Source organism: Ferrimicrobium acidiphilum DSM 19497 (assembly GCF_000949255.1).
GTDB classification, from domain to species: Bacteria; Actinomycetota; Acidimicrobiia; order Acidimicrobiales; family Acidimicrobiaceae; genus Ferrimicrobium; species Ferrimicrobium acidiphilum.
The window spans coordinates 1-48,684 of record NZ_JXUW01000025.1 but is presented as its reverse complement, the minus strand read 5'-3'; the positions used below and the strand labels follow the sequence as shown (position 1 = coordinate 48,684).

Here is a 48,684-nt window from a genome sequence, read left to right as displayed (position 1 = left end):
ATTTCATGTGGTTAAGTTGGGAACCGAGGCCCTAGAGGAGGTACGCAAGGATCTCTGGCGGGAGATGAGAAAGCTTCCCTCTCCTACCTTTGCCCGTAAGTTCGCCGGGGCACGGTGGGCACTGTTGAAGAATCCAGGAACCCTAACCAAGCGTCAAGGACTAGCCCTCTTAGCCATCAAACAACGAGGGGGAGCCCTATGGCGAGCTTATGAGATGAAGGAGTCCTTACGGGCGATCTTTGCTGGTGACCTCGAGATCGACGAGGTGAATGAGATGCTCGATCACTGGTGCAAGCGAGCCTCACGCTCACGACTATCGAGTTTCATCCGACTCTCAAAGACCATCCGAACTCATCGAGACGGGATACTTGCCTCCATCAGACTTGGGGTATCCAATGGAAGGGTCGAGGGACTCAACACCAAAGTTCGCTCCATCATTGCCCGCTCGTATGGGTTTCACTCCGCCAAGGCTACCCTCGCACTGGTGATGCTAGCTTGTGGACCGATTGACTTGAAGTTACCCTATGAAAGGGCGAGTTTATCCACATGAATGTCAATAGAGCCAGGTCACGACTACCGCTGTAACTCGAGCGATAGCTGATCTTCCAGAATGCATGGTCGTCCTTTGCCATTGATGTTGCTGTAGGATCTAGAGGGTCTATTGAGTTGTTGGCAGTGAAACACTGCCGGTGTGAGCTGACTTTAGATAGCTTTGTGACTGGTTGGCCTGCCAGTGGCGCTGCTCTATCCACAGCTTAGTTGCTGAGGTAGCAGATCGTCGTGGCGACTGGCGACAACCGACACAATACCAACAATTCATCGCTGATCTTCGCAGCGGACGTCTAAGTTTTGGGTGCTGGTGTGCTGACGCCGGCTTGGCGCTTAGCTGGTTTCTAATCCAGGTCGGTGCGGGGAAGTGGCCACCCAAAACTAATTTTAGAGCCCAAATGCATTGATCTGGTGGATCGATGTACCGGCATTGATGATAAGGATATACATGGAGGCGCATAGAGTGATTCGATGAACTGGAGTCAGTTGCAGCGGGCGTGGCCGTTTCTAACCGGTGCGCGGGTTGTGAGGGTCGAGCGCTCAGAGAACACCACCTGGTTGCTTCGGTGTCCAGCGGGTGGTTTTGCCCTGCGCCGCTACCGTGACGGGTACTCCAATGTTAGAAGTATCCGTGCAGAACTAGGGTTCATGCGACTGGCTGCTGCGGCTATCGGGGCAGCCATTCCAGAGGTCTTCTCTACTAGCTCAGATGACGAGATTCTGATGGCGTCGGATGGGACGTATGTGCTGTTTTCCTTGATCGAGGGCATTGAGGCCACCCATGAAGATATGGTGCGTATCGCTCCTCAGCTCGGAGAGGTGACTGCGACACTTCATGCCTGCGTCCAAGAGTCTCGCCAACTCGATGATTGGGAACCGGACTCACGATGGACATGGGATCTAAGTGCCTTCGAGGGATCCACACCGCGATGGGGAGCTTGGCAGTTGGGGGTCGCTAAGGATGATGAGCACTTGCTCGATTGTCTTGGTGCCGCCTACGAGGAGATGCATCGGCGTCTTGGAACAGCATCGCGAGATACGCAGAGCTTCGGACTCATCCATGCTGACCTGCGTGCGGCGAATCTTCTTCTGGTCGATTCGAACTTGGTTGGGATTATCGATTTTGACGACTGTGGTCTTGGCTGGTTTGTCTATGACGCTGTTACGGCGCTCTCGTTTTATGAGGCTAGACCAGAATCGTTAGCGCTCATTGAGGGTTGGATGACTGGCTATAAGCGGATTCTAGATCTGGACATGACGATGCTCAAGCTTGTGCCCTCATTGGTGATATATCGAAGACTACTGTTGACAGCGTGGCTGCACTCGCATCCGCATGCGTCTGTATCCGGTCTCTCGAGGTCAACTTTTGGATATGATACCGAGAGGCTTGCTAGTCGTTACCTTGAGGCTCCTGAGGACATCGAATATATGTTGTCATAGAGAGGTCTGATTCTCTCACGCGAGCAGCGGTTGGTGCAACTCGAACTGGCTGCCGATCTGGCTAGTATCACTAGTTTTGTTGTCGATGCCCGGAGCTGGGATGGCAACTGACCTTCGATCCACAGCGGTTGGTCCTGTGCGTGACCGGATAGGCGCGAGAGCTGATCGGCTCGTAGCTGTGTCGACATTAGCTCGTCGGGTTCGATCGCTGTTTGCACCTAAGAGCATCCTCTCGATGCGCGGGAGATTAACAGCGAGTGGTGGACAAGCCCGCAGCCGTGTTGCGCTATGGACGTAACCGGTCGGGCACAGGTTCGCCAATCAGAGTGACCAACGGGTAAGCTTAACCGATGGCACGCACCGACCTTACTAGAGAGCGCCACCGTGGGTCTGACGATATTGCGGAACTGCACCGGTTGCTTGATACGCAGATGGTTGGACATGTAGGGATCCAGACAGATAACGGGCCGCTCGTTATTCCCACCGCCATTGCACGTTTTGAGAGCCAGTTGCTTATGCACGGTTCCGTAGCGTCGGGGTGGATGCGTTTGGCTAAAAAAGGGAATCAGGTGTCTGTCGCCGTAACCCAGGTTGATGGGATTATCGTCGCGCGCAGTGCGTTTGAGTCGAGTATCCGATATCACTCCGCGGTCATCTTTGGTACTCCGCAACTGGTGGCCGACGATAGAAAGCTCTGGGCTCTGACCGTTATGACCGAGAAACTCATACCGGGACGAACTGCCGAGATTCGACAGCCTACCGAGAAAGAGATTGCGCAGACGATGGTACTTAGCCTGCCGATTGAGGAGTGGTCGTTGAAGATCTCCGACGGCTGGCCAAATGACGGACCGGACGATCGGGCGAGTGCGGTTTGGGCAGGGGTCGTTCTAGAGGGTCGGAGGCTTAGATCAATCCTGCCGGCACCTGACTTGAATGTGGTTGCTGAGGTTCCAGCATCGGTCAGAGCTCTCGGCGAGCCTGCCAGTTAAGCTAGTAACCCTCGAGCTCGGGCGGAACTCTAGTCGCCGTCTTTGGCGCGGGGGCTGTGTGGTGATGCTGAGACAAAGATGGATTGAGCGTCCAGAGAGGCTGGAGTACCTACACTTTCACCAAGTGATATCCTGACTTTCGATTAGATGAGTGGCAAGGAGCCTGGATGGAGAAGATGACTTTGACAGATCAAAGTGGCGCTTTAACGACCGTCGATTTGCGCATGCGTCAGGGGACCTTGACGGTCGATGACATCCCACGGCCAGCGGCTCCCGACGAAGAGACGGTTGGCCGCGTACGTCAGATCATTGCTCAAGTTCGTGCTGAGGGTGATGTGGCACTTCGGTCGCTAACCAAGGAGCTAGATGGTGTGGATCCGGTGTCCTTGGTGCTCGGGCGAGAGCAGATGGAGGAGGCCTTCCACTCGCTAGCAACCGAACTCGCCCAGGCGCTGACTGTAGCTCATCGACGTATCCAACAGGTCTACGAGGCGGAGGTACCTACGTCATCGCGAGTCTCGGCGGACGGCATAACTGTTGTACGCAGGAACGTACCGGTGCGTTCAGCAGGCTGTTATGTCCCAGGTGGGAGCGCTCGTTATCCTTCGACCGTGCTACACACTGCCACCGTAGCCGCCGTGGCCGGCGTCGAGCATATCGTGGTAGCCACACCGCCTTCGCCTGAGGGATCGGTGGACGCGCCGACGCTGGCGGCTGCCTTTGTCGCAGGCGTGGAGGCGGTCTACCCAATTGGAGGCGCACAGGCTATCGCGGCACTCGCCTATGGTACCGAGAGTATTGAGCGCGTGGATACCATTGCCGGGCCGGGCAATCTCTATGTGGCTCTAGCCAAAGCACAGGTTGCACTCGATGTCGGCATAGGATCCTCCTTTGCTGGGCCATCAGAGGTGGTTGTCATCGCTGATCCTTCTGTTGATCCGCGTTATGCTGCACTCGATTTGGCGGTCCAGGCCGAGCATGGACCACACGGACTGGCATGGTTGGTGACATGGGACGAGCAGTATCTCCATGATGTCGACCGCGCTCTGGTAGCTTATGTGGACTCGGCTCCACGGCTTGGGGCCATCCGTTCAACGTTGGCCAACAACGGCTATGCAGCGCTGGTTCGTGGGCGAGAGCAGGCATTGGAGCTTGCCAACTTGATTGCTCCAGAGCACCTCGAGCTGCTTTACCAAGATGGAGAGAAGGATGCCGCTCTCGTTAAAAGTGCTGGAGTGACCTTCGTTGGTATCGATGGGACGGCGGCGTTCGGCGATTACGTGGCCGGTCCTTCGCATGTATTGCCTACCTATGGCACTGCCCGTTTCGCCAGCGGACTTGGGCTTGAAGATTTTTATCGACGCCAGCATACGGTGCTCATAGGTCCATCGGCCATCGATGAGCTTGGTTGGGCGGTCGAGGAGATCGCCAAGGTGGAGGGCCTGTACGCGCATGCCGAGTCGATTGCAATCAGGCGTAGGTCGTGATGCTCTCCCCATCGCTTCCTCAAGTACTTCAGAGCAGTTATCACTCCCCGCAGCTCGATGTCGAGGTTCGTCTAAACACCAATGAGTCTCCGTTGGCTCCTCCTGATGGGTTTCTCCGAGATGTCGCCAGCCGTGTGGTCGGTTCGTCGTTAAATAGATATCCCGATCGTCAGGCACGGGAGCTGCGTAGTCGTCTCGGTAGTCTCCATGGAGTCGGTGCTGAGGCTGTCTTCGTCGGTAATGGATCAAATGAGGTATTGCAGGCGATCTTCCTCGCCTACGGAGGTCCATGGCGCAACGTGTGGATCGCCGCTCCCACCTACGGAATGTACGCACAGATCGCCGCTACCACGAGGACGGAGTTGCTACATGGCCGCCGTAATCGAAGCGGTTCTGTCGATGCCGGACTGGTTGATCCTGATGCCGAGTTGGTCGTGATCTGTGATCCAAACAATCCGACCGGCATGGTTGAGCCGGCTGAACTTCGGTCGCTCCCTGCATCGAGGCCAAACCAGTTTTTTGTGGTAGACCGCGCATACCATGATTTTGATCTGCGTCAGATCCCGGAATGGAGTGGTGAGAACGTCGCGTTAGTACGCACCTTCTCCAAGGCGCTATCGTTGGCTGGTCTTCGTCTTGGCTATGTAGTCGCAGATCCAGCAGTTATCGAGGTACTCTACGCAATCTACTTGCCCTACCATCTATCGGCGTTGACGCAGATGGTGGCGCTAACCGCCCTCGACTGGTACCAAGAACTAACTGCGATGGTGCACATGGTCACGCATGAGCGAGACTTGATGGGAGCCCGGTTGGGGTCACTGGGTCTCGCACCATATCCGTCGGCGACCAATTTTATCCTGGTTGACATGGGGGTCAACGATGCCCATACCGTGTGGGAGCAGCTTGTCGCTCGTTCTGTACTAGTTCGGGATGCGAGTCAGTGGTCTGGTGTCGGGAATGCTCTGCGAGTTACCATTGGGACACCTGAGGAGAATACGCGGTTTATAACTACCCTTGAGGAGGTTTTAGGTTGAGATCAGCGACGGTACAGCGTAGCTCGCATGAGACCCAGGTGGTGGTGGCCATCGATCTCGATGGTGGAGATGTCTCCATCTCTACACCGGTGCCATTCTTCTCCCATATGCTGAGCCAACTAGGGGTACATGGCGGTCTTGGACTCTCGGTGGAGGCAACTGGTGATTGGATGGTCGACGCTCATCATCTGGTGGAGGATACCGGCATTGCGTTGGGTCAGGCCTTTCGAGAGGCTCTTGGTGACAGGTTGGGGTTAGAGCGCTTTGCCGATCGCACCGTGCCCCTCGATGAGTCGTTGATTCGAGTGGCTATCGATATCTCTGGCCGTGGGATGGCGGTTGTCGAGTTGGGCGGTAATCGTTCTTTGGCTCTTGGGACACCGGCCTTTTACGTCGAACATGCTGAGGAGTTTTTAGCTGCATTTGCCCGTCATGGTGGGTGTACTCTGCATGTACATTCTCTCGCTGACGGCAACACCCACCATCAACTCGAGGCCACATTTAAGGGGTTTGCAAAAACAGTTCACGATGCGACTCGCGTAACTTCAGATGCTGTTGTGAGCTCCAAGGGTCTCCTTGATGGATGACGATTACTATTGCGTCGCGAGACAGACACTTAGCCGCCGTCGCGTTGTTGGCGGCTGCGCTCTAGCCTTGCGCTCGCCTGTGATGTGGTGTCTATCATGGATGTAGCGGTGCTTGACTACGGCATAGGTAATCTCGGCTCGCTTTCGAACGCGCTGTCCTATCTTGGACATCGGGCAATTCTTGTCCGTGACCCTAGTCAGTTAGACGGATTCGAGCGGGCGATCCTCCCCGGAGTGGGACACTTTGGAGCCTGTGCATCGCGGCTTAGAGAGGCTGGCTTCGAGAGCGCGATCATCCAAAGAGTGCAAGCCGGTCAGTGGCTGCTCGGCATCTGTGTCGGCATGCAGCTGCTGTTTGAGGGTTCGGACGAGTCCGGCGAACCTGGTCTTGGCATCCTCCCCGGAAGGGTAGAGCGCATGCGACCAGATGTGCGCCTGCCTGAGATGCAGTGGAACCGGCTGATCATCGACGAACCGCGATCGATGATGTTTGCAGCTGTACCCGATGATCCCTGGGTCTACTTCGTGCACTCGTTCGCGGTGCGAGAGAGCGTGGATGCCGTCGCCTGGGAGGACTATGGCACCCGCTATGTGGCGGCGGTTGCTCGTGGGTCGTTGCTTGGAGTGCAGTTCCATCCCGAAAAATCTGCGCATACTGGCCTTAATATTCTTGCTAGTGCATTGACCGATGAGGCGGATAGCCGATGAGGTTTCTACCTGCGATAGATATGCTCGATGGACAGGCGGTCCGTCTCTCACAAGGTGACTACGCGAAATCTACCAACTTTGGCTCCGCGATAGAGGTGATCGAGCGGTTGCTGATACAAGGGATCGATGGCTTGCATCTAGTTGATCTCAATGCAGCTAGAGATCCCGAGGACCGAAGCAACCTAGCAACGCTTCGCCAATGCATCTCCTTGACACGGGCACACGATGTTATGGTTGAACTAGGAGGAGGCATACGCGATTTGGGTATGGTCTCAACTCTGCTCAGCTTAGGGGTTGACCGTGTTATCGTCGGTACGTCAGCATTGCAGCCTGGTAGCTGGGTTAGAGACATCGATCTAGAGCTGCGCCCCAAGTTGGTGGTTTCACTTGACTTTCGTATGCAAGAGGCTCAGCCGATGGTTGTGGTTGACGCTTGGCGACGAACCAGCGGTGTTCAACTTGAGGAGGCTGTAGATGAGTTCGCTCAAGCGGGCTTCGTGACCCAATTGATAACGCCTGTGGCTAGAGACGGGATGGCGAGTGGACCGGATTTGGAGCTCTACAGGCATCTAGTGACACTTTATCCCATCGCTCTCATCGCCTCCGGAGGAATCCGGGACGTGAAGGACCTTGAGGATCTCGCTGCAATTGCTCCTGGGGCCGGCTACCTGGAGGGGGCAATCGTTGGAACCGCGCTCTACCGAGGAACGCTCTCTGTGCTAGAGGGGTTACAGGCGTGCAACAGGTAAGAATTATCCCGTGCCTAGATGTTGCCGATGGCAGAGTGGTCAAGGGAGTCTCCTTCGTCGAGCTGAGAGATGCCGGAGATCCAGTGGCGATGGGGAGTGGTTACAGTGAGGCTGGCGCTGACGAGCTCGTCTTCTTAGATATTGCTGCTACTCGATCGGATCGCACAACCATCGTCGATCTTGTCGCTCGAGTAGCCGAGCGCGTCTTCATACCCTTTACCGTCGGTGGCGGGGTCGACTCACTCTCGGTGGCGAGCGCTCTCTTGAGGATGGGCGCCGACAAGGTTGCTGTGAATTCTGCGGCGGTTCGCAATCCGACACTTATTAGGGAGATTGCTGACGTCTTCGGGGACCAATGTGTGGTTGTGGCTATAGACGTACGCCGAAATGAGGTCGGCTTTGAAGTGGTTACTCATGGTGGAACCCGTCCGACCGGGATCGAGCTGTCGGCTTGGCTCGAGCGTGTGCAGGCCGAAGGTGCTGGCGAACTCTTGGTGACCTCGATGGATCGGGATGGCCACCTCGGAGGTTATGATCAAGCACTCTATGCCAAAGTACTCGCCGAGACCGATGTGCCAGTCATCGCCTCTGGTGGGGTAGGGAGCCTTGAGGATTTTTTGGCTGGAGCCAGGCTCAAGGTCCAAGGTTTACTTGCTGCGAGCGTATTCCATTTTGGAACCTTCACTATTGATCAGGTGAAGGTTTACCTTCGCGATGCTGGAGTCGAGGTTCGAGTGAAGGATGAATTAGATCTATGAAGAGAGAGTGCAATGAGTGAACTAGGACCAAAAAAGCAAGCTATCACCATGCTCGCCGATCGATTGTTGGTTCAGGTCCCCTCCGTCGAAGGTGAACGTACGGCGCGGTCGGGGATACTGATACCGGCTACCGCTCAGGTGGCTAAGCGCCTTACCTGGACGGAGGTCGTTGCTATCGGGCCAGCTGTCAGGACGATCAAACAGGGTGATCTGGTGCTCTTTTCGCCTGAAGATAGGTTTGAGGTGGAGATCCAGGCGGAGACGTACCTCATCCTTCGCGAACGTGATATACACGCTGTCGCCTCCGATCGGATCGACTCCGGAACTGGACTTTACCTCTAACCTGCTTGGCTGAATGATGTGTGGGTTCGTCGCGTTAATGATCGGCGAGGATGGCAGGCGCCGAGTGAGGAGTGCTGAATGAATTATGACGACAAGCTTATGGAGAGCCTTGTTTTCGATGATCGAGGTCTGATGCCGGCGATCGTGGTTGATGAGCAAGGACAGGTACTGATGCTTGCCTATGTTGACCGGGAGGCACTTGACCGGATGCTGCATGATGGAGAGACTTGGTTCTACTCACGTTCGCGTAAGGAGTATTGGCACAAGGGTGCAACCTCTGGTAACACCCAGGAGGTTGTGAGCATCGACGTCGATTGTGATGCCGATACTCTGCTCCTTCGGGTTCGACAACATGGGTCCGGTGCCTGCCACACGGGGAGCTACAGCTGTTTCACCAGAGGGCTGGCCGCTAGCGAGTTGGATAAATGAGCTTCGACGAGTTCCAGCGATCGGCGGAGAAGCACTCGCTGGTGGCACTAACACAGACGTTGTTGGTCGATACGATTACGCCGGTTGCTGCCTTTGATGCCCTCGTTGGGGCTGACGGTGACGGTTTTATCTTTGAGTCAGTCGATCAGGTAGGACGATGGTCGCGCTTCTCTTTCGTTGGTCGCTCTCCGTTGGGCCGAGTAGTGGTGCGTCATGGATCGATCGAGACCCTTGGCCATCTGCCGGTGCAGCCAGTGAACGGGGAGGGGATCTTTGACTACCTTGAACGGCTGACCGCGGCTCTCTCGATGGAGCCGCTGGATCCGATTCCTTTTGCGGGTGGACTACTCGGTTATCTTGGTTATGACGTGGTTCGTGAGATCGAACCCACGGTTGGCGAGACGGTTGTCGATGATCTCGAGCTGCCAGATGTACTCCTTAACCTCGTCGGTGAACTTGCAGTCTTTGACCACTGGTCCCAGACGGTGACCCTGGTGGTCAACGTCCTTCTTGATCCGGGGCGCGATAGGCGTGACCAGTATGACGAAGCTACTGCAGATTTAAAGCAGCTGGCGGATGATTTTTGCCAGATTCGCTCGGACTTGGGACCAAACTTGATCTCCACCCCCCAAGGAGCCGAACGTGCGTTGCTCGACGACGCCTCAACCGTCTCCTATGAGGCGATCGTTGAACGTGCCAAGGAGTATATCCTTGCAGGTGATATCTTCCAAGTTGTGCTCTCACGTCGTTTCGACTTCCCACTGCTTGCTGATTCCCTCTCGCTCTATCGGGCATTACGTATTACCAACCCAAGTCCTTATATGTACCTACTCCAGGCACGCGAGGTTACTGTGGTTGGGAGTTCACCCGAAGCACTGGTCACCGCTGATCGCAACGGATCGGTGATGGTTCGCCCCATCGCTGGTACCCGTCCCAGAGGGGCGAGCGATGACGAAGATGCGCGCTACATCGAGGAGCTCAAGGAGGACCCGAAGGAGCGTGCTGAGCACATAATGTTGGTTGATCTAGCGCGAAATGATGTCGGTAAAGTTGCTGAGTTTGGCTCCGTAGAGGTGGCTAACCTTATGATTCCAGAACTTTTTGCAAAGGTGATCCACTTGACTAGCGAGGTGGTAGGGCGCTTAAGTGTTGGGGTAAGTCACGTCTCGCTGTTGAAGGCTACATTGCCTGCTGGAACCCTCAGTGGTGCGCCCAAGGTCAGGGCTATGCAGATCATTGACGAGCTTGAGAGCACACGGCGTGGCGTCTATGGAGGTGTGGTCGGATATTTCAGCGCTCACGGCAGCCTCGATTTTGCTATCGCTATACGCACCGTCGTCGTCGATCCGGCGGGAGTCTGTCACCTGCAGGTAGGTGCTGGAATCGTGGTCGATTCGATTGGCTCGAATGAGGCGGCCGAGACCGTTTCGAAGGCGGCCGCGGTAGCCAGGGCGGTGATGGTCGCCAGAGGTCTTACGGGGCGAGTGCGACTGGGATAGCAAACTCAGGAAGCCCGTCGATTAGAAGTCCGACGTGGTTCGCAAACCTGCGCTTGACCCAGCCACTGATGACGACGCTCGCATCCTCGACCAGGAGAGCACGGACCTCGCCTGCGCTGCTATCAGACTCTGCGCTCAAGTTCAAAGGCAGACTCGCGATGCTGGTGAAGGGCTCGCACGAGTCCGGTGTGAACCTACAGACAAATAGCGAGATTGGCGGTTTGGCATTGCGTGAATCGGTCCGAGCGACCAGCTCTTGACCCACATAGCAGCCCTTAGTGAAGCTCACCCCGTTAGCTACCAATGCCGGTACGCCAGCGACCAAGAGGTCGGCCGGCGCATCAACTGGAAGGTGAGTTGCCAGTCGCGCCAGTCGTGATCGGGTGAAGTGTTCAAGGGTGGCTGGACCGCCCAAGTCAGTGGTTGGAAGCAAGCGGGAATCTAAAGGCCAGAGTGGATTGGATCGAGGATCCGCATCTACCAACCAACTGACCTCTTCGGGGTGGATCTCCGCCTTGACTCGTATCCGAAAGCGATGCAAGCGCTCACTCAGTAGGGTTAGATGCTCACAATAGGTGATAAGACGCAGGTGGTCAGCGGAAACCTGCTGTATACTCACTATGGTGACAAGCTTGCCATCGGGTGTACAGATCGCGGCGAGGAGCTGCCTTTTGTCTGTCAATTGGCTGAGGTCGTTCGTGACCTGTCCTTGAATGAAGCGAATTGCATCCGGGCCCTCGATTGCGAGTGAGCCGAGTGGAACTTCGAGCGTCGACTCCGGATCTGGTGCAGTCGCCGCTGCTGTGGCGGTCGGCAGCTCAGCGCCTGTGGGTTCTTTGACTGAGCCTCCGGAGTTGGATGCCGGTTGGTCGGTTCGTGACGTTTGCATCTGGATATCCAGTCTATCGCTTTGGTTTAGATCAAACGCGGATCAAGGATGCACAGGAGTTGCCGATAGGGTTCGGGTGAGGATGTCTACTTTGCTAACAAGTCAAGCAGGTAGTCAGCTGCTGTTGGCTCTCCTCGCATTCGGCGCCAGACTTGCTCAGACTCCAGTTCAGGTTCAGGAGTCCCGGTTTTGTCAGCAGAGTACTGATGTCAGGTCTGTGGTGTCGTGATCAGACGATCAGTGTTGCGTGTGTCGAGTCTTCGAAGTTGGGTGATGGCTGCTGCGGTCGGCCTAATCAGCGCCATGGCACTGATCGCTGGGTTATGGCTGCACGCTTCGATCGCACAGTCGGTCAAGGCGAGCAGCATTGCGGTGGCTACGGATGCGAACGCCAGCGTCTCTGCTCGTCTTACTCGTGAGTTCGATGCGGTCGTAGCCCAGGTTCATTTTGTAGGCTATGTTGCTTTTCAGTCGCCACCGCAGACGCTCTCTGGTGTACAACTTGGGCAGGTGTTTACGCATTTAGTGAGGTCCGTACCGGACCTACATAGCTTGGCAATCATTGGCCCTAGCCATCGTGTGCTCTGGAGCTATGGCACACTTGGTTCATCCTCTAGGCTTGAGGTGCTGCCCGTGCCCCAATACTCTCACTTGGCGGTTGGACATCTGGTCGCCAGCCGAGGTCAACTTGAACAGCAGGTAATTTACCAGGTGAGAGGGAGGGACGGGGATATCTTAGGGGCTGTAGCTGGCGAGGTAGTGCTTGACAATCCACTCGATGCCACCGCCTCACAGGCGACCTATCTTGAGCAGCACGGGGCGCCAACGATCGCTATTAGGGCCAACAATATGACGGTAGAGCCTCCACCAAAGCGCTATATACCGCTATCTGTCGTTTCGCGGACGACACCTAGTGTCACGTTGGTCTCCGGGATCTCTCCAGCGCTACTCAATGAAACCATCGGCCAAGCATTCTTTGGACCGATGGTTGTGTTGGGGTTGGCCTGGTTGCTTCTGGTTGGATTGGCCGTCTTTGGCGTCGAACTGATCGCTTTGGCTGAGGGAAATCAGATGCGAAGTAGCCGCAATGCTCAGGCTGCCGACCTGCTCCGGAGCTTGACACAGAAGGTCCTAGACCATGACGATCTCCACACCTTGTTCTTAGACGTCTGCCAGCTGTTGAGAGTATTCACCGGTGCCGTCCAGGTTGTGACCCAGTTCTCCCCTCGTGATGGCTCTCCGTGGTGTGTCGACACCAGCAGTAGCCACGACGAGCGAGTGTGGCCTATGGAACTGATGAACCAAGGCCTTGACGACCATGATCGTCGTTGGGCCGAGGTATCCGTTGATGGGGTCGGTGACGTGCTCATCTGGGGGTTTGGTGGATACGGTGGACAGGGCCATCTAATGGTGGTGAATCCGACGCCAGAAGGTAAGGTTCAAGTGAGTGGGGTCAACCTTGGAGTGCTCGACATCGGTGTAGATCGTGCCGAAACCGTCATTCAACGTAATTTGATGGCCGCCGCCGTAGAGGCTGTCGATGCTGGTGTCGCTATATTTTCTCGGTGGGGATCGCTGCAGTGGGCGAATTCGGTCTGGTACGCCTTGCTTGGAGCCGAGAGTAACGCGAGTGCAAATTGCCTGCTAACTGAGCTTGCCGGCGGAGACCTTGCCCCACAGATAGCGGCCTATCTCGAAGAGATTGCGCTGAATCCAGAGAGCAGGCTGGCTATTGAGTCTCCCTTCTATACAGGGTCAGATGGGGTGCAGTTCTGGGGATCACTCGTTCTGTCGACGGTGATTGATGAGCGGACGGGAGTCGTCGCCAACATAGTAGCACTGCTAAGGGATGCGACCGAGGCCCACGAGGCGACGCAATCCTTGGCCTTTCAGCTCGACCACGATTCTCTGACTGGGACCCTTTCCCGAGCTGCACTCGAGGCCAAAGCCGAGTCGCTCATCTCAGCCAGCCCTGCTCTGACACAGCCCTTTGCTATCGCGATAATCGACGTTGATAACTTCAAGTTAGTGAATGATACCTGGGGGCATGCAGTCGGGGATAAGCTCCTCCACGACCTAGGGCGTCGAATCCAGAGCTGCCTCGGGGACTCGCACAGCGTTGGTCGATTTGGTGGAGATGAGTTTATTCTCATCTTCTGTCTCAGTGCCGCAAGAGTGGACGAGTGTGCGGATGCCATCGATAGAGCACTGGTTCAGCCGTTCGTGATCGACGGAGATCTATCTGTCGTGGTACGAGCGAGCATGGGGGTGGCCAGGTACCCCGGAGACGCCAAGACACTTGACAGCCTACTCAGGGAGGCGGACCGCTCCCTTTATCACGTGAAGGGCTCAAAGTCATTTGGTGCACGCTGGTGGCTGTGCCGATCTGACCTCGAGGTCTCCGAGACTTTAGAGCAAGACCCGTGGTCGAGCGAGAGCGCACAACAGCTTGATAGGTATTCAATGGTCTGGGATACGCTTACCGGAGTCATCGGGACCAGACTTCGTGAGCGTATCGATACTAGCTCTATACCAGCTGTCAATTCAGCCAGCAACGATTGGGTGATGTTGCATTGTTCCCTGTTGCGTGAGGTGCTTGAGCCGAGCGCCACACCTACGACGATGGGCGAGCAGCTAGAGGTTGTGGGAGCTGAACTCGAGGTAGCCAGTGCCAACAAAGAACTCTTGTCGTTGACCAGCTCCATGGTGCCATCGGCGTTTCTCGACGACGGCGTTGGGCCGGCCATAGCCGGTCATGAACGTCGACTTGTGTTGGAGGTGGTGAGGCGTCGATTCGAATGGCTTGTCGAAGGCGAGCGCGAGGCGATGACCGGTGTGCGGGCCACCTATCTTGCCGGGGCTATGGGTGCGTCATTGACGAGTCATGGATCTTGGGACTCTTTCCTCAACGCTACCCTTGATGGAGTTGCGGGGTTGCCAGCGGTACGCGGAGTGGTCTTCATCTCCTATGACTCTCACGATGGTGAGCTCCGTTATGTCGGGGGAGCGTTGGCCGCCGAGTTGCGATCTTGGATGAGCAGTTCAGAGGAGGCACCGGCGATCTTTGATCCATCATCGCCGACGGGTCCCGGAGACGGTGCGTTGGCTTGGGAGACGAACGCCATCGTGAGTGTTGGTGATGTGCAAACCGCCGAGCGTTATCGCCCGTGGAGGTCAGTGATCAAGCGCCTCGGCTTTCGATCACTGAGCATCATCCCGGTTATGGTGGGAGTTCAGGCCATCGGTCTATGCGTTATCTACGGGGCGTACACGGATCAGTTCCATGGGCGGACTCCTGAGGAGTTCCTAGAGGCGTTACAACGAAGTCTCGAGGGAGGTTGGACTAGGTATAAGTCCAGCGTCGGTGCGCTTAGCGGTCAGAAGGCGCAACGTTATCGAAAGGCTTTAGCCGTCGGAGGATTGCGAGAGCATCTGCAACCGTTGCTTGACCTTCGAACCGGAACTGTGACCCGAGCGGAGCTTTTGGCCCGCCTCGAGGTAGGCGATGATCGGCTAGCTCAACCTGGGGAGTTTCTGCCTGCATTCGGATCTCGAGAGCTTGGCCACCTGTTTGTCGAGTCATTGATTCGTGCTACTGCGCTGCAGGAGTCCTGGGGTGCCGCTGGTTTGGAGTTGGGATGCTCGATCAATCTGCCAGGCTCAGTGCTACTCGATTCACGGCTAGCTCAGGTAATAGAGGCTGCCCGTCAACGTCGTGGTGGAGATCTCACCTGGCTTACGCTCGAGCTCCTAGAGGGTGAGCATCTAACGCCGGAGGCGACAGAGATCCTCAGGGAGTTGGCAGCGGATGGGATTGAGTTCGCGATCGACGATCTTGGCTCTGGTTACTCCAACCTAGATCGGCTGGTCGACCTTCCGTTTACACAGGTGAAACTCGATCGTTCCATAGTTCAGCGCCTTTGGAGTCATCCGCTCTCGACGCTTGCGATTGTGGACGGTGTCGTCCAGGCGGGCCATGAGGCGAACCGAACCGTGGTTTTTGAGGGGATAGAGCGACTCGAGCTCCTTGAGGTCGCGCAGATTCTCTCAGCTGATTTTGCGCAGGGTTTTGTGATCGCGAAACCGATGCCGGCCAAGGAGGTCGAGTCTTGGCTTGCCAAGTTTACCCTCCCGGAGGCGTCGCCGAATGAGTCAGCATCAGTCTTCGGAGCTAGGATCAGGTCGGTTCTCGGGGCGCTTGCCTATGTCTGGCGCGAGGTTCACCAGCATGGTGATGGACTTCCGAATGATTGGAGAGATTGTCCGGTTGACACCTACCTAGGGCGAACATTCGGAGCGATGTCGCCTATGATGGTGCTGCATCGCAGACTCCATCATGAGGGACTGGCTATCTCTGAGACCTATCAACGTCTCAGTGCTGAACTCGACCGTTGTCAGCGCGGTCTGCTCTCTGGCTCGGCTGTGGCTGGGGCCGTGTCACGAGATGAGCTAATCATTGATTGAGAGTTGGTGTCGGCGAGTATGACCTCACATCTGGTTCCTCCCGCTTGATTAATCGGGGAGTCTGCCCGCACCTCGATCCCCATTAGCGTTGCTAGACGGCCTACTATGAGCAAGCCCAGTCCACTGCCTACGGCGCCGTCCCTGCCTGGCGTGGGCTTGAGTTGACTGTGGAATAGTTGTTCAGCCGTGGAGCTTGGGATTCCCGGTCCGTCGTCGGTGATCTCAACTAGAGTTGCTCCATCCCTGGTTTTGAGGTCGACGCAAACTCTATCGTTGGCGTACTTTATGGCGTTGTCGAGTAGATTGCCAAGCAGTTGGAGTAACCGTTCTGGGTCCTGGTTGATAATGACTTGATCAGCTGGTAGCGAGCTAACGACTTGTAGCGAGCGACGTTCTGCTCGCGGTGACACCGCCTCCAGTAGGTGGCGAAGTAGGTCGTTCAGGTTGATCGACTGCGGAGACAGAGCATAATCATTTGCACGCAGTCGAGCCAGTGCGATGAGGTCGTTTATCAGCCGTTCTATGCGCTGAGCCTCACGCTCTATGGTGTGGGCGGCCTCGATTGGTGAGGAGATGGCTTCGTCGATGATCGCTTCTGCGAAGCCCCGGATGGAAGTCAGTGGGGTTCTAAGGTCATGGGAGATAGCGAGAATATAGGTTGATTCGATCTCACTAGCGGCGCGCAGCGAGTCGATCATCGATGAGATGGCTAGGTCTAGGGCGGCGAACTCCGCCTCTCTTGGTTCACCGCTTGGCTCGTGGTCGTCCAGGTGGCCGCTGGCAACTCTGTTTGCTCGACTCACGAGGCGATCTAATGTCTTGGAGATGTGGGCGGTGTAACGATCAGAGATCACGACGGCGATGATCGCCGTGATGACTACAGCAGCTACCACAAACAGGACCGGTCCTACTATCGATGGCAGTGGACGAGTCAAGAGGAGTGCGAACTTGTGGGCGTGGACACCTGCTATCCGAGTGTTGAAGGATTGCGTAGTTGTGACCGGGTATGCGATAAAGACCTCATTGCCAATGACGCCGGACTGATAACCTCCGGAGTGGAGGATCTGCCAGTTGATCGAGTGTTGTTTGAGGGGGAGCGGAAGAGACACAAGTGGTCGACCGCTCTCGGCGAGTGGAATGAGTCGCAGATGACCGACTCCAGCGGTCACCAGAAACGGACGAACAAAACGGTGATTTACGCGTTGGAAGAGGAGTGCGAGTGCGCTTGCGGTCCTCAGTAGAAAGGCCTGAGTCTGGTGAACAGCGACCTCTCTACTGATGAAAAGGGTCCCGAGCCCTCCGATTAGGACGGTGACAATTGCGGTAGTGAGTAGGCCAAATCGGAGCGTGGTGCGTATACTTTTTGGACTATGCCAAGCGATAGCCAACCCCCCATACTGTGGTTATAGGCAACGAGTCGCCGAATTTGCGACGTAATTGACGGATGTGGACGTCAACTGTCCGATCGTCTCCGTACCATTCGGGTCCCCATACGCCATCGAGGAGCTGGCGGCGCGAGAGTGCCACGCCACGGTGAGTGAGGAGGAAGCCTAACAGGTCGAACTCCCGGTTGGTCAGTGGTACCACTAGATCTCCAAGAGTTGCAGTTCGACGCTGCTGATTCCAAGTAATTGCCCCGAGAACCTCGACGTTGGTCGCGGAATTGGGGGTGAGCTGCGTACGCCTGAGTATGGCCTTTAATCGTGCTATCAACTCTCTAGGCGAGAATGGCTTGGTGACGTAGTCGTCAGCTCCAATCTCGAGTCCAAAGATGCGATCAAACTCCTGGTCTCTTGCGGAGAGCATGATGATAGGGACGTCAGAGTGTTTGCGAAGCAAGCGGCATACATCGAGGCCATCGAGCACACCTGGGAGATTGAGGTCGAGAATGACCGCCATCGGTCGCTCCTCCTCGAAGAGGTTGAGCGCACTCTCTCCTGTGGTTGCCACAATTGGAGAGAACTCGTCTCGTTCTAGATAGGCCCGTAGGAGTTCCGCGATAGAGGGGTCGTCCTCGACTATGAGCACCGCTGCTAGCACGGCATCGATCCTAGCGACAGTTGCCGGCGTGCAAGCCAACCGTCGCCCTACTTATCTGTGCTGAATGTCAGTCGCTGGTGAGCCCTCTACTGCCTGGGTCTAAACCCTGGGTTCGACTCGCTGCTGAGACCGGAGCGGCTGTTGACGGGGAGGACCCTTGGAGCTCGCGCTCGTACTCCTCGTTGGAAGGCGAACTTGGATCTATGTCGCTAGCTGTGTACTTACCTCCACGAAGCCATGATGCGACAGCGGCAACGAGACATGCGATCGCTGCAAATATGAAAGCCTCGGTGAGGCCATGCCCGAAGGGGTGTGAGATTAAGTTCGGAAAGTAGATGCGTCCGGTCAGATAGTGCGAGTTCTTGCTCGGTAGCTTGCTAAGTATCGACGAGCCGATCAGCTTCGCGATCGGGTTGTATCCGAGGAATGCTGCGAAGAGCAGACTTACCGGCGGTAGTGCCGAGATTCCTTTGGCCACCTGGAATGGGACGTGTTGATGTGTCAGTCCGGTCAGCAGGGCATGAGGTAGATAGGCTTGGAGGCCGAATATCATCAGCGTGAAGAAGACTCCTATGGAGAGCACCATGGCCGAGTTCTGGAAGGTCGCTGCCATTCCGGCCCCGACTCCACGCTCATTTACCGGGAGGCTGTTCATGATGCCAGCGCGATTCGGGGAGGCAAAGAGCCCCATCGCTAGCCCATTCAAGAGAAGGAGTGCGGCGAACACTGGATAGGAGAAGTTGACCGGGAGGTAGATCAAGAGGATGAAGGATAGGGCTGCCACCACCATCCCGCCGGTTGCAAATGGTCGTGCACCAAAGTGATCAGAGAGGTAGCCAGATACTGGTCCGGCAACCAAGAAGCCAATGGTGAGTGGAACAAGGTAGATTCCTGCCCAGAGTGGGGTAGACGAGTATGAGTAGCCGTGCTCGGGTAGCCAGATCCCCTGTAGCCAGATGATGAGTATAAACATCATGCCACCACGGCCAAGGGAGGCGAGCAGACTCGCCAGGTTACCGGCGCTATAAGGGCGAATCCTGAATAGTCGTACGTTCATCATCGGCTCCGGGCGCTTTAGTTCGATTGCGACAAAGCTAACCAGGGTTAAGACACCACCAATAAGGGCGGCTAGTACGCCTGGATTCGTCCAGCCCATGGTATGGCCACCGTAGGGCTGCAGGCCATAGGTGATGCCGACAAGAATCGAGATCAGACCGATGGCGAAGACAAGGTTACCGATAAAGTCAATCCTTGCCTTTGTCTTCTTGCCTAAGTCGTGAAGCATGAGATAAGCCCATACGGTGCCGATTAGTCCAAAGGGAACCGACACTAGAAAGACGGCTCGCCATGAGATTGGGGCCAACAACCCACCCATAATCAGGCCGAGGAATGAACCCGCAATAGCTGCGACGTTGTTGATTCCAAGTGCTAGCCCACGTTGGGTGGAGGGGAAGGCATCAGTCAACAGCGCTGCGGAGTTAGCCATCAACAACGCTCCTCCTAACCCTTGGCCAAGTCGCATCGCAATCAGCCAGAGAGCACCGCCACTCCCGTGCATCCAGGTGATAGAGAGCAAGATAGAGAAGATGGTGAAGGCGGCGAACCCCATGTTGTACATGCGAGCGCGCCCATACATATCCCCAAGCCGACCAAAGCTCACAACCATGACCGCAGTAACTACGAGGTAGCCCATCAACACCCAAAGGAAGTAAGAGGTGTTCTGTGGTGCGAGTGGGTTTAACTTAATGCCGTTGAAGATCTCTGGCAGCGAGATGAGCACGATCGACGAGTTGATGGTGGCCATCAAGATTCCGAGAGTGGTGTTGGAGAGGACGACCCACTTGTAACGAGGATGCTCGGTGATCTTGAAGGATCGTTCGCGCAACGACTTCTTTTCGGGTGCGGTCTGATTCGCTGACATCGCTAAACACTCCAATCTGTCGAACCCCGCCGGTCTTGGTACTCCGAAATGGCTAGGACCACTACGGTAACCTTCTCGCCTGAGCCAGTCCTTACCCCATTATTCGCCATGGTTGAGACGGCCGGGTACGGATCCATTCTATCGTGTAATAGCTTGCATACTACAAGTAAATGCAAGAAAGTCGGAGTTTGAATCGACTTTCCACGCCTTGATGGCGGGTAGCCTGGTGAGGTGGCAACTTATTTGGATGCTATCTTGGACCTCCACCGAGAGCGCTGCGCTAACGATCGTAGAGATCTTGCACCCCTTCGAGAGGAGTGCGGGCGAATGATTGCTGCCCCGAGCTTCGAGGGGGCTCTGAGGACACGGCGTTTCGGCGTTATCGCTGAAGTTAAGCGTCGTTCGCCTGTGCGTGGTTCTATGACCGACGGTGAGATCAGCCCGCGAGAGGTTGCCCTCGACTATCAAGCGGGTGGTGCGGCTGCCATCTCAGTTCTGACTGACGCTCCTCATTTTGGTGGGAGTTTAGACGACCTTGCCGAAGTTGCACAGGCGGTCTCGATCCCGGTTTTGCGCAAGGATTTCTTACTTAGCGAGCGCGACCTCTGCGACGCGAGGATCTACGGTGCATCAGCTGCGTTACTTATCGCAGCCGCGTTAGATAGAGGAGATCTTGAACGGCTGATTCGCTTTAGCGGATCGATTGGAATAGACATTCTGCTGGAGGTTCATGATCCCGAGGAGATATCTGGTCTAGATCTGGTTGGGCTTGATTTCCATGGTGCCCTTGGGATTAACCAGCGCGATCTGTTGACATTCGAAGTTGACCCGGACCGCGCCGTCAGCTTCCGCTCACAGTTGGGAGATGCTTTCCCCGTCGTTGCAGAATCGGGTGTGAAGGGTCCGGAGGATGCTCGTGCGCTAGCTGAAGCTGGCTACGATGCGATACTGGTTGGCGAGACTCTCATGCGTGCCGAGGACCGCCTCGGTGCCCTCAAGGCTCTTTGTGTCCTCTGATCGAGTCTGGGTCAAGGTGTGTGGTATCACCAACCGGGTTGACGCCCTTATGACCGTGGAGAACGGAGCCGACGCCCTCGGCTTTGTATTTGCCAACTCACCCAGGCGAGTCACGGTTGACCAGGTGGCTTCGGTGCTAGAGGTCGTTCCTGGCCAGATTCTCACCTTTGGCGTCTTTGTCGATGAGGATCCTGACCGCATTGTCGCACTGGTGGATTCTCTCGGCCTGAGTGGGGCACAGTTACATGGCTCGGAGTCGCCACAGGAGGTGGCGTACTTAAGTGAGCGGATTCCCCGCGTTATCAAGGCTATTCCGGCTGGGGAGGATCTGGGCGAACGAGTTGCTCTCTATCAGTCGTGGGCGATTCTTGTCGATGGACCTCGTCCGGGTTCAGGTCAGGCCTTCGACTGGAGTACTCTGGATCACACTCGCATCTCTGGCCGACTTATCCTGGCTGGTGGGTTGGATGCCGACAACGTGGGTTACGCCACCAGCTTGGTGGATCCATTCGGGGTTGATGTCTCGAGCGGTGTGGAGCGGAGCCCAGGTCACAAAGATCCAACCAAGGTGCACGATTTTATTGTTGCTGCACACAGATAACTAGCCCGACTGCATGGTTGTATGCGAACACGAAGGAGATAGGTGATGACGAGCATGATGGGCACCCCGGATGCCACCGGGAGGTTTGGCGAGTTCGGAGGCAGATTCGTTCCAGAGTCGCTAATGCCCGCAGTACTCGAACTTGAGTCTGCGTTCCGTGAAGCCTGGAGTGATCCCGGGTTTCGCGAGGAGTATGCATCGACGTTAGCGAACTACGCCGGCAGGCCCACCCTCCTCTACTTGGCTGAACGACTCTCTGAACACCTGGGTGCCGAGGTCTGGTTGAAGCGTGAGGATCTAGCTCATACCGGATCGCATAAGATCAACAACGTCATTGGCCAGGCCCTGCTAGCACGTCGTATGGGCAAGACGCGATTGATAGCCGAGACCGGCGCTGGACAGCACGGTGTGGCAACAGCGACTGCCGCGGCGTTGCTCGGTCTCGATGCGAAGGTATATATGGGCGAGGTCGATATTGCTCGGCAGTCGTTGAATGTCTTTAGGATGAGGCTGCTCGGGGCAGAAGTAGAGACGGTCACTTCGGGCTCGCGGACGCTCAAGGACGCGGTGAATGAGGCTATGCGTAGCTGGGTCGCAGCCCTTGACGATACCCACTACTGCATTGGGAGCGTCATGGGACCCCATCCATATCCGTGGATGGTGCGTGAGTTTCAGCGCGTAATTGGAGATGAGGCTCGAGAGCAGTATTTAGCGGCGACCGGCACAACTCCGGATTGGGTCGTCGCCTGCGTTGGGGGAGGGTCGAACGCGGCTGGAACCTTCGCCGGTTTTGTCGACACCCCTGCACGCCTGGTAGGTGTCGAGCCGGAGGGTGGTGCTGCCATCGGGCGTGGGATCGGTGGTATCGTCCACGGGATGCAGTCATTCTTTCTACAGGACGAGTTTGGTCAGGTGAACGAGGCCTCATCGATCTCAGCGGGACTGGACTATCCGGGTGTTGGACCCGAACACGCCCACCTGAGCGCGATCGGCCGAGCACGTTACGATCAGGTCGGTGATGACCAGGTTGTGGAGGCGGTGCAGCTGCTTGCTCGGACTGAAGGGATCATTTGTGCGCTTGAGTCAGCCCATGCGATCGCCTGGTTGCTGGCGCACAAGCCAGAGCTTGAGGGAACCTCGATTGTACTCACTCTCTCTGGGCGTGGAGACAAAGATGCAGAGACGATAGCGGAACGACTTGGATTTCTCGATGGAGGGCGTGGTGCTTGAGACCGTTCTACAGAACTTGAGAGCACAGGGTCGTCGCCTCCTCGTCCCCTATGTGATGGCTGGCGTCGATCCGGATTGGCTCTCCTTGGTGGACCTGGTGGTCGAGTGTGGAGCTGATGCGGTCGAGATCGGAATTCCCTTCTCTGACCCGAGTATGGACGGTCCGGTAATCCAACGTGCTGGCGAACTCTCATTGGCTCGTGGAGTGACTCCTCTCTCGGTGTTGAGCGAGCTGCGTTCACGTTCGTTTTCGGTCCCAGTTGTCGTTATGACCTACTACAACCTCTTCCATCACATGGGCATCGAACGTGCCGTTACGGAGCTACGCCGATCCGGTGTTGATGGTGTGATCATCCCGGACTTGCCTATCGAGGAGGTGGGCGAGTGGCGAACTGCTGCTGGCAAGGCCCAGCTCGAGACCGTGCAACTGGTCTCGCCAGCGACCTCGCTCGAGCGCTTGGACGCGATAGTGGCGGTCGCCGAGGGCTTCGTCTATGGAGTCGGGTTGATGGGTGTCACTGGTGAGCGAGCTGAGCTAGCTGAGACTGCGACCGCGATAGCTGCTCGAATCCGGCCTCGTACCTCACTTCCGGTGCTCATCGGTATCGGGATATCCAGTGGAGCTCAGGCGGCAGCGGTGGTCGAGGCGGGTGCAGATGGTGTGGTGGTCGGATCAGCCCTGCTCCGACGAGTCCTAGAGGGCCAGTCACCGACCGAGCTGGCCAGCTTTGTTTCAGAGATTCGTTCCTCCCTCGACCAAGCCCGATAGCGCTGTCCGGCTTAGATAACCTAAGGTAACGCACGACCTGTATCGCTTTTTGCCACTGTTGAGCGACTTCAATAGCCAAAGGGAGTCTGGCAGGATCGTTTAACGCCGATACCATCGAGCGAGGGTGACCTCTCTGAGCCATCGATAGTAGGCTCCACTCCATGGAGCAAGAACACGATGCACAGGTGCCGGAGTCGGATGGAGTAGGTCGCGAGCAGCTTAAGGGGGATGCAGAGGGCGCTCAATCCACGGAGGCGAGCAAGGTTCCATTAGTCGCGCGTGCTCAATCGACGAGAACATCACGGGTCTGGTTGGGATCGGTCTTCGGTCTGGTGGTTTTGATCGCGATTCTTATCTTCATTCTGCAGAACCTGGCCTCCGTTGTGATTCATTTTCCGGCCGCGAGTGCAAGGATGCCGGTTGGAGTCGCTATCCTCTTTGGCGTTATTCTCGGCGGTCTGTTCGTCTTTCTTCTTGGGCTGGCGCGAGTAGTACAGCTGCGACATAGCATTCGCCGGAGTCAAAAACTGGGATAGTAATCGGAATCTACGAAGAAGGCAACTCTGGATATGACATGCCATAGAGGCTTTTGAGTATGCACAAAGCGATAGTGGGTCGATATCGCTATCGTTCATTGGCGTTCTACTATCCTTCACAGGTTGGTGCTAGATTGGCGAACTCGGCGCGCTGGCCAGCATAAAAGACCAGACCACTAGGATACGAAGAGTTGGCACATTAGGAAGGATGCTTGCATGGACTCCACGAGTGGTGATCGCGATACTCATGATCGTGGCCCGTTAGAGGGTCTGATAGTGGCTGACTTTTCTCGCATCCTGGCCGGGCCATATGCCACCATGCTTCTAGGTGATCTTGGTGCCACAGTGATCAAGGTCGAAAGTCCAGCAGGCGATGACACTCGGACGTGGAAACCTCCAGTCCGTGGTGATGTTTCGACATACTACTTGGGGATCAACAGGAACAAGCGCTCTATTGTCTTAGACCTTCGCGACCCTGATGATCAGCTTGTGGCCCGTCGACTTGCAGAGCGTGCCGACATCTTGGTTGAGAACTTCAAGCCGGGGCAGATAGCTCGATTTGGGCTTGACTATGAGTCCTTGCGGAGCCAGAATCAGCGGCTCATCTACGCTTCAATCTCTGGGTTTGGAACTAAGCCTCCTGGTTCGGAGATGATGGGGTATGATCTCATGATCCAGGCGATGTCTGGCCTCATGAGCCTGACGGGCGAGGCGGATGGGCCAGCCTATCGAGCCGGGATCTCTGTGTTCGATATAGTTGCGGGTTTGCATCTCATAATGGGAATCCTCGCTGCCTTGCACGAGAGGACGACATCGGGTGAAGGACAGCATGTAGAGGTGAGCCTGCTGACGTCGGCACTATCTGGTCTCGTCAACCACACCGCTGCCGTAACTATGGGTGGAGTGGTTCCGTTCCGAATGGGTAACGCCCACCCAAGTCTCTACCCCTATGACCCATTTTTCACAAGCGACGGCGAGCTGATCGTGATCGCAGCCAACGATGGGCAGTTTCGCTCTCTTACCAGGGCCATTGGCGCCCCGGAGCTCGCCGATGACGAGAGATTTTGCGTTAACGAACGACGTACAGCCAATCGAGCTATCCTTGGTCCATTGCTACAGGAGCGACTGTCAACCAAGACATCCGACGACTGGTTTTCTCTGTTGATGGCTGCTGGGGTTCCGTGTGCTCCTATCGCCACGGTCGCCGAGGGGATTGACCTGGCTCGCAGGGTTGGGCTCGAGCCAACGGTGATCCTAGGGAATGGAGAGGACCAACTCGAGATGATTCGCAACCCGATCACCTTCTCTGAGACTCCACCGAGCTACCGTCTTCCTCCGCCGGACTTGGGTGCCGATGGTGGCTCGATTCGAAGTTGGTTACTCGATGACCAGGTGGCTGTACCGCTGAAGCCGTGATCGAGGTCTATTAGTCAGATCCATGAGCGGCCTCCTCGGCCTCAGGAGCGTTCGCTTCATCGGCTATCTGTGCCGGGACTGTGCGTGCGGAGTTTGCTCCAGAGCCGCCAGGCTGTTGCACGTCGGGCCACGCAGCTAAGCTGAGCTGATCGCGATTGAGGAGGATACAGTGCAGTTAGGAATCATTGGGTTGGGACGTATGGGAATGAACATGGGTCTTCGACTGCAGGGACGAGACATAGATGTACTTGGATATGACGCTTCATCTAGTGCACGAAGTGCGGCAGAGAAAGAGGGCTTGACTTGTGCGAGTTCGCTAGCCGACTTCGTGAAGGGACTGGCAGCACCGAGGGCGGTCTGGTTGATGGTTCCTGCTGGAGTTACCGAGAAGGTCCTGGACGAGCTAGCCGAAGTTTTGGATCGTGACGATGTCGTTATCGACGGTGGCAACGGCTTCTATCGAGACGACCAAACCCACGCTGCGACACTGGCGACACGCGGCATTCATCATCTCGATGCCGGCACCAGTGGAGGAGTATGGGGACGTGAGCGTGGATACTGTCTCATGGTCGGCGGTGAGAGAGATATTTTTGATCGACTCGAGAAGATTTTTGCTGCCCTTGCACCAGGTGTCGAGTCTGCTCCACGAACCGACTCCACGAGTTCCATACGTCAGGCTGAGCTTGGCTATCTTTACTGTGGCGATCACGGTGCCGGGCACTTCGTAAAGATGGTTCATAACGGTATTGAGTACGGAATGATGGCCTCTTTGGCCGAAGGGCTTGCCATTTTAGAGGGAGCCGATATCGGGAGTCGAGCCCAGGATGCCAGCGCTGAGGTCGCACCACTTCACGACCCGACCGCCTATCAGTACGATATCCCTGTTGCGGAGGTGGCCGAGCTGTGGCGGCGCGGTAGCGTTGTCGCCTCTTGGTTACTCGACCTCGCGGCAGACGCTTTGCGTCGTGATCCAACGCTCGACAGCTTTCAGGGTAGAGTGTCGGACTCGGGCGAGGGACGATGGACCGTCAATGCCGCCATCGATGAGGGCATCCCTGCGCCCACCATCGCCTCCTCTCTGTTCGCACGCTTCTCATCACAAGGTCATGCTGCGTTCTCCGACAGGGTTCTATCTGCCCTGCGCAAGGAGTTCGGGGGCCACGATGAGCTCCCCGGTAGCTAACTGGATCTATGAGTCGCGGCGGTTAGCTTGCTCCATGCGTTTTCGGATGAGTTCGCGTCGTTCTTTGAGTTCTCGATAACTTAGGTGGTCGAGTTCGGTGTCAACGCCAAGAGTTGCCTTGAGACCACCGAGGTCTATGGCATTTGGCGAGACCTCCATGCCAATATCGGCTGAGATCTGTGCGCCGTATCGGGTCATAAAATAGGAGGCGAGATAGGTGATCTCAGCGAAGAGATCGATCTCTGGAGCGAGTGTTGCCAGTGATGCATCGACGAATATCATGTTCTTAACAAAGAGCATGAGCTCTTTAGGTAGTCGCGCACCGTAGCCTAGGAGTGCCTTAGTGAGCTCTTGTATCTCGGCAATCATCTCCTCTGGTCGCATCTGGGTGGGGTCCTTGGAGGGTTCCTCTAAGCCAAGGTCATCGATCACGGCTCGGATGTCGGTATCGGTGGGTAGGGCGCCAAGGTCGATAAGTGCCTGGATCTGCGCAGGTAGGTCATTCATCGACCCACCCATGAGCAGTTTAAGAAAACCAAGGCGCTTTGTCTCCGAGAGTCTTCCAGTTATGCCGTAGTCGAGCAAAATCACCTTACCATCGTCGCCGACAAGCAGGTTGCCACCATGCAGGTCTCCATGAAAGACGCCATGGAGCATCGCCCCTTCCAGGAAAGATACGAGAGCAGCTCTCACTACCGTGCTGGTGTCAATCCCCGCATTATGCATCCCGAGCGCATCATCCCATTTGAAGCCGGTGAGTCGTTCCATGACGAGCACCCGTCGGGTAACTAGGTTTGGATGCGGTCTTGGAACGATGATGCTGCGCTGATCGGTCGCGGCGAGGACACCTGCGATGTCGAGCATATTCGCAGCCTCGAGTCGAAAATCGAGTTCCTCGACGATAGTCTCGGCAAAGAGTTCGACGAGTGCTGGTGGATTGGCAAGTGCCGCTACAGGAATTCTCCCGATGAGATGGGGAGTGATCCAACTCATCGCCGCCAGATCACGTCGCACCAGTTCTGCTACTTGTGAACGTTGCACCTTCACCGCTACCGGCTCTCCAGTCAATAGGGTTGCAAAATAGACCTGTGCTATCGACGCAGCAGCGACTGGTCGCTTATTGAAGGTCGCGAAGAAGTTCTCAAGTGGGCCGCCAAGATCGGCCTCGATGGTCCTTTGTACGACAGAAAAGTCCTCTGAAGGCACGCTATCGCGGAGCAGTCTGAACTCGTCGACGAGCTCCTCCGGGAAGATCCCTTCGCCGGAGGAGATGATCTGGCCCAATTTGATGTAGGTAGGTCCGAGATGTTCAAATGATCGACGCAGTCTGCGAGACAGTCCCTTGCGAGAGATGAGTTTTCCACGACGGCGATCAAGCAGGCGCCAGCCCAGTAGCGCGATACCAAGCGATATCCCTGTCCCAATGACTCGGCGCGCAGGCGGAATTCGCCGGCGTCGGAGCAGAACCGGGACCTGAGCCCGAGTACGAGTGCGCAGCTGGGTCGTAGCACTCAACCACTCAAGGCGATCGGGTTCCACCACCCACGGCTGCGCATTCGAAAATGAGCCAACCTTAAAGTCGGCACACTCTCGGGCTTGGGTGTGCTCCGGCGTAGCAGCATTGTCTGTAGGCATGAGTCCAGCCTACCCGCCATTGGTTACCTACTCTGAAAGGGTGTCCGAGATCGACTAAACCTACGATGGAGGGGGGCCAAAGACGATACAGGCGTTGTGTCCACCAAACCCGAAGGAGTTAGAGAGGATATGGCCTGTGGACAAAGGGCGCGGATCCTTTAGCACGACGTCGATGTCTACCTCTGGATCTAGATCGATGGTATTCGCCGTCGGAGGTATCAACTGATGCGCGAAGGTTAGCCCCACCGCAACCGCCTCGAGACCCCCAGCTGCACCTAGTGCGTGTCCGAGAGCGCCTTTCACTGAGGTCACCGGTGGATTCAGGTCGCCAAAGAGCGAGCGAATTGCGGTAGCCTCAGCCAGGTCATTCATCGGTGTCGAGGTCCCGTGGGCATTGATGTGAGCGATCTCGTTCACCGTGATACCTGCGTCCTCGATCGCCATGAGCATAGCCCTGTGGGCTCCTACGCCCCCGGGTGCCGGCTGCGTGATGTGGAAGGCATCGGCAGTGGAGGCGATGCCATCGATAGTCGCGTAGATTCTGGCCCCTCGGGCGACAGCCTTGTCATAGTCTTCGAGGACAACCACTCCTGCACCCTCTCCCATGACGAAGCCATCACGGTTTCGATCGAACGGTCGTGATATATCGACCTTGGATGTGGCGGTCATATTGACGAAACCTGCCGACGCGGTCTTCGTAATTGCCGCCTCTGCTCCACCGGTGACTGCCATGTCAACCCTACCCGTGGCGACGAGGTGGGCAGCATTGGCGATTGCATGGTTAGAGGCTGCGCACGCGGTGACCGATGTCTCACAGGGACCCTGGAAGCCAAACCGCATCGAGATCGAGGCAGCGTTAGAGTTGGCCATCATCAGAGGCACCAGGAACGGGGAGACACGAGAGTATCCTCGTTCATGACCTATTACAACCTGATTTTCAAGGCTCTCGAGCCCGCCGACTCCGGTACCCATCCAAACGGCCACCCGGTCTGCGGGATAGCTTGGGTTTCCCGCATCCGCTAATGCCATATCTGCTGCTGCGACACCCATCTGGTTATAACGGTCATGGCGTCGTATCTCCTTGGCATTTAGCCACTGAGTGGGATCAAAACCCTCAGCACGCCGTATGCCTGGTGGGGGCGGCGTTAGCAGCCCCTGCCAAAAGCTTTCGAGGTTGAGTCCCAAACCAGAAACAACCCCAAGACCGGTCACCGCTACGCGATGGGTGGCGAAGATAGGATTATCTCCGTAGCTTAGTCTCATCCGAGCTTCCCGTAGACGAGCTCGAATGCCTTGCCAACGGTGTCAACACCCTCGAGTTCTGACTCTGGTACCGTTACCGAGAACTCATCCTCTAGGGCCATGATGAGTTCTACGAGGTCAAGGGAGTCGGCATCTAGATCATCAGCAAAACTTGCTGACTCTACGACCTGCTCCTTGTTGACGCCGAGGACTTTGACGGTGCACTCGGTGAACTTTTCAAATGCCTCTTGTCGATCCATTGTGTCATCTTCCTTTCTTATGGTTTACTCCTTGCCATCAACTGCTGGCAAAGTGTAGGTGGGCGAGGGTTTACAACCCCATTCCCAACCCACCATCAACGGCGATCAGCGCACCGTTGATGTAACTGGCCCCTTCAGAGGCCAGAAATTGCACTACCGCCCCGACCTCGTCGGGGCGACCAACCCTTCCGAGTGGTACTTGAGATTCGATCTGCTCCAGCCGACTCTCGCCCGCATCGGTCAGTAGTTTGGTTGCGATCGCCCCCGGCAGGATGACGTTGGCTGTAATGTTGCGTGATCCAAGCTCGCGAGCGACAGAGCGGGCGAATCCAACTAAACCAGCCTTGGATGCGGCGTAGTTTGTCTGTCCTGGACTCCCTGTAAAACCTACGATCGACGAGATATATATAAGTCGGCCGCGGCGAGCTCTCATCATCGAGGGGAGCACCGCCTTGGTTAACCGAAATGCCGAGGTGAGGTTGGTCGACAGCATCTCCTCGAAGCGCTCGTCATCCATGCGAGCCAAGAGCGTGTCTCGGGTCAGACCAGCGTTAGCCACCAGGACCTCTACTGGACCTGATACTGATTCAGCCTCCTTGATGGCTGAATGTATTGAAGCTGGATCAGTGATGTCTACACAGACACTCGCGCAGTCCACCAACTCAGGCGGTAGCGGGGTACCGTGGTAGGTTGCGGTTACCTGATGTCCATCCTGGAGTAACCGTAGAGCACTCGCGAGGCCGATTCCTGTTGCTGCACCTGTGACGAGGACGTGACTCATGACAGTTCCCAGCGCACGAGAGCGCTCGCCCAGGTCATACCGGCACCAAAGCCAGTGAAAAGTACCAGGTCACCTCGTGAAAGTCGTCCAGCAGCGGCGGCATCAGCGAGCGCAAGAGGGATCGAACCCGATGAGGTATTGCCGGTCTTGTCGAGCACGATGGCCGTCCTCGCCATTGGGATGCCCAAGCGATCATTGGCAGCCTGGATAATACGGAGGTTTGCTTGATGGGGAACGAGCAAGGCGACATCATCACCGCTGACGCCAGCCTGTTTCAGTGCGCGTTGGGCTGAGTCAAGCATCGCTCTGACTGCTCGCTTAAAGACCTCTTGGCCCTCCATATACATGTAGCCACCGTGATCGCAGTAGAGGATGGGCCGTGCCGATCCATCTACTCCAAGATCCCAGCCGAGAAAGGTGTCGTCATCACTCGCCTCGAGGACGACCGCGCCGGCGCCATCGGCAAAGAGGACGGCGGTAGAACGGTCATTTTGATCGGTGATTTTAGATAGGGTATCGGCTCCGATAACAAGAATCCTGTGAAAGCCCATCTCTATCAACCCGCGGGCGGTGACGAGGGCGTAAACATAGCCCGCACAGGCCGCGTTGATATCCATACCAGCACCGCTCGTTCCCAACTGGTAGGTGACCTCAGCTGAGGTCGCAGGCACAGTCTGGTCAGGAGTCGTGGTGGAAAGGACCACGAAGTCGATGTCCGCTGGTGCCAAACCTGCTGAGGCGATTGCGTTACGACCCGCCTCGACCGCGAGTGAGGTAGTGGTGCCACCAAAGCGGCGTTCCCGTATCCCTGTGCGCGAGGCTATCCATTCATCCGAAGTATCTAGATATTGTTCAAAATCGGCATTGGTAACGATGCGTTCCGGTAACGCGGCTCCAAAGCCAGTTATACGAGCTCCCATGGACTCTCTCCTTTGTGTGGTGTATGTCGAGTAATGGTCTGGTCCGCCTAGTTCTCAAGGGCCGACTGATCAGTCATGGTGAGCCATGCGATAGGTTGTCCAGAGGTCACTCGCTCTCCAGGTAGTGCAATCATCCCCTGAAGTGTGCCTGCGAATGGCGAACGGATTTGAGTTTCACCAATGGTGCCGAGGAGCTGACCAACGAATACTGGATCGCCAACTACACAGTTAGCTGCCTCCGGTCGAAATACACCACTAGATGGTGCGACTACAAGGCGTTCGGTGCCATATAGGCGTTCACCCTGGTGAGAGGTCGCCCAATCATCAACTGGGCCCTCCGAGGCCACAAATGCTAGGAGCTTCTCGAGATCTGCGGGCGTGGCGATCGATAGAACCGAGAGCTCGGGTGCCGTACGCTTCATGAGATTGGTGAGTACACCCCCGGGGCCGACCTCTAGGACTAGACGTGGTTTAAGTTCTCGTAGGTACTGAATCGTCTCTTCCCAGCGAACGGTGTGCGTGAGTTGGTTTGCGAGTAGGGTTGGCCATTCCTCGGCGGCCACATGTTCGCGCGCATCGACATTCGCGATCACTGGGACCTCTAGATCATAGAACTTGGTGGCGGTGATAGCCTTGGCAAGTCGCTCACGAGCTGCTTCCATGTAAGGAGAGTGGAATGCACCCCCTACCTTTAGCCGCGTTACCCGCTTCACGCCGAACTCCTTGGCTCGTGCCTCCACCTGTGCAATGGTGTCGTAGGTGCCAGACAGCACAATCTGCGTAGACGAATTGTGATTGGCTACCCAAAGATCTCCGGGGATACTATCGCACATTGCTCGCGCAACATCGAGATCGGCGCCAAGAAGCGCAACCATTGCACCCGGCTGTGCTTCGGCGGCGATCGCCATGGCTTCGCCTCGCTCCTGCACAAGACGCAACCCCGCATCAAAGGCAAGGCCACCGGCCGCGACTAGGGCGGCGTACTCGCCGAGGGAGTGTCCGGCACAGACTTGAGGGGCAACGCCAAGACGCTCCACCGCATCAAGAGCAACCATTGAGAGTAAGAAGGTAGATATCTGTGTGTTACGGGTGATTTGGAGGAACTCGGAGTCAGCGTCGGTCAACATGTGGGTTAGATCGCGACGGAGTACATTGCTGGCTTCTTCGACTAACTCAAAAGAGGGATGATCAGCCCAGGGGGCTCCCATCCCTGGCTGCTGCGATCCTTGTCCTGGAAAGACAAAGGCAATCATTGCCGCTCCTTACCTTCTTGGCTATCGTGTGTGATCTAGGGCACAGTCGTGCTTACTATTACTTTGATGTCAAGCGGGCCTGAATGGTTACACGTTGTTCGTGCATTATGCTGTGTTCCCTAGCCCGGGTGGTGGAATGGTAGACACGGAGGCCTCAAAAGCCTCTGCTCGAAAGGGCGTGCGGGTTCGAGTCCCGCCCCGGGTACCCAAGGCCGTTGGCGAACCCGATACTCTCGCCAACACACCTCAACGATCTGCGCATCCTTCGTCCTGAAGCGGCCATCCCTGGAAGGTGCAGGTTCGGTGTCCGCTGCAGTACAATTATTTGGCCGCATCGACGCATTATTGCATGGCCGCTAAGGTACGGTCTCCGTGACGATCATAGGATCGGGCCTTTGTGGTGGCGACGTGCCGCCGTCAGCGGTTGCCGCCAGATGACGACGTTTCCAAAAGGCCTACGACCAAGTTCTACCCTTCAGGGTGAGGAGGATTTTGCCTAATCCATAGGCAGCTCAGTGCAAGTACAGTCCTGCTCAGTCATGGCATCGACGCCCATTCGCATCGACTCCTGCGACTTCTCCGCTAGACGTTGCGGACACTCAGATGGAGTGACTGTTCTAAAGAGTTTGCCCAAGATCAGCGAAAGCCGATTGGCCTTCAACATCGGAGCGACCGACGATAGGTTGGTCGCTGTGTTCTCTTATCCGGGTGAGAAGCTAGAGATTGATAAGGTAGGGATTTGACCGTCGTTCGATCCCGATGGTAGTGGTTTCGCCATGGCCCGGGAACACTTGCAGATCATCGCGAAGTGGAAGGATCTTCTCCCTCATTGACTGGTTAAGTAGCTCTGTGGAGCCACCGGGAAGGTCGGTTCTTCCGACTGAGCCTTTGAAGAGATGGTCGCCGGTGAACAGTACCTCGCCATCGGATAGCGACACCTGGAGGCAGATCGAACCAGGGGTGTGACCCGGGGTGTGGATGGTGTAAAACTCCATACCTGCACCTTTAAAACGGTCGCCGTCATGGAGATCCTGAATGAGTTCAGGTTCACTAAGATCGAGACCGGTCTCCCTGAGTGCCTCACGAAGCATTCCGCTGGACTGGAGGGGATCACGTAGGTAGTGGGCGTCGTCTGGATGCCGACATACAGGAGACTCCGGATAGCGTTGCGAGACGCTGCGTGCTCCACCGGTGTGGTCGACATGGCCATGGGTAGTGATGATGGCCTTAGGCGTGAGGTTATAGTGGTTTACTAGAGCCACAATGGCGAGTGGATCGGGCGGACAATCAATGATGACGCACTCCTGGTTATCGTCGGAGACGATCCAGGTGTTAGTACCTGCGACCCAGAGTGAGCGACCGACGATCATTATGACTCCCTTGGCTGTGGTTGAAGAATAGCACCTGATGGCACCCGTTTTGGCGAGTAGCGCCTAGCTTACTAGGGAATATCAAGAGGTTGTCTTTTGGGAGGCGTTGAGGGACGGTATGGCACAGCGAATCATCATTGCAGAGGATGAGGCAATCATTCGGAGAGATCTCAAGGAGATGCTCATCGCCGAAGGTTATGACGTCGTGGCTGATCTTGGGCGGGGAGACGAGGCGCTTGAGGCGGTCAGAACCATGCGCCCTGCGGCAGCAGTGCTGGATGTCAAGATGCCAGGGATGGATGGACTGAGCGTGGCTGAGGCTATCAACGCTGAGCAGCTTTGCGCCGTGATTATCCTCACCGCTTTCTCGCAGCGGTCGTTGGTTGAACAGGCGCGCGAAGCCGGGGTCATGGCCTATCTTGTTAAGCCCTTTCAGGCCGGTGACTTGGTGCCTGCCATCGAACTTGCTCTCGCTCGTTTCGACGAGAAGATGTTGGTTGAAGGCGAGTTAGAACGGATCCACGACGAGCACCGCAAACTCGAAGAGAAGTTAGAGACTCGAGTAATCCTAGATCGAGCAAAGGCTCGATTGATGGATGAGTATCAGCTCTCCGAGTCTGACGCCTTTCGCTTCCTACAAAAGACTGCGATGGACACGCGTGGCAAGGTGAAGGATGTAGCGGAGAGGGTGATCGATGGCAACCTCAAGCCCGGGAGGTCGTAGCGAAGAGACGGTACGACTCCTCGCCATCGACGGTTACTCGTTGATGTTTCGAGGCTATTACGCCATCCCTGATATGCATGGGCCAAGTGGTCCGACGAACGCACTTTTTGGCTTTTTCCGTATGCTTATCTCTGCCATCGGTCAGTTTCAACCGCATTATGTTGCGGTCGCGCTCGACCACCCTTCGGCGACCTTTCGTGATGAGCTTTATGCAGATTACAAAGGTGGACGCGCAGCCACTCCCGATGAGCTCCGATTTCAGCTAGAGGCTGTCCGTGGCTTGCTTGATGCTCTCGGTATCCCAACTATCGAAGTTCCTGGCTACGAGGCAGATGACGTGATCGCTACGCTAACGCGGATGGCAACAGACCAGCAAGTCCCCACCGAGGTCGTCACGGGCGATCGCGACATCCTACAGCTCGTGCATGACCCTATGGTCCGGGTGCATCTAACCGTGCAGGGGGTCTCGAATCTTGCCACCATGGACGAGGAGGCTATTCGTCAAAAGTATGGGGTGGATCCAAATCAGTACTGTGACTTTGCGGTCCTTCGCGGCGACAAGTCCGATAATCTGCCAGGAGTTCGCGGAATCGGGGCGAAGACAGCAGCGAACTTGTTGGAAAGATACGGCAATCTCGATGGAATCTTGGCTCAGCTCCCTGCGCTATCACCTCGTCAGCGCGCGGCATTGGAGGAGGCGGCGGCAGACCTCCCGCTATTTCGCAAACTTGCCCAACTTGACCGGGAGGTACCACTCGGTCGGAACCTTGGAGAGTTGATGTTATCGACTGACGTAGACCTCTCCAAGGCTGAGCGACTATTTGTTGAATCGTTCGGGTTGCGAACCGTCTTTGAGAGTTTGCGAGCTTTGTTCGACTCATCGGAGGCAGCTGTGGCGAAGGTCTCGAACAAGTTATCTGGCAGCACGCAGAGGGTCGACTCTTTGCGTCAAGCGCTCAATTCAGGCTCATCCTTCGTGGCAGCTGCGGCGCGCTTCGATGGTGAGGCAGGGAGGGTGCCGCCGTCAGCCCTGGGTTTTGGTTCTGAAGTAGGAGTGGGGGACTCAACCATCTGGATCAGCGCACAACCTAACACTCTAGATGCCGAAGATGCCGAGCTCCTCGGCGAGGTCTCGCTGGTTGGGATCGGACTCAAAGAGTTGGTACGCTCGCTGCATATCCTGAGTCCGTCGGCGTTGGCCCCTAAAGAGCTAATTGATCTCGGAGTCCTCGCATACGTCTTAGATGCCTCAGAGCGTCGATCCGACCTACGTGAGGTAGCCCAGTTGTTGGAGGTTGATTGGGTCCATGAGGCTTCAACTGACCTCTTTGACGTGAGTTCTGATGAAACCGCAATCAGTAGCGAGCTTGGCGTCATTCCGAAGTTGTTAGAACTTGCGCTTACTCGCATCGAAGAGGAGGGTGTAGGGCGGCTTGCCAATGAAATTGAGCTTCCACTGGTGAAGGTGCTGACGAGGATGGAGATCGCCGGTGTTGCTGTCGACCTTGATGTCCTAGAGACCATCGGTTCTGCTCTAGCGTCTGAGGCGGCTTCATCGCTTGAGGAGATTCACGCGTTGACCAGTCCAGGGTTCAACCCAAACTCGCCCAAGCAACTGGGAACGGTACTCTTCGATGAACTTGGTCTGCCTCATGGAAGAAAGACCAAAACTGGTTATTCAACCGATGCCCGCGTCTTAGAGAGTCTGCGGGAACACCCATTGGTGAGCCTTGTACTTCGTTTTCGTGAACTAGATAAGTTGCGGTCAACGTTCTACGAAGGGCTTCGAGGAGAGATTGCCGAGGACGGAAGGATACATGCAACCTTTAATCAGACGGTTGCGCGTACCGGTCGGATATCATCTGAACACCCCAACCTCCAAAACATTCCAGTACGTTCAGGTGAGGGACGGCAATTCCGCCGCGTGTTTGTCGCTCCGCCCGGCTCGCTATTAGTGGCGGCTGATTACTCTCAGATCGAGCTAAGAATTCTCGCTCACCTCAGTCAGGATCCGGGCCTGATCCAGGTCCTGAGTTCTACAGGCGATGTGCACTCCCTGGTCGCCGCATCGATCTACCACGTTGATCCTTTAACGGTGAGCTATGAACAACGGTCCGTCGCCAAAATGGTAGCCTATGGACTCTCTTATGGCATGGAGGCTTACGGACTAGCGACGCGCTTGAGCATCCCGAATGAAGAGGCCGAGGCTATCCTATCTGCGTTCTTTGATGCCTACCCGGGATTAATGAGCTATCGACAGGAGGTAGTTCGACAGGCGCGCGAACTGGGGTACACGACTACATTGCTTGGTCGCAGGCGGTATCTACCAGAACTGCGCTCTTCAAACCGTGCACTACGTCAGGGTGCTGAGCGCCAGGCCATGAATGCACCCACGCAGGGCCTTGCCGCTGATATCTTCAAGATGGCGCTTGTTGCGCTGGATCGTGAGCTCGAAGGCACAGGTGCACAGCTTGTGTTGCAGATTCACGATGAGGTAGTAGTAGAGGTTCCTGCTCCCAAAGCTGATGCCATCGCGGGTGTTGTTAGGGAGACCATGGTTAATGTGATTGAGCTAGCTGTTCCTTTATTGGTAAATGTTGGCGTGGGTACGAATTGGGCGGAGGCACGAGAATAACTACAACATCGTTAACTATCCGAGAACTGTTAGGAGAATTCTCCAGGTCGCGGCCGGGACGAGCGAAATTGGGCTATCATTAACTGAGAGTCTTCAAGGACTCGATTTGTATTGGTTCAGTTTTGAAATATTCGGGTAAGGAAGTTCATGAGCGAAGCGGACGTGGCTGCAGGAGTCGAAGATGATGCGGCCGCAGATACCATTGTGGTAGACGATCTTGGCGAGACGGGTCTTGAAGACGCTATCGCCAAGAGTGTTGTTGACTTCGATGAAGGCGATGTCGTTATTGGCACCGTTGTAAAGGTCGACAAGGACGAGGTCCTTTTGGACATCGGGTACAAGTCAGAGGGGGTCATTCCGCTTCGCGAGCTTTCGATCCGCAAGGATGTCGCTCCAAGTGAAGTCGTCAACCCCGGAGACAAAATTGAAGCCTTAGTTCTCCAGAAGGAGGACAAAGAGGGTCGATTGGTGCTTTCCAAGAAGCGTGCTCAGTTTGAGAAGGCTTGGAAAGAGATCGAGGCCATCAAGGCCCGTGATGGGGTAGTTCGAGGCGAAATTATCGAACTTGTCAAGGGCGGCTTGATCGTCGACATCGGCCTCCGTGGCTTCCTCCCGGCGTCACTGGTTGATTTGAGGCGTGTCCGCGACCTTACTCCGATGATTGGTCAGGACATCGAGGCAAAGATTATCGAGCTTGACCGAAATCGTAACAACGTGGTCTTATCTAGGCGAGCATTTCTCGAAGAGAATCAGCGAGAGCAGCGTGAGGAGTTCTTGACCAGCATCCGACCCGGAGAGGTCAAGAAGGGTGTTGTCTCTTCGATAGTGCACTTCGGAGTCTTTGTCGATCTTGGTGGGATGGATGGCCTCGTGCATGTTTCGGAACTCTCTTGGAATCATGTCGATCACCCATCCTCTGTGGTTTCAGTGGGAGACGAGGTCCAGGTCCTTGTGCTCGAGGTTGATCAGGATACCGAGAGGATCTCGCTCTCTCTCAAGGCGACCCAAAGGGATCCTTGGCAGGAGTTTGCAGCAGCGCACAAGGTTGGCGAGCTTGTCTATGGTCGAGTCACGAAGCTTGTTCCGTTCGGTTGCTTTGTCCAAGTGGCAGCTGGCATAGAGGGCCTAGTTCACATCTCTGAGATGGCACTCCACCACGTCGACCTACCAGAACAGGTGGTCACGGTTGGCGAGGAGCTTTGGGTCAAGATAATCGACCTCGATCCTCAGCGTCGACGTATCAGTCTCTCTATCCGCCAGGCTCTAGAGGGTGGTGAACTCGCTCCTGAGTATCGTGACGCATTCGCCGAGTATGGGTATGACGAAGAGGGCAACTTTATCGGCCCAGCTGAAGGTGATGAGGTCGCTGAAGGCGACACCGATACCGAGTAGTTGATTGGCTCGCACATGGCGGGTCGTTTAGGTAAAACCCGAGTCATCGCGGTCACCGGAACTATTGGTTCTGGAAAGTCCGCGGTGCTCGGGTTTTTTGCAAGGGCCGGAATACCCACGATCAGTGCTGATGCCGTCGCTCGTGAAGTGGTGGCTCCGCAATCCATGGGCCTAGCGGCTCTGGTGGATGTGTTTGGTACTGATATCCTCTCCGAGGACGGTTCACTTGATCGTGGCAGACTCGCACGACTTGTATTTAACGATGATGTTGGTCGAATGCGGTTGAACCAAGTTACTCATCCGTTGATTCGATCTCGTATCCTCGAGATGTTGCAGGAGATGAGCGATAGTCCGGTTGTCGTAGTCGAGATTCCGCTTTTGGATGATCATACTGTCGCTGATTACGGTATTGATGATGTATTGGTTGTTCGGGCCTCAACGGAACGAGTACTGCAGCGCTTGGTCGAGGATCGTGGGATGGATCCAAGCGATGCAGTCGCCCGAATGAGGGTCCAAGTTCCCGACGCGGTGAGAGACCAACTTGCCCGTTGGAGCGTCAGTAACGATGGTGATCTCGAAGATCTAGAGAGGCAAGTAGCCGGAGTGATCGAAGAAATAAAGATGCACTAACCATCGGCCGATACTGCTAGTCATCCAGGAGGTGCAGGTTGGATCTAGTTTCAGCGGAAGATATCAATCAAAAGATTGAGGTCTTTGAAGCCTCGCATGCTGTGGCGGGAAGACTATTGACGCTTGTCGAGCGTGATGATATTGGAGCCCGCGAAGTAGCTACCCTGGTGAGTGCTGACCCGATTTTGGTGTCACGAATTATGCGGATGGCTAACTCCGCCTTCTACGGAACTGGCGGACGAGTGCGTGAGTTACACGCCGGCGTCGCGATGCTAGGGTTTGAAGCCGTTAAATCTTTGGCGCTCGCCTCCTTTGTTGAGGGTTCTGGAACAGTAACACCGCAGGATTGGGATCACTCGATAACCTCGGCGGTAGCTGCGGCGGAGGTGGCGCGAACAATTGGAGCCGATCAGCAGCAGGCATTTTCGCTCGCGCTCTTGCATGATATCGGAGAGGCGGTTATAGCAAGCCTAGATCCTTCCTTTCACGAGGTTTTGGATAGCCGTCGATCGATGCCATTGACTGCGGATGCCGAGTCGGAGATGTTAGCTTCGGAGCGGAAACGTTATGGACTTCATCACGCAGCTATTGGGGCGGACATGCTTGCCAGTTGGAACTTCCATCCTGATCTGGTGCAAGCAGTAGCCCAACACCATACACCGAAGGGATCACTGTCGCGAACCCACGCTGCGCTGGTGGATGGGGACCGAATCGCACACATCATCGCCTGCGGATCGACGCTAGCCGAGATTAGGGACTTGCCTGGCATCCTGCTGCCTAACTATGTAGGTGATACACAGCTAGAGACAGTATTGACTAATGTTAGGGCGCGCTCTGCATCGATGATCGCTGATCTGTTCTGAGAGATTTGGGGGTCAGCACCTAACATGGGGTCTGCAATTCGGCAGTTTCAGATGTAAGTGCGAGATTGGGTCGACTATAGCTAACCAGCTGGGGTGAGTTTGGGAGGGTCGCTGGGGCTCCGCCAGCACTGTTCTGGGCGTCGCTGGGCAGGCATGGATGGATACCATTTTGGTGCGTTGTGGAGTGACATCCTCCCCATCCTTACGGACGCGGCTTGCGCTCCCGTTTGGTCAAGCTGATGATAGGAGTACAGCTACGAGGTTCGGCATTCAGCAACAGCGTAGCTAGATTCGCAACCCGAGTGCTTGGTAAAGATCAACGATCGTTGTTCGCCAGAGAGCTCGATTGTGACTGGGACACGATCGATAACCCGGTGATCACCCATTCGAAGCGCGCACCATCTTCGATGGTGATGGCACAGCAATTGCATGCCGGGGCACCCATAACAGCCCGAATCGGTTAAGAACGACCCGAAAGGCAGTCGAGTTCCGCGCTCCAGGGCCAATTGATGATGAGGTCTAGATCTGTGTTCCCACGCTGATAGATATCGTCTCAGAGCACAATAAAGGCTTCGACCCTATGGTAGCGAGCAAGCTTTCAATCATGGAGTTCCGATGCCGGGTCAACGTTTTCTCCCGGTCTCTCGGATCTGCCAGGCTTGATGGTGGCAGACCCGAGAGAGGTCAGCAAGCAGTTGGAGCGCTCTAACGCATGCCTAAGTAGGGACCGTGGTCATCGATGCCTGAGTAGAGGTCACCAGATGCTGACGCGCTCTTGCACGGGGAGCCACATCGGATCCGACGCTGTCGTATGAAAAGCGTCATGGAAAGCATCGATATTGCGAACCACTTGATTACACCTGAACTCATTAGGCGAATGTGGGTCGGTAGCTAAACGACGGAGCATCTCTTCATCGCGACGCTTGTCACGCCACCCGATTGCCCATGAATAGAAGAATCTCTGTGCCCCGGTCAGACCGTCGATAACCGGAGGCTCTTGGCCGCCGAGTGACAGCTGGTAGGCGAACCAGGCGATACCAAGTCCACCGAGGTCGCCTATATTCTCTCCGATTGTCAAGGAGCCGTTGACGGTGTGTCCAGGTGACTGTCGCGGTACCAACGCATCGTACTGTGCGATTAACGAACGGGTTCTTGACTCGAACGCCTCCCTATCCTCAGCAGTCCACCAGTCGTGGAGACGGCCATCGCCATCGTATCGAGAGCCTTCATCATCGAAGCCATGTCCGATCTCGTGTCCGATCACCGCTCCAATAGCGCCATAGTTGGCGGCTTGGTCGCGATCTGGATCAAAGAACGGATATTGGAGGATGGCAGCTGGGAATACTATCTCATTGAAGCCTGGGTTATAGTACGCATTTACGGTTTGCGGTGTCATGAACCACTCGTCGCGGTCTACAGGACGCCCGATCTTGTTGAGTTCACGGGCAAAGTGCCACTCAGAGACGTGGCGGATGTTTTCCCATAGGTTGGAGGCGTCGACGGACAGAGTAGAGTAGTCCTTCCAGCTTGATGGGTAGCCGATCTTAGGACGGAACTTGTTCAGCTTGTCGAGTGCACGCTCTCTAGTCGACGGAGTCATCCATTCGAGATTGCTAATTCGCTCGCGATACGCCGCGAGTAGGTTAGCAACGAGTGTGTCCATCTGCTGCTTTGCATTGGCATTGAAGTGGCGATCTACGTAGATGTGCCCGATCGCCTCGCCCATTGCGCCTTCGACAAATCCTACCCCACGCTTCCACCGATCTCTGATCTGGGCGGCACCTGTGAGCTTGGTGCTGTAGAAGGCGAAGTTCTCCTCTACGAAGGCGGCTGGGAGGTATGGGGCGGAGGCATGGATAATCCTCCAGGTGAGCCAATCCTTCCAAGCCGGGAGTTGGTCTTGAGTGAATAGGCTTGCTAGACCTTCAAGGAAGCTGGGTTGGCGTAGGACGACCTCTTCGAGGGCATGGCTTGGTGCGCCAAGCCCTTCGGCCCAAGTCTCGAGTGCACAGCCCGGGGAGACCTTTGCTACTGTCGCCAGCAGATCGTCGAAGCTGGTGAGGTTGTAGGTCTTTACAGAGTCACGACAGGCCACATTATCCCAATGGTGACTAGCGACCTCGTCCTCTAGTGCGACGATACGCTGTGAAGCCGCTCGGGCATCCTGACGGCCAGCAAGCTCAAGCATCCGTTGGATGTGGGCCGTTAGGTCGCCATGGATGGCTTGAAAACGCTCCTCGCGATAGTAGCGTTCATCTGGCAGTGAAAGCCCCCCTTGTTCAAGAAAGACAAGATAACGGCTAGGGTCTCCAGGGTCCGAATCCACGAAGAGGTGGAAGGCGCTTGCCAATCCCTCGCGTTGGGTTCGTCCTAGTAGCGCTAGAAACTCCTGGAGGTTCGTGATCGCGCCAACCTCATCCAGCAGTGGTTGGATAGGCTGCAGCCCGTTGCGGTCGATCGCCTCCTCATCCATGAAGCTAGTGAAGAGATCACCTAGTTTGCGCATCTCGGTTCCGACTGGTGCAGTTCTAGCCTCTTCGAGGATCACTCGAGTGTTTCGCTCTGCCTCTTCGGCGAGGATTACAAAGGTCCCATAGGTTGCCTTGTCTGCTGGAATCGGCGTCGCTGCCAGCCATGTCTCGTTGACGTGGCGGAAGAGATCATCCTGTGGACGAATTTCCGAGCTGAGTTCGTTAAGTGGGATGCCAGAGTTTAGATTCATGCAGACATCCTAGAGACGACAAGCCTGCGATGAGTACCCACGACGTTGTCGATCCTAAACCCTGCCTCGCTAACTCACCGGAGCCATGATGCGAAGCGGAGTCTTTGGCTGCTGGCCAACGGCCAACACGGGCACAATTGCCCGGGTTACCGGATACTGTGGCAACACTCCCCGAAAGCCATCTCTGTTGTCATGAATCACCGTCGGCTTCGCGGCATCGACTCTTAAATTCTCAGCAATGATATCTCCGTCGACTCCAGCTGATCCAACCACGCTTGCCTCAGGGGCCAGAACGCTGCCAATGAAGGTGACCGGTGGTAGCCGAAGGGAGTTGATGTCTCCAAAGTTCCAGAGCAGCCTGGGAGTCGTTGCCGCTGGCAGTTCCGTTGCTCGCAATCTGCCGAGGTCCTTTACAGTCCTCTCTGCTACGTTGATCACGACTGTTGCCGTGCTAGGGACACTAACGCGTAAGGTGAAGCTAGCAGTAGGGAGTTTGTTGAGATTCACGACATCCAATGATCGGTTTGTACCTCGAAGAAGGACTGTGCTGGTGCTTACATACATGGTCATGTTGGGAGTTAGCCTTGCCCAGCGAGTAGAGTCCAAGCTGAGGAGCTGGTGGACCAGTCCGAAAGCGATCGGCATAGCTCCGCATACATGTGTCGTGCACTCTAGCTTTGCACTGAATGGGTGAGGTCCCGCGGCCAGGAGTGTCCCTCCAACGGCAACTCCTCCTGTCGCGATTCCGGTTAGAGATGCATTATGGCTTACAAATACCCCCCACGGAAATTTCGGTACGACGCCAAAGTTAGGAGCGCTGGCGGCACTCAGGTTAATTGAGGGAGTTTGAGCAGCAGTAGCGGTGACGTACTGGCTAGCGGTACAGGTGGCGATGGCGGTCAAAGAACCGACTAGAAGAGAACGAAACATCGAGACCATCCTTGGTTGAGGCGAGCACCTTGGTGCATGCACGGCTGCAAGACCAGGATAGTTTAGTAGTTCAGTGAAAATTTCTAGTCTAAAACTAAAGATTTGCCGCAATAGTTCCGATAACGAACACTATTACGGCAAATCTACGAAGACAGCTACGAAATCGTCAGTTCCTCATCGATGAGTCCCTCTGGAGCCTCGGCGATCATCGATAGTATCGCCTCGGCGAGCGCCTTTGCTGATCGAGGAGAGAGCTCAAGCGCTGCGCTCCTCTTCGGGTCATCCTGATCTGCAAAGAGGTCGATGTTAAGCGAATGCGTCGCCGGAAAGGCAACCGGGTGATCTAGGTATACCGAAGCCGTCTTCACTCGTTCCCATGATGCACCACTCTTAGCATTTCCAAAGAGTTTGAGTGTGGCGGTGGTGTAGGTACACATCTTGGTCACGCACCTAGGTGGGTACCGAAGAAGGTGAAGATGTGTCCCCACGCATCCATTGCTGCCTCTGGTCGATAAGAGGGCGAAGCAGTATTAAAGAAAGCATGGCCGGCACCGTCATAGCGGTGAAATTCATGGGCTTTGTTGAGCTTGGTAAGCACTTCATCGAGCCTATTGACCTCGTCGGGGCCCGGGTAGGAGTCATCGTTGCCAAAGAGCCCCAACACTGGACCGGTGAGCTTGGAGGCGCGGTCAACGACGGCTGTCACCTTCATCGGCGACTCGCTTGGCGGTTGATTGACGACGAAGGCACCGTAACAGTCAACAATTGCATCGAATGGCAGTTCACATCCAGAGAGGAAGGACTGACGACCCCCTGAACAGTAGCCGATAACGCCACTCTTGCCATTGGCATTCGGTTGGTGTAGCAGAAAATCCCGGGCACCAGATACGTCCCCTAGGAGTCGATCGTCAGGCACTCCACCTTTGGACCTAGCTATAGCTGCAGCGTCATCAGGTGCAGCGCCTGGCGCCTCGCGGAAGTAGAGGTTTGGCATAAGTACCGCGTATCCGTGGCGAGCAAAGCGAATGGCAATCTCCTTTGTCGCCTCGTCGTAGCCCGGCATGTGGTGGATCACTACCACCGAACCAACCGAAGTCAAACCTAGCGGACGAGCGAAGAAGCCCTCAATCCACTCTCCCTTAGCACCTTGAAATGCAATCTCTTCTCCGAGTACGGCATGATCTGTCATTGAACCTCCCATAAGGGTTGATGGCAGACGCGCATATGCGTCCACGTCAGGGGTGTAGTTGCAATTAGCAACTACTATCTACCTTAACCTCTGGCCCCAGCTCTTGGGCCTGGTTGGGCGCGGTTTCCTAGCTGAGGAGTCGAAAATATCCTCTGGTGCCGGGCCATCGGGCCCTGGTACTCCATAAGGATATTGCTTGCATTATCGATAGGGTGGTGTGTATTGACTAGATGTTGAGAGATCTTCAGTGAGATTCAACGGGTGGCTCTTGTTGGGACGTGACGCCTAAGCTGGATTGGTGCCAGACTTTCAGGTCGTCTCGAACTATGAACCCGCCGGAGATCAGCCGAAGGCTATCGCAGCACTCGCTGAAGGCATCGAGAGCGGTGAGCGTTTTCAAACGTTGCTTGGTATCACCGGTTCAGGCAAGAGTGCGACGATAGCCTGGACCATCCAGGCGGTGCAGCGGCCGACGCTGATTATCGCCCCAAACAAGTCACTAGCCGCACAACTCGCGAATGAATTTCGAGGGTTCTTCCCACATAATCGAGTCGAGTATTTTGTCTCCTACTACGACTACTACCAACCCGAGGCGTATCTCCCTACCACAGATACCTACATCGAGAAGGACTCGTCTATAAACGATGAGATCGACCGGCTCCGCCACGCTGCCACCTCTGCTCTGCTCACTAGAAGAGACGTCGTAGTCGTCGCCTCTGTCTCGTGCATCTACGGCCTTGGCTCACCTGAAGAGTATCAGGGGCAGATCCTACCGTTGCGCCGTGGTGAGAGTATTCCGCTGCCTGTTGTAGCACGTTCGCTGGTGGCAATGCAATACGAGCGTAACGACGTGGAGGTCTCGCGCGGAAAGTTTCGATTGCGTGGTGATACGGTCGAGGTGCATCCAGCCTACGAGGAGTTCGCGATGCGGATTGAGTTCTTCGGGGAAGAGATTGAACGCATCTCTAAGGTTGACCTCATGACCGGTGAACTCGTGAAGGATTTGGATGAGTTTGTTATCTTTCCGGCGACTCATTACCTAGCGAGTCCAGAACGTTTGAAGACGGCAATGAATGGCATTGAAGAAGAGTTGCGAAGCCAACTGGGTTACTTCGAGGACAGAGGTAAGTTGCTCGAGGCACAGCGACTTAAGATGCGTACCGAGTTTGATCTCGAGATGCTCTCCGAGGTCGGGTTTTGTTCAGGTATCGAGAACTATTCACGTCACCTCGACGGGCGTCAGGCCGGTGAACCTCCCTTTACTTTGCTCGACTACTTCCCCAAGGACTACCTACTCATAATCGACGAGAGCCATGTAACCGTGCCACAACTCCGGGGTCAGTATGCTGGCGATCGTTCTCGCAAGGAGACTCTGGTAGAGCACGGCTTTCGGCTGCCCTCAGCCATGGACAACCGTCCGCTCCGCTTTGATGAATTTTATGAGCGGATCAATCAAGCTATCTTCCTCTCGGCAACCCCTGCCCCCTACGAGATCGCTGCGTCCGCTCGTGTGGTCGAGCAGATTGCGAGGCCAACAGGATTACTGGATCCGGTTGTAGAAGTTCGCCCCACCAAGGGTCAGATCGATGATCTACTGGCGGAGATCCACCGGCGTGTCGACCAAAATGAACGCGTATTGGTGACGACGTTGACGAAAAAGATGGCCGAGGATTTGACTGACTACTTCGAAGGACTTGGCGTGAGAGTCCGCTATCTGCACTCAAACGTAGAGACTCTTGATCGGATCGAGCTGATTCGGGACCTCCGTCTTGGCGAGTATGACGTCCTGGTTGGTATCAACTTACTGCGCGAGGGGCTCGATCTCCCAGAGGTGTCTCTCGTTGCAATCTTGGACGCTGATAAGGAGGGGTTTCTACGATCAGAGACATCTCTTGTCCAGACGATTGGTCGTGCCGCGCGTAACAGCCATGGAATGGTGCTCCTCTATGGAGACAAGGTGACTCGGTCGATGGAGTATGCGATCTCGGAGACATCTCGCAGACGTGCCTTACAGGAGAGCTATAACCGTGAACACAATATCACGCCTACCACAGTTACAGCTCGACTTGGTGATCTCATAGGAGACGAGCGTTCGGGGACAAGGGTACCAAAGCTAAGGCGTTCGAAGGCGGAAGAGAGATATGCACATCTCGCTCCCGAACAGCTAAAGGAGGTCATCGAGGCCCTTACCATCGAGATGGAGACGTGTGCTACCGAGTTGCGTTTTGAAGAGGCGGCAAGGCTACGCGATGACATCAAGGGGTTGAGTCGCCTGCTCACTTGAGCAAAATCAGTCGTAACCATTCAGGTCCCTCAACCACTTAGCAGCTGGTGATGGTACCGTGATGGCAATGAGCAAGACGAAGAGGCCAGAGGCTAGCGGCACGGTTATGCTTCGGTGTGCTCACCACGCCCTGATGCTGCCTCCACCCGAAGAGGCGTTGGCTGAGTCACCGACCTGGCTGCGCGGGAGAGGACCCGTCTATTTCGCAGACGGTCCGGTCACTTTGGTCATGGCGCTCGAGGAGGAGGCATCGACCTCGCACCCTTCGATGATCGAAGCCCACGCTGAGGTGCTGCTTATCTGGGCCAAACTGGCCAATGATTTGCTGGGGACCACCCCTCTCGAGGCACCCGAGCGCAAAAGGATGGGTTTTAACGTCCTCGTCTTTTGTACGGAGCTCGCATCCGCGCTACATTCTGAACGCTTCGGGCCGAAGATCTCATTCGATCGACGCAATAGGGCCCTCGAAGTGGTCGCCCAGGCCACCTTGCAGATCGGGGCATGCCTAGTTGCCACGGTGCGCGACTATCAGGCATCGCTCTCGTAGACGTTCACGGACCGGGAAGCGTCGGCATCCAACAGTGTCCCCCAAAGAGCTGGGTTAGGACCTCCGTTGCGTTGTGGCCCTGCTTTCTCGCAGTGGAGAGGTAAGAGCGTACTCGAACCCAAGCTTGAGCCCCCTCCTCGGATCGCCAACCACCTGAGATCTTGTTCTGTAACTTGAGCATACGAACGTCACGCTCACTCAAGTTATTGTCGAAGTCCACTGCGAAGTTGGTCCCAAAACGCAGAACCTCACTGCGGTAGCGATCGAGGCGCTCGAGCAGGTTGGCAGCCTTGGACTTGGCTCTGCGTCCCCTCTTGCCCGACACTCGCTCGGGCAAAGGGTTAGCGGCGAAGCCCGCAGCGACGATGCGGTCATAGCGGGCCAGGTAGCGCCCGAGGAGACGGGGATCGAGGGCGACCTTGCCCTTGTCAGAGGCCCGACCCACCGCTGCTTTGATCTCGAGGAGCAACCCTGCCATCTCGCTTGCCCACCCCTGACCCATCTGGCTAGACACGTACTCGAGCTCTCGAAGGTGATGAGCATTGCAGAGAGCGTGCGTTGCATCTTCGTAGCGTAGGTAGGGCTTCCAACCATCGTGTTGAGCGACACCGGTGAACCCTGGTAGCACATCCATCGCGTCCATCGCTAAGATGCCTCGTCTCGGGTGCAC

General features: G+C 55.9%; 43 protein-coding genes, 1 tRNA gene and 1 pseudogene. 29 read left to right on the top strand and 16 right to left on the bottom strand.

Going from position 1 to position 48,684, the window contains the following annotated elements; translation table 11 throughout:
* The 12 genes and pseudogenes from FEAC_RS11025 to FEAC_RS10965 all read left to right on the top strand — a co-directional run.
* The coding region (locus tag FEAC_RS11025; protein ID WP_160290386.1) for a transposase at positions 1 to 550 on the top strand (550 nt) is incomplete at its 5' end.
* 470 nt (positions 551 to 1,020) lie between these two features.
* Positions 1,021 to 1,989: a phosphotransferase enzyme family protein gene (locus FEAC_RS11020; RefSeq protein WP_052566266.1), complete on the top strand. Its 969-nt coding sequence runs from the start codon at positions 1,021 to 1,023 to the stop codon at positions 1,987 to 1,989.
* Between the two features lie 350 nt (positions 1,990 to 2,339).
* Positions 2,340 to 2,978, top strand: a complete 639-nt coding sequence (locus tag FEAC_RS11010) for a pyridoxamine 5'-phosphate oxidase family protein (RefSeq protein WP_035390247.1) — start codon at positions 2,340 to 2,342, stop codon at positions 2,976 to 2,978.
* Positions 2,979 to 3,145: 167 nt separating this feature from the next.
* Positions 3,146 to 4,465: a histidinol dehydrogenase gene (hisD, locus tag FEAC_RS11005; RefSeq protein ID WP_052566265.1), complete on the top strand. Its 1,320-nt coding sequence runs from the start codon at positions 3,146 to 3,148 to the stop codon at positions 4,463 to 4,465.
* Positions 4,465 to 5,499 (top strand): pyridoxal phosphate-dependent aminotransferase, encoded by a 1,035-nt coding sequence (locus FEAC_RS11000; protein ID WP_035390246.1) that lies wholly within the window; start codon positions 4,465 to 4,467, stop codon positions 5,497 to 5,499. The genes hisD and FEAC_RS11000 overlap by 1 nt, the downstream gene beginning before the upstream one ends.
* A complete protein-coding gene (locus FEAC_RS10995) occupies positions 5,496 to 6,086 on the top strand; it encodes an imidazoleglycerol-phosphate dehydratase (protein WP_035390245.1) in 591 nt (196 codons plus the stop codon). The genes FEAC_RS11000 and FEAC_RS10995 overlap by 4 nt, the downstream gene beginning before the upstream one ends.
* A 96-nt stretch (positions 6,087 to 6,182) precedes the next feature.
* The gene (gene hisH / locus FEAC_RS10990) at positions 6,183 to 6,794 is read left to right on the top strand and encodes an imidazole glycerol phosphate synthase subunit HisH (RefSeq protein ID WP_035390244.1); all 612 of its coding nucleotides are present in this window, start codon (positions 6,183 to 6,185) and stop codon (positions 6,792 to 6,794) included.
* Entirely contained in the window at positions 6,791 to 7,543 is a 753-nt protein-coding gene (locus FEAC_RS10985; protein ID WP_035390243.1) for a 1-(5-phosphoribosyl)-5-[(5-phosphoribosylamino)methylideneamino]imidazole-4-carboxamide isomerase, read from the top strand. Before hisH ends, FEAC_RS10985 begins: the two co-directional genes overlap by 4 nt.
* The gene (hisF, locus tag FEAC_RS10980; RefSeq protein ID WP_035390242.1) at positions 7,531 to 8,301 is read left to right on the top strand and encodes an imidazole glycerol phosphate synthase subunit HisF; all 771 of its coding nucleotides are present in this window, start codon (positions 7,531 to 7,533) and stop codon (positions 8,299 to 8,301) included. Before FEAC_RS10985 ends, hisF begins: the two co-directional genes overlap by 13 nt.
* 12 nt (positions 8,302 to 8,313) lie before the next feature.
* Entirely contained in the window at positions 8,314 to 8,643 is a 330-nt protein-coding gene (locus tag FEAC_RS10975; RefSeq protein ID WP_035390241.1) for a GroES family chaperonin, read from the top strand.
* A gap of 78 nt (positions 8,644 to 8,721) precedes the next feature.
* Positions 8,722 to 9,048: pseudogene (hisI, locus tag FEAC_RS10970) on the top strand (phosphoribosyl-AMP cyclohydrolase); the annotation flags it as partial.
* Positions 9,049 to 9,068: 20 nt separating this feature from the next.
* Positions 9,069 to 10,571 (top strand): anthranilate synthase component I family protein, encoded by a 1,503-nt coding sequence (locus FEAC_RS10965; RefSeq protein ID WP_035390240.1) that lies wholly within the window; start codon positions 9,069 to 9,071, stop codon positions 10,569 to 10,571.
* On the opposite strand, the gene FEAC_RS10960 is transcribed toward FEAC_RS10965, so the two are convergent.
* The gene (locus FEAC_RS10960; RefSeq protein ID WP_035390239.1) at positions 10,546 to 11,460 is read right to left on the bottom strand and encodes a YgfZ family protein; all 915 of its coding nucleotides are present in this window, start codon (positions 11,458 to 11,460) and stop codon (positions 10,546 to 10,548) included. The two genes, FEAC_RS10965 and FEAC_RS10960, sit on opposite strands and share 26 nt — an antisense overlap.
* A gap of 225 nt (positions 11,461 to 11,685) precedes the next feature.
* Here FEAC_RS10960 and FEAC_RS10955 point away from each other — a divergent pair, with 225 nt between their 5' ends.
* The gene (locus FEAC_RS10955) at positions 11,686 to 15,924 is read left to right on the top strand and encodes an EAL domain-containing protein (protein WP_152623201.1); all 4,239 of its coding nucleotides are present in this window, start codon (positions 11,686 to 11,688) and stop codon (positions 15,922 to 15,924) included.
* Here the strand turns inward: FEAC_RS10955 and FEAC_RS10950 are convergent.
* The 3 genes from FEAC_RS10950 to FEAC_RS10940 all read right to left on the bottom strand — a co-directional run bounded on the left by FEAC_RS10950 (position 15,855) and on the right by FEAC_RS10940 (position 19,885).
* Positions 15,855 to 17,312: a sensor histidine kinase gene (locus tag FEAC_RS10950; protein WP_035390237.1), complete on the bottom strand. Its 1,458-nt coding sequence runs from the start codon at positions 17,310 to 17,312 to the stop codon at positions 15,855 to 15,857. The genes FEAC_RS10955 and FEAC_RS10950 overlap by 70 nt on opposite strands.
* A complete protein-coding gene (locus tag FEAC_RS10945) occupies positions 17,293 to 17,964 on the bottom strand; it encodes a response regulator transcription factor (protein ID WP_236684644.1) in 672 nt (223 codons plus the stop codon). Before FEAC_RS10945 ends, FEAC_RS10950 begins: the two co-directional genes overlap by 20 nt.
* Before the next feature lie 67 nt (positions 17,965 to 18,031).
* On the bottom strand, positions 18,032 to 19,885 hold the full coding sequence (locus FEAC_RS10940; protein WP_081901151.1) for an MFS transporter: 1,854 nt from the start codon (positions 19,883 to 19,885) through the stop codon (positions 18,032 to 18,034).
* A 231-nt stretch (positions 19,886 to 20,116) separates the two neighbouring features.
* Here FEAC_RS10940 and FEAC_RS10935 point away from each other — a divergent pair, with 231 nt between their 5' ends.
* The 7 genes from FEAC_RS10935 to gnd all read left to right on the top strand — a co-directional run bounded on the left by FEAC_RS10935 (position 20,117) and on the right by gnd (position 26,637).
* The gene (locus FEAC_RS10935; RefSeq protein ID WP_035390236.1) at positions 20,117 to 20,902 is read left to right on the top strand and encodes an indole-3-glycerol phosphate synthase TrpC; all 786 of its coding nucleotides are present in this window, start codon (positions 20,117 to 20,119) and stop codon (positions 20,900 to 20,902) included.
* Complete coding sequence (locus tag FEAC_RS10930; RefSeq protein ID WP_035390235.1) at positions 20,892 to 21,503, top strand: phosphoribosylanthranilate isomerase; 612 nt, start codon at positions 20,892 to 20,894, stop codon at positions 21,501 to 21,503. The genes FEAC_RS10935 and FEAC_RS10930 overlap by 11 nt, the downstream gene beginning before the upstream one ends.
* Before the next feature lie 45 nt (positions 21,504 to 21,548).
* Positions 21,549 to 22,733, top strand: a complete 1,185-nt coding sequence (gene trpB, locus FEAC_RS10925; RefSeq protein WP_035390234.1) for a tryptophan synthase subunit beta — start codon at positions 21,549 to 21,551, stop codon at positions 22,731 to 22,733.
* Entirely contained in the window at positions 22,714 to 23,502 is a 789-nt protein-coding gene (trpA, locus tag FEAC_RS10920) for a tryptophan synthase subunit alpha (RefSeq protein ID WP_035390233.1), read from the top strand. The genes trpB and trpA overlap by 20 nt, the downstream gene beginning before the upstream one ends.
* 161 nt (positions 23,503 to 23,663) lie before the next feature.
* Positions 23,664 to 24,038: a LapA family protein gene (locus FEAC_RS10915; RefSeq protein ID WP_052566263.1), complete on the top strand. Its 375-nt coding sequence runs from the start codon at positions 23,664 to 23,666 to the stop codon at positions 24,036 to 24,038.
* A 216-nt stretch (positions 24,039 to 24,254) separates the two neighbouring features.
* Positions 24,255 to 25,454, top strand: a complete 1,200-nt coding sequence (locus tag FEAC_RS10910) for a CaiB/BaiF CoA transferase family protein (protein ID WP_035390232.1) — start codon at positions 24,255 to 24,257, stop codon at positions 25,452 to 25,454.
* Positions 25,455 to 25,623: 169 nt separating this feature from the next.
* On the top strand, positions 25,624 to 26,637 hold the full coding sequence (gene gnd / locus FEAC_RS10905) for a phosphogluconate dehydrogenase (NAD(+)-dependent, decarboxylating) (protein ID WP_035390231.1): 1,014 nt from the start codon (positions 25,624 to 25,626) through the stop codon (positions 26,635 to 26,637).
* 6 nt (positions 26,638 to 26,643) lie between these two features.
* Here the strand turns inward: gnd and FEAC_RS10900 are convergent, their stop codons facing one another.
* The 6 genes from FEAC_RS10900 to fabD all read right to left on the bottom strand — a co-directional run bounded on the left by FEAC_RS10900 (position 26,644) and on the right by fabD (position 32,728).
* Complete coding sequence (locus FEAC_RS10900) at positions 26,644 to 28,272, bottom strand: ABC1 kinase family protein (RefSeq protein ID WP_052566262.1); 1,629 nt, start codon at positions 28,270 to 28,272, stop codon at positions 26,644 to 26,646.
* Between the two features lie 60 nt (positions 28,273 to 28,332).
* Positions 28,333 to 29,535 (bottom strand): beta-ketoacyl-[acyl-carrier-protein] synthase family protein, encoded by a 1,203-nt coding sequence (locus FEAC_RS10895; RefSeq protein WP_052566261.1) that lies wholly within the window; start codon positions 29,533 to 29,535, stop codon positions 28,333 to 28,335.
* Positions 29,532 to 29,774 carry an acyl carrier protein gene (gene acpP, locus FEAC_RS10890; RefSeq protein ID WP_035390230.1) on the bottom strand — a complete coding sequence of 81 codons (243 nt, stop codon included), beginning with the start codon at positions 29,772 to 29,774 and terminating at the stop codon, positions 29,532 to 29,534. The genes FEAC_RS10895 and acpP overlap by 4 nt, the downstream gene beginning before the upstream one ends.
* A 70-nt stretch (positions 29,775 to 29,844) precedes the next feature.
* Positions 29,845 to 30,555: a 3-oxoacyl-ACP reductase FabG gene (fabG, locus tag FEAC_RS10885; protein WP_035390229.1), complete on the bottom strand. Its 711-nt coding sequence runs from the start codon at positions 30,553 to 30,555 to the stop codon at positions 29,845 to 29,847.
* On the bottom strand, positions 30,552 to 31,475 hold the full coding sequence (locus FEAC_RS10880; RefSeq protein ID WP_035390228.1) for a beta-ketoacyl-ACP synthase III: 924 nt from the start codon (positions 31,473 to 31,475) through the stop codon (positions 30,552 to 30,554). Before FEAC_RS10880 ends, fabG begins: the two co-directional genes overlap by 4 nt.
* Before the next feature lie 47 nt (positions 31,476 to 31,522).
* Positions 31,523 to 32,728, bottom strand: coding sequence for an ACP S-malonyltransferase (gene fabD / locus FEAC_RS10875; RefSeq protein WP_052566260.1), 1,206 nt, complete (start codon positions 32,726 to 32,728; stop codon positions 31,523 to 31,525).
* 122 nt (positions 32,729 to 32,850) lie between these two features.
* Between fabD and FEAC_RS10870 the strand changes: the two genes are divergently transcribed.
* Positions 32,851 to 32,933: transfer RNA gene (locus tag FEAC_RS10870), tRNA-Leu, on the top strand.
* A 511-nt stretch (positions 32,934 to 33,444) separates the two neighbouring features.
* On the opposite strand, the gene FEAC_RS10865 is transcribed toward FEAC_RS10870, so the two are convergent.
* Positions 33,445 to 34,098 carry an MBL fold metallo-hydrolase gene (locus FEAC_RS10865; protein WP_081901148.1) on the bottom strand — a complete coding sequence of 218 codons (654 nt, stop codon included), beginning with the start codon at positions 34,096 to 34,098 and terminating at the stop codon, positions 33,445 to 33,447.
* Positions 34,099 to 34,216: 118 nt separating this feature from the next.
* Here FEAC_RS10865 and FEAC_RS10860 point away from each other — a divergent pair, with 118 nt between their 5' ends.
* The 6 genes from FEAC_RS10860 to FEAC_RS10835 all read left to right on the top strand — a co-directional run bounded on the left by FEAC_RS10860 (position 34,217) and on the right by FEAC_RS10835 (position 40,806).
* Positions 34,217 to 34,822, top strand: a complete 606-nt coding sequence (locus tag FEAC_RS10860; protein WP_052566259.1) for an ANTAR domain-containing response regulator — start codon at positions 34,217 to 34,219, stop codon at positions 34,820 to 34,822.
* The gene (gene polA / locus FEAC_RS10855; RefSeq protein WP_035390225.1) at positions 34,794 to 37,457 is read left to right on the top strand and encodes a DNA polymerase I; all 2,664 of its coding nucleotides are present in this window, start codon (positions 34,794 to 34,796) and stop codon (positions 37,455 to 37,457) included. Before FEAC_RS10860 ends, polA begins: the two co-directional genes overlap by 29 nt.
* 147 nt (positions 37,458 to 37,604) lie before the next feature.
* Positions 37,605 to 38,849: a 30S ribosomal protein S1 gene (gene rpsA / locus FEAC_RS10850; RefSeq protein WP_052566258.1), complete on the top strand. Its 1,245-nt coding sequence runs from the start codon at positions 37,605 to 37,607 to the stop codon at positions 38,847 to 38,849.
* A gap of 15 nt (positions 38,850 to 38,864) precedes the next feature.
* Positions 38,865 to 39,479: a dephospho-CoA kinase gene (gene coaE / locus FEAC_RS10845; protein ID WP_035390251.1), complete on the top strand. Its 615-nt coding sequence runs from the start codon at positions 38,865 to 38,867 to the stop codon at positions 39,477 to 39,479.
* 38 nt (positions 39,480 to 39,517) lie between these two features.
* Positions 39,518 to 40,342, top strand: a complete 825-nt coding sequence (locus FEAC_RS10840) for an HDOD domain-containing protein (RefSeq protein ID WP_035390224.1) — start codon at positions 39,518 to 39,520, stop codon at positions 40,340 to 40,342.
* A 239-nt stretch (positions 40,343 to 40,581) separates the two neighbouring features.
* Positions 40,582 to 40,806 carry a hypothetical protein gene (locus tag FEAC_RS10835; RefSeq protein ID WP_152623200.1) on the top strand — a complete coding sequence of 75 codons (225 nt, stop codon included), beginning with the start codon at positions 40,582 to 40,584 and terminating at the stop codon, positions 40,804 to 40,806.
* 290 nt (positions 40,807 to 41,096) lie between these two features.
* Here the strand turns inward: FEAC_RS10835 and FEAC_RS10830 are convergent, their stop codons facing one another.
* The 4 genes from FEAC_RS10830 to FEAC_RS10815 all read right to left on the bottom strand — a co-directional run bounded on the left by FEAC_RS10830 (position 41,097) and on the right by FEAC_RS10815 (position 45,183).
* Complete coding sequence (locus tag FEAC_RS10830) at positions 41,097 to 43,064, bottom strand: M13 family metallopeptidase (protein WP_035390222.1); 1,968 nt, start codon at positions 43,062 to 43,064, stop codon at positions 41,097 to 41,099.
* A gap of 69 nt (positions 43,065 to 43,133) precedes the next feature.
* Positions 43,134 to 43,994, bottom strand: a complete 861-nt coding sequence (locus tag FEAC_RS10825; RefSeq protein ID WP_035390221.1) for a choice-of-anchor A family protein — start codon at positions 43,992 to 43,994, stop codon at positions 43,134 to 43,136.
* 155 nt (positions 43,995 to 44,149) lie between these two features.
* The gene (locus tag FEAC_RS10820; protein WP_035390250.1) at positions 44,150 to 44,431 is read right to left on the bottom strand and encodes a DUF6295 family protein; all 282 of its coding nucleotides are present in this window, start codon (positions 44,429 to 44,431) and stop codon (positions 44,150 to 44,152) included.
* Positions 44,432 to 44,436: 5 nt separating this feature from the next.
* Positions 44,437 to 45,183, bottom strand: a complete 747-nt coding sequence (locus FEAC_RS10815) for a dienelactone hydrolase family protein (protein WP_035390220.1) — start codon at positions 45,181 to 45,183, stop codon at positions 44,437 to 44,439.
* A gap of 298 nt (positions 45,184 to 45,481) precedes the next feature.
* Here FEAC_RS10815 and uvrB point away from each other — a divergent pair, with 298 nt between their 5' ends.
* Positions 45,482 to 47,467 (top strand): excinuclease ABC subunit UvrB, encoded by a 1,986-nt coding sequence (gene uvrB / locus FEAC_RS10810; protein ID WP_081901145.1) that lies wholly within the window; start codon positions 45,482 to 45,484, stop codon positions 47,465 to 47,467.
* A 67-nt stretch (positions 47,468 to 47,534) separates the two neighbouring features.
* Positions 47,535 to 48,014, top strand: a complete 480-nt coding sequence (locus FEAC_RS10805) for a hypothetical protein (protein ID WP_152623065.1) — start codon at positions 47,535 to 47,537, stop codon at positions 48,012 to 48,014.
* Between the two features lie 4 nt (positions 48,015 to 48,018).
* Here FEAC_RS10805 and FEAC_RS10800 read toward each other — a convergent pair.
* Positions 48,019 to 48,684: IS66 family transposase (locus tag FEAC_RS10800; protein WP_236684643.1), on the bottom strand; the 666-nt coding region annotated here is incomplete at its 5' end.

Coding starts and splice junctions, on each gene's coding strand:
- FEAC_RS10880 (WP_035390228.1), bottom strand. CDS start 31,475: ATGGGAGCTCGTATAACTGGCTTTGGAGCCGCGTTACCGGAACGCATC.
- hisD (WP_052566265.1), top strand. CDS start 3,146: ATGGAGAAGATGACTTTGACAGATCAAAGTGGCGCTTTAACGACCGTC.
- hisH (WP_035390244.1), top strand. CDS start 6,183: ATGGATGTAGCGGTGCTTGACTACGGCATAGGTAATCTCGGCTCGCTT.
- FEAC_RS10985 (WP_035390243.1), top strand. CDS start 6,791: ATGAGGTTTCTACCTGCGATAGATATGCTCGATGGACAGGCGGTCCGT.
- FEAC_RS11000 (WP_035390246.1), top strand. CDS start 4,465: ATGCTCTCCCCATCGCTTCCTCAAGTACTTCAGAGCAGTTATCACTCC.
- coaE (WP_035390251.1), top strand. CDS start 38,865: ATGGCGGGTCGTTTAGGTAAAACCCGAGTCATCGCGGTCACCGGAACT.
- fabG (WP_035390229.1), bottom strand. CDS start 30,555: ATGAGTCACGTCCTCGTCACAGGTGCAGCAACAGGAATCGGCCTCGCG.
- FEAC_RS10960 (WP_035390239.1), bottom strand. CDS start 11,460: ATGCAAACGTCACGAACCGACCAACCGGCATCCAACTCCGGAGGCTCA.
- rpsA (WP_052566258.1), top strand. CDS start 37,605: ATGAGCGAAGCGGACGTGGCTGCAGGAGTCGAAGATGATGCGGCCGCA.
- trpA (WP_035390233.1), top strand. CDS start 22,714: ATGGAGGGCGTGGTGCTTGAGACCGTTCTACAGAACTTGAGAGCACAG.
- FEAC_RS10975 (WP_035390241.1), top strand. CDS start 8,314: ATGAGTGAACTAGGACCAAAAAAGCAAGCTATCACCATGCTCGCCGAT.
- FEAC_RS10820 (WP_035390250.1), bottom strand. CDS start 44,431: ATGTGTACCTACACCACCGCCACACTCAAACTCTTTGGAAATGCTAAG.
- polA (WP_035390225.1), top strand. CDS start 34,794: ATGGCAACCTCAAGCCCGGGAGGTCGTAGCGAAGAGACGGTACGACTC.
- FEAC_RS10825 (WP_035390221.1), bottom strand. CDS start 43,994: ATGTTTCGTTCTCTTCTAGTCGGTTCTTTGACCGCCATCGCCACCTGT.
- FEAC_RS10830 (WP_035390222.1), bottom strand. CDS start 43,064: ATGAATCTAAACTCTGGCATCCCACTTAACGAACTCAGCTCGGAAATT.
- FEAC_RS10815 (WP_035390220.1), bottom strand. CDS start 45,183: ATGACAGATCATGCCGTACTCGGAGAAGAGATTGCATTTCAAGGTGCT.
- FEAC_RS10965 (WP_035390240.1), top strand. CDS start 9,069: ATGAGCTTCGACGAGTTCCAGCGATCGGCGGAGAAGCACTCGCTGGTG.
- FEAC_RS10915 (WP_052566263.1), top strand. CDS start 23,664: ATGGAGCAAGAACACGATGCACAGGTGCCGGAGTCGGATGGAGTAGGT.
- trpB (WP_035390234.1), top strand. CDS start 21,549: ATGACGAGCATGATGGGCACCCCGGATGCCACCGGGAGGTTTGGCGAG.
- FEAC_RS10860 (WP_052566259.1), top strand. CDS start 34,217: ATGGCACAGCGAATCATCATTGCAGAGGATGAGGCAATCATTCGGAGA.
- acpP (WP_035390230.1), bottom strand. CDS start 29,774: ATGGATCGACAAGAGGCATTTGAAAAGTTCACCGAGTGCACCGTCAAA.
- FEAC_RS11010 (WP_035390247.1), top strand. CDS start 2,340: ATGGCACGCACCGACCTTACTAGAGAGCGCCACCGTGGGTCTGACGAT.
- FEAC_RS10835 (WP_152623200.1), top strand. CDS start 40,582: ATGATAGGAGTACAGCTACGAGGTTCGGCATTCAGCAACAGCGTAGCT.
- FEAC_RS10865 (WP_081901148.1), bottom strand. CDS start 34,098: ATGATCGTCGGTCGCTCACTCTGGGTCGCAGGTACTAACACCTGGATC.
- FEAC_RS10895 (WP_052566261.1), bottom strand. CDS start 29,535: ATGAGACTAAGCTACGGAGATAATCCTATCTTCGCCACCCATCGCGTA.
- FEAC_RS10900 (WP_052566262.1), bottom strand. CDS start 28,272: ATGCCTACAGACAATGCTGCTACGCCGGAGCACACCCAAGCCCGAGAG.
- fabD (WP_052566260.1), bottom strand. CDS start 32,728: ATGATTGCCTTTGTCTTTCCAGGACAAGGATCGCAGCAGCCAGGGATG.
- FEAC_RS10910 (WP_035390232.1), top strand. CDS start 24,255: ATGGACTCCACGAGTGGTGATCGCGATACTCATGATCGTGGCCCGTTA.
- FEAC_RS10805 (WP_152623065.1), top strand. CDS start 47,535: ATGAGCAAGACGAAGAGGCCAGAGGCTAGCGGCACGGTTATGCTTCGG.
- FEAC_RS10940 (WP_081901151.1), bottom strand. CDS start 19,885: ATGTCAGCGAATCAGACCGCACCCGAAAAGAAGTCGTTGCGCGAACGA.
- FEAC_RS11020 (WP_052566266.1), top strand. CDS start 1,021: ATGAACTGGAGTCAGTTGCAGCGGGCGTGGCCGTTTCTAACCGGTGCG.